We start from the raw sequence: 56,077 nt of genomic DNA on the forward strand, positions 1-56,077 counted from the left end.
CGATCATCACCCTGGTCGAACGCGCCACCCGCTACGTCATGCTCGGCGCCCTACCCGAGTCGAGGGTCAGCGAGCAGGTCATCGACGTTCTCACCAGCCTGATGCGTCGACTGCCCGCCGAGCTGCGCAAGACCCTGACCTGGGACCAGGGCATCGAGATGATCCAACACCCCGCCTTCACCCTGGCCACCGACTGCAAGGTCTACTTCTGCGACCCCCACTCACCCTGGCAACGCGGCAGCAACGAGAACACCAACGGCCTGCTGCGCCAGTACTTCCCCCGCTCCAGCACCGACTTCCGCACCTGGACTCAAGACCAGCTCGACGCCGTCGCCCGCGAACTCAACGGACGACCCCGCCAAACCCTCGACTGGCAGAATCCAGCCGAAGCACTCAACAAGCACCTCGTTGCAACAGCCGCTTGAAACCGCCCGCCTTGGAGACCGCAATGTCGGCGATACGGAGTCGATCATGCGGCGGCCAACGGGACGCCGGCCGCCACGGGACGCCGCCCGCACGGACGGGGTTCAGTAGCGCACCGAGATGCGGCGCTCGACTGCGTCGACCCGGACCTCTCCGCCGTACGGGATGATCAACTGCGGGTCGGTGTGACCGAGGTCGACGTCGAAGACCACGACCGGGTCGTCGGCATAGTCGGCGAGCGCCCGGGTGACGGCCGCGCGCTGGTCGTCCGCCCAGGCCCGCCGTTGGTCGAGGGTGTGCGGGCGGTCGAAGTCCCAGGCCTTGGCCCGGCCGACGAGCACCGCCGGGAAGGCGGCGAGCAGCCCCCGCTCCCCCATGTTCCGCAGGATCCGGAAGACCTCGGTGGCGGACGGGAGCTCCTCGGAGGTCTCGAAGATCAGCACCGAGCCGGCCAGTTCCGCCGCCGACGGCACCCGGTCGGCCGCCATCAGCCAGTGCAGGATCTCCAGGTTGCCGCCCCAGGTGCGGCCCTGCACCACGGTCGCCGGGCCCTGCCAGTGCCAGCCGGCGCCGGGGAACATCACCGGCTCGTCGGCGAGGGACGCCGGATCTTGCCAGTCGCGGGGTTCGTCGCCCCACTCGGTGGCCGGGGTGAGGTCGTACCAGTCGGCGGTGAAGAGCGCCGCGCGCAGCGAGTCGAAGGTCGACGGGTGCGGGGCGCCCGACCGGCCGAGGTGCACCAGGACGGACCCGCCGTGGTAGCCGACGATGCCGAGCCGGTACAGGTGGTTGAGCACGTTGGTGTTGTCCGAGTAGCCGAAGTACGGCTTCGGGTTCGCCCGCAGCACCGCGTCGTCGAGGTGCGGGGTGACGGTGATCAGGTCGTCTCCGCCGACGGTCGCCAGCACGGCCGTGATCGACGGGTCGGCGAACGCGGCGGTGAGGTCCCGGGCCCGGTCCCGGGGGTCGGCGCCGAGCACCCGGGTGGTCGGGTATTCGACCGGTTCCAGGCCGAACTCCTCGCGCAGCCGGCGCAGTCCCAGCTCGTGGACGTGCGGGAAGATGGCCGGCAGGCCGGCGGAGGGCGAGACCACCGCGACCCGGTCACCGGGGCGCGGCTTCGGGGGGTAGCGCAACGTCACCATGATCAGAAGCTAGCTGACCGGCCAACCGATTTCCGCCCGGCGAATTACCTCAAATGCTGCTGAACCAGCCCTAGGCTGGCGGCGTGGACCAGGCGCGTGAGGCGCGGGAGGTGCGGGCGCGCGACTCACTGGCGCGTACCGCCGGTCTGTTGCTCGGCACCCTCGCGCTGGCCACCGCGTTCATCGCGGCCTACGTCGGCGCGCTGCATCAGCCCACCCCACGGGACCTGCCGGTCGGCTTCGCCCTCGGCGACCAGCGCGCCGAGGAGGTCCTCGCCGCCGTGCGCGGCCAGACCGACATCGTCAAACCGATCGAGTACGACGACCCGGGCGCCGCCGAGGACGGCCTGAGGAAACGCCAGGTGTACGGGGTGCTCACCGCCGGCCCGGAGGGTCTGCTGCTCACCATCGCCAGCGCGTCCGGGCCGAGCGCCACCGGGGCGATCACCGAGGTGCTCCGCGCCGCCGCCCAGCACGCCGGCACCCCGCTGAAGATCACCGACGAGGTGCCGGTCGTGTCGGCCGACCCGCGCGGCGTGGTGCCCTTCTACCTGAACGTCGGGTACGTGCTCGGCGGCTATCTCGCCTCGACCGTGCTGGGGATCGCCGCCGGAACCACCCCCCGTTCGCCCCGCCGGGCGGGGCTGCGGATCGCCGCGCTCGCCGTCTACAGCGTGCTGCTCGGCGTCGCCGGCTCGCTCGTGGTGGGGCCGGGCCTGGGCATCTGGAACGACGAGGTACTGACGATCGCCGCCGTCGGCGCGCTGGCCGTCTTCGCCGCCGCGATGATCGCCAGCGCCGTACAGGGCTGGCTCGGCATCGCCGGCACCGCGCTGGTCATCCTGCTGCTGGTGGTGCTCGGCAACCCGGGCTCCGGCGGCATCTTCGCCCCGGAGTTCCTGCCCGGCTGGCTACGTACGATGCACCACTGGAACATCCCCGGGCTCGCCAACGACCTGACCAAGTCCGCGGTGTACTTCGACTGGTGGTCGGCCGGCTGGCCGGCCCTCCTGCTCGCGCTCTGGGCGCTGGTGGGCGGGTTCGGTCTGGTCGCCGCGAGCCTGGTCCGCGGCCGCCGCGCCGGCCCGCCCCGCTCGCCGGCGACCGACCAGGGTGGCTGAGATCACGTCGGAAAACGCCGCTGGGCCGAGAGTGGATCTTCCGGGGCCCCTCCTGTCTTCGGGGTCCGCGCGGATACCATCCAGGGAGTCGGACAGCGCTGTCCTTCGTATCCACGTAAGGAGCGCATCGTGACCGACCAGCACGACCACGACGGCCCCGACGCCGCACTGCGGGCCGACATCCGCCGCCTCGGCACCCTGCTCGGGCAGACCCTGGCCCGCCAGGAGGGCCGCCCCCTGCTCGACCTCGTCGAGGAGATCCGCGCGCTGGTCCGGTCCGACGCCCCGACCGCCGCCCAGCGGCTCGGCACGCTCGACGTGACCACCGGCACCAAGCTGGCCCGGGCCTTCTCCACCTACTTCCACCTGGCCAACATCACCGAGCAGGTGCACCGGGCGCGCGACCTGCGCCGCCGCCGGGCGGTGCACGGCGGCTGGCTCGACCAGGCGGCCAAGATGATCGCCGAACGCGGGGTGCCGGCCGAGGAGATTGCCGCGGTGGCCCGCCGGCTGGCGGTCCGACCGGTCTTCACCGCCCACCCGACCGAGGCGGCCCGCCGCTCGATCCTGTCGAAGCTGCGGGCGATCGCCGACGAGCTGGACGCCGAGACCGCGAACGCGATCCTCTACGGCGCCAGCGACGAGGGGCCGGCGAACCGGCGGCTGGCCGAGCTGCTCGACCTGATGTGGCAGACCGACGAGCTGCGGCTGGACCGGCCGGACCCGACCGACGAGGCGCGCAACGCCATCTACTACCTGCGCGACCTCTACGCCGAGGCCGCCCCGCAGGTCCTCGACGACCTCGCCGACACGCTGCGCACCCTCGGCGTGGAGACCTCGCCGACGGCCCGGCCGCTGAGCTTCGGCACCTGGATCGGCGGTGACCGGGACGGCAACCCGTTCGTCACCCCGACGGTGACCCGTGACGTGTTGAGCATCCAGCACGAGCACGGCATCGCGGCCACCGAGAAGGCGATGGACCACCTGATCAACGAGGTCTCCGTCTCCCGCCGGCTGCGCGGGGTGTCGTTGGACCTCTCGGCCAGCCTCGCGGCCGACCTCGACGCGCTGCCCGAGGTGGCGCCAAGGTTCCGCCGGGTGAACGCCGAGGAGCCCTACCGGCTCAAGGCGCGCTGCGTGAAGGCGAAGCTGACCAACACCCGGCAGCGGCTGCGCCAGGGCACCGCGCATGTGCCCGGTCGCGACTACCGGGGCTCGGCCGAGCTGATCGCCGACCTGGAGCTGCTGCGCGCCTCACTGGCCCGCAACTCCGGCCAGCTCACCGCGGTCGGCCGACTGGCCTCCACCATCCGGACGGTCTCCGCGTTCGGCCTGCACCTGGCCACCATGGACGTCCGGGAGCACGCCGAGAAGCACCACGAGGTGCTGGCCCAGCTCTACGCGGCCGTCGGCGAGGTCTCCGACTATCCGGCGCTGACCCGGCTGGAGCGGACCAAGCTCCTCGCCGACGAGCTGACCGGCCGCCGTCCGCTTTCCACCGTGGACACTCCGCTCACCGAGTCGGCCCGCAAGACGTTCGACGTGTTCGGCACCATCCGGGAGGCGCAGGACCGGTTCGGCGCCGAGGTGATCGAGTCGTACATCATCTCGATGACCCTCGGCGTGGACGACGTACTCGCCGCGGTGGTGCTCGCCCGGGAGGCCGGGCTGGTCGACGTGCACACCGGCCGGGCCCGGATCGGTTTCGTCCCGCTGCTGGAGACCCCGGCCGAGCTCAACGCGGGCGGCGAGCTACTGGACGAGCTGCTCTCCCTGCCGGCGTACCGGGCGCTGGTCGCGGCCCGGGGCGATGTGCAGGAGGTCATGCTCGGCTACTCCGACTCCAACAAGGAGGCGGGCATCACCACCAGCCAGTGGTCGATCCACCGGGCGCAGCGCGCGCTGCGTGACGTGGCCGCCCGGCACGGGGTGCACCTGCGGCTCTTCCACGGCCGGGGCGGCACGGTGGGACGCGGCGGCGGGCCGACGCACGAGGCGATCCTGGCCCAGCCGTACGGCACGCTGGACGGCGCGATCAAGGTGACCGAGCAGGGCGAGGTCATCTCCGACAAGTACACCCTGCCGTCGCTGGCCCGGGAGAACCTGGAGCTGACCCTGGCCGCGGTGCTCCAGGCCACTCTGCTGCACACCGCACCCCGACAGCCCGCCGAGCTGCTGGAGCGCTGGGACGCCGCGATGGAGGTGGTCTCCGACTCGGCGTACCGCTCGTACCGCTCGCTGGTCGAGGACCCGGACCTGCCCGCGTACTTCTGGGCGTCCACCCCGACCGAGCTGCTCGGCGCGCTCAACATCGGCTCGCGCCCGGCGAAGCGGCCCAACACCGGCGCCGGCCTGGGCGGGCTGCGGGCCATCCCGTGGGTGTTCGGCTGGACGCAGACCCGGCAGATCGTGCCCGGCTGGTTCGGCGTGGGCTCCGGGCTGGCCGCGGCCCGCGAGGCCGGGCTGGCGGACGTGCTGGCCGAGATGCACCGGAACTGGCACTTTTTCCGGACGTTCCTCTCCAACGTCGAGATGATGCTCACCAAGACCGACCTGAGCATCGCCCGCCGCTACGTCGAGACGCTGGTGCCGAAGGCGCTGCACCCGATCTTCCACCAGATCGAGCAGGAGTACGAGCTGACCAAGCGCGAGGTGCTGGCGGTGACCTCCTCTCCCGCGCTGCTGGAGAACTCCCCGGTCCTGCAGCGCACCCTCGCGGTGCGCGACACCTACCTCGAGCCGCTGCACCACCTTCAGGTGGCGCTGCTGCGGCAGTACCGGGAGTCGGGCGCGGCGGGTCGGGCGGTGGCCACCGCGCCGGGCGGCCGCCGGGCGCCGAGCGACGGTACGGCGCTGGAGCGCGCCCTGCTCACCACGGTCAACGGCATCGCCGCCGGGATGCGCAACACCGGCTGACCCGGCCCGCAGATGACTGAGCGGCAGCCGCCCGCCGGGTGGCTGCCGCTCAGTCGTCAGCAGGATCAGAAGTCGCCGCCGCCGCCGAAGTCGCCCCCGCCGAAGTCCCCACCACCGAAGTCACCGCCGCCGAAGTCGCCGGCCTGGTCACCACCGGCGTCGCCGCCCTGACCGTCGCCGCCCTGACCGTCGCCGTAGTCAGCGCCGTCGCCGAAGCCCTCCTGGTAGCCGGCCTCGTAGCCGTAGCCGGGGTCGGCGAAGGCCGGGGAGAAGAGCGCGTCGGCGATCAGCATGCCGCCCAGCACACCAGCGCCGGCGCCGAGGGCGGTCTTCCACCACGGCGTCGAGTACCAACCGGCCGGCACCGGACGCCCCTGGTAGCGCCCGCCCGGGTAGTAGTAGGGGGTGTCCTGGCCCGGCTGCGGGCCGGCCTTGAAGGTCTGCCCCTGCACCTCGACCTGGCGCTCCCGGGTCAGCTCCCCGGTGCCCGTCGCGGCGGCGAGCGGCGGCAGCTCTGGCCCGGGGTCGATGCCGAGCGCGATCCGGGCCGCCCGGGCGTAGGCGAGCCCCTCCAACGCGGTCTCCCGGGCCAGCCGGTACTGCTGCACCGTGCGGGCCTGCTCGAGCTGGCTGCCGGCCGCGTTGTACCGCTCACCGGCGTCGACCAGCGCCTGCCGGACCGCCGGGGCGTCGCCGTGCAGGTTCATCACCTGACCGCCCAGGCGCTCGTACCAGCGCTGGGCGTCCGCCCGCACGTCGGCCAGGCTCCGGGCCTCCCGCGCGGCGGCCTCCCGCCGCCACCAGACGAACGCCCCCAGCAGCAGCACCACCAGGATGACCACCAGCAGAAGTTCCATGGGCACGAAGGTACCCGGGCAGGCAACGTCGTACGCGTTTGGCAAGCTTCAGTGATGGACTTCCCGACGCTGGCCGTGGTGGTGCTCTGCCTGGGCGCCGGCGGCGCGGTGGGCTGGCTCGCGGCCCGGTCCCGCTCCGCGGCCGAGATCGCCCGGCTGGACGCGACGCTGCGCGCCACCCGGGAGGGTGAGGGGCGCCTTGAGCAGTCCATGCGGGCGCTGAGCTACGAGGCGACGGCCCAGTCGCAGGAGGCGGTGGCCCGGGCGGTCGCCCCGCTGCACGACACCCTGCGCCGCTACGAGCAGCGGGTGGCGGAGCTGGAGCACGACCGGGTCGACGCCTACGCCGAGCTGCGCGAGCAGGTCCGCTCGATGAGCGCGGTCTCCGGCGAGCTGCGCACCGAGACCAAACAGCTGGTGGCGGCGCTGCGCGCACCCCAGGTTCGCGGGCGCTGGGGCGAGCATCAGCTGCGTCGGATCATCGAGGCGGCCGGTCTGCTGGAGCACTGCGACTTCGCCGAGCAGGTCACCTCGACCACCACCGACCAGCAGGTGGTCCGCCCCGACCTGGTGGTCCGGCTGCACGGCGGCCGGTCGGTGGTGGTCGACGCCAAGGCGCCGTTCGACGCCTACCTGACCGCGATGGAGGCGCGCGACGAGCGGGGCCGGGACACCCACCTCGACGCGCACGCTCGGCACCTGCGCGCGCACGTCGACGCGCTGGCCGCCAAGTCCTACTGGTCGGCCTTCGACAGCACGCCGGAGTTCGTGGTGCTCTTCGTGCCGGCCGACCCGTTCCTCGACGTGGCCCTCCAGCGCGACCCGACGCTGCTGGAGCACGCCTTCGCCCGCAACGTGGTGCTGGCCACGCCGGCCACCCTGGTCGCGCTGCTGCGCACCGTCGCCTACTCCTGGCGGCAGGAGGCGCTGGCCCGCAACGCGGTGGCGGTGCACTCGCTGGCCCGGGAGCTGCACGGCCGGCTCGCCACCCTCGGCGACCACGTCGGCAAGCTCGGCTCCGCGCTGGGTAGCGCGGTGACCGCCTACAACCGGGCGGTCGGTTCGCTGGAGGCCCGAGTGCTGGTCAGCGCCCGCAAGCTCGCCGAGCTGGGCGTCTCCGACCAGGAGCTGACGGCGCCGCCGCAGGTGGAGCTGGCGCCCCGGCAGCCGCAGGCGCCGGAGCTGCTCGACTCGACCGACGGCGAGCTGCCGGCCCGCTGATCCGGCGGGCCGGCTCGGTCAGGCCTGGTCAGGCCCGCTGCGCGCTCTCCACCACGAACGGGGTGCCCTGCTGGCAGGTGGTCATCATGTTCGGCTCGACCCGGCCGCTGACGGTGACCTTCGCTCCCGCGGTCAGCACGTTGCGCGGGCCGCCGACCAGCAGATAGCCGTCGAGCAGCAGACAGCCCGGCTCGACCCCGGGAGCGATCGTGCCGGTCAGCGTGGTGGCACCCACCGGCGGCGGCAGGGTGGGACCACCGGGGCTCTTCGGCGGGCGGGTCGGGCTGGTCGAGGGTGCGGGCGGGGTCGCCGGGGTGGGGGTCGTCGCCGGGGTCGCGGGCTGTTCGGTCACCGGGGGTGCTCCCGTCGACGTGGAGGTGGGGGTGCCGGCGTCGTCCGCCGCGCCGCACGCGGTCAGGGCCACGCCGGCGAGCAGGGCTACGACGGTGAGTCGAAGGGTCTTCATACCCGTATCAGACGTGCCGGGGTGGCCGGTCGTTCCCGGGCGCGGTCAGCCTCGGGCCGCTGCGGCGGCCCGCATGTCCCGCTTGAGTTCCTGCGGCAGCGAGAAGGTCAGCCGCTCGTTGGCGGTGGTGATCTCCTCCACGTCGGCGAAACCCCGCGCGGCGAGGTGCGCCAGCACCTGCGAAACCAGCTCCTCCGGCACGCTGGCACCCGAGGTCAGGCCGACCGTGCGGGCCCCCTCCAGCCAGGCGTCGTCGATCTCGTGGGCGAAGTCGACCAGGTGGCCGGCGCGGGCGCCGGCATCCAGCGCCACCTCGACCAGTCGGACCGAGTTGGAGGAGTTGCGCGAGCCCACCACGATCACCACGTCGCACTCCGCGGCGATCTCCTTGACCACGTGCTGGCGGTTGGAGGTGGCGTAGCAGATGTCGTCGCTGGGCGGCGACTGGAGCATCGGCAGGCGCTTCTTCAGCCGCGCCACCGTCTCCAGCGTCTCGTCCACCGACAGGGTCGTCTGGGAGAGCCAGACCACCTTGTTCGGGTCGCGGACCGTGACCTTGTCGGCATCCTCCGGCCCGTCGACGAGCTGGATGTGCGCGGGGGCCTCACCGGCGGTGCCGATGACCTCCTCGTGCCCTTCGTGACCGATCAGCAGGATGTCGTAGTCGTCGGCGGCGAACCGCTTCGCCTCGTGGTGCACCTTGGTGACCAGCGGGCAGGTCGCGTCGATCGCCTTCAGCGAGCGCGCCCGGGCCTGCTCGTAGACCTCCGGGGCGACCCCGTGTGCGGAGAAGATGACGGTGGCGCCCTCCGGCACCTCGTCGTTCTCCTCCACGAAGATCGCGCCCTGCGCCTCGAGGGTCTGCACCACGTGCTTGTTGTGCACGATCTCCTTGCGGACGTAGATCGGGGCGCCGTAGAGCTTGAGCGCCTCCTCCACGGTCTGCACCGCACGGTCGACGCCCGCGCAGTAGCCGCGGGGCTTGGCCAGGAGCACGCGCTTGCCGGTCTGGGGAGTCGCCTGAACCTCGGTCACCCGCCCATCGTACGTGCCGGGCGAGAAGGGGACATCCGCTGCGCGCGTGACCCTGAGCCCGGTGATCAAGAGATTCGGGTCAGAAAACGCGCCTGGGGTGACGCAAACTTCTTGATCACCGGGGAGGTCCGTAGGGTGGGCGGGTGAGCACGGACGAGGTGGGGCGGAGCACGTCCGAGGAGCCGTGGCCGGTCCGGGTGGTCAGCCAGAAGGTCGGCGCCTGGATCGCGCGGCTCGGCTGGGTGTGGGTCGACGGGCAGGTGGCGCAGATCAGCCGCCGGCCCGGGGCCAGCACGGTCTTCCTCACCCTGCGCGACCCGTCGGCCGATCTGAGCCTGACCGTCACCACCAACCGGGACGTCCTCGACTCCGGCGCTCCGGAGTTGAGCGAGGGCGCCCGGGTGGTGCTGCACGCCAAGCCCGAGTTCTACGCCGCGCGCGGCACGCTGAGCCTGCGCGCCGACGAGATCCGCCAGGTGGGCCTCGGTGAGCTGTTGGCCCGGCTGGAGAAGCTCAAGAAGCTGCTCGCGGCCGAGGGGCTCTTCGACCGGGCCCGCAAGCGCCGCCCGCCGTTCCTGCCCCGCCGGATCGGGCTGATCACCGGTCGGGCCTCGGCGGCCGAGCGGGACGTGCTCACCAACGCCCGGCGGCGCTGGCCGGCGGTGGAGTTCCGGACGGTCAACGTGGCGGTGCAGGGCCCGAGCGCGGTGCCGCAGATCGTGGACGCGCTCAAGGTGCTCGACGCCGACCCGACCATCGACGTGATCATCATCGCCCGTGGTGGCGGCGGCATCGAGGACCTGCTCCCCTTCTCCGACGAGGCGCTCTGCCGGGCGGTCTTCGGCTGCCGTACGCCTGTGGTCAGCGCCATCGGCCACGAGACGGACACCCCGTTGCTGGACTACGTCGCCGACGTGCGGGCGTCCACCCCCACCGACGCGGCCAAGCGGGTCGTCCCCGATCTCGCCGAGGAGGTACGCCTCATCGGCCAGGCCCGCAATCGGCTGGAGCGCGCGGTGCGCAACATGGTCGACCGCGAGGCGCACCGCCTCGACGCGGTGCGCTCCCGGCCGGTGCTGGCCCGCCCGCAGGTGATGGTCGACCAGCGGGCCACCGAGCTGACCGCGCTGCGCCAGCGGGCCGGCCGCTGCCTGGACCACCGGCTGGCCGCCGCGGGTGACGAACTGCGCCACACCCTGGCCCGGCTGCGCGCGCTCTCCCCGGCCGCCACCCTCGACCGGGGGTACGCGATCGTGCAGCGCGCCGACGGGCACGTGGTCCGCGCCGCCTCCGAGGTGGGCAAGGGCGACCCGCTGCGGGTACGCCTCGCCGACGGCGAACTGGCCGCGACGGTGGACGGATGAGCCGGCGCGCCGGCGTGTGCTGGGATGGAGCCGATGACTGACGAGACGAAGGCCGGGCCGGACGAGCGGCTCAGCTACGAGCAGGCCCGCGCCGAACTGGCGTCGGTGGTGGAGCGGCTGGAGGCCGGCGGCACCTCGCTGGAGGAGTCGCTGTCGCTCTGGGAGCGCGGCGAGGCGCTGGCGGTGATCTGCCAGCGCTGGCTGGACGGTGCCCGGGCCCGGATCGACGCGGCCCGGCAGGAATCCGCCTCCTGACCCGCCCGGCCGGAGCGACGCGCGGGCACGGGGGGGCTCCCCATGCCCGCGCGACGAGGGTCAGTTGAAGAGGTTGTACAGCTCCGGCGGGGCCTCGACGACCTGGGCCGCCGGCGGCTTCTGCGCGGCGGTGGCGTTGCCGTAGTCGGAGTAGGTGATCCGGACGTCCTGCGCCTTGGCCTGGCCGGCCGCCGGAATCTGGATTACCAGCTCGCTGAGCCGGCCCTGCGGGTCCACCTTCGCGGTGAACGGCACCGACTGGGCCTGCGGCCCGAGCGCGGTGATCATCGTGGCGTCCAGCGAGCCGGCCTCGGCGGCCTTCGACACGTCGATGGTGCCGGCGTACGTGCCCTCGCCGGTCTGCCGGACCTCGGTGACCCCCTGGGTCAGCACCTCACTGCCGGCCGGGTCGAGCTTGTCGAAGTCGAAGCCGAGGTTGCGGTTGCCCTTGATCCGGGTCTGGTCGAGGTGCTGGTACTTGCCGAGGTTCAGCTTCTGCAGGCCGGGCACGCTGCTGGCCGCCTTGCCGCCCAGGTCCACCTTCACCCAGCTGTCCGGCCGGGAGTGGATGACGTCGAGCGTCATCGACAGGTCCGAGGATGCGTCGCCGATCGACACCCGCATCTGGGCGCTCTGGGACGGCTCGTGCACCAGTCCCTCGGCGGTGCTGCCCCCGCCGGTCATGCTGAACCGGAAGTTCCCGTCCCGGATCGCCGTGGTCGAGGCGAGCAGGGCCTGCTTGGCGTCGCCCGCCGCCGGCGACGCGGTGCCACCGGCGGTGGCCGTGGCCGTTCCCGAGGCGCTCGGCGAGGCGGAGCCGCCCGGTGTGCCGGCGGCGTTGCAGGCGGCCAGGCCGGGAGTGAACAACGCGGCGGCCACCAGGCCGGCGCTCAGTCGTCGAACAGTCATCTGTGTCTCCCAAGAGGGGGTCACCCGACGCGTTGACGGCGCCGGAAACCGGGCGACGCAGCACGACCGTCGACTGCGCCGCGCGAACCCGAGCCGGCCGGGTCCGCTCCTCTCCTGTTCCCTGTCGAGGCGTCGCACAATCACCGTTCTGTCCGGTTACCCCGTTCGGGTACGCGAAAGGGGCGGCGGAGGAGCCGGTGAAGCCGGACCGCGAGGAGGCGTGCCGGCCGGTCAGCGAAGTGCGGCGGCCAGCTGACGCAGCTCGGTCTCCCGGGCGTCACCCACCACGATCACCGTCCGGCCCGGCTCCAGCAGCACCAGCGCCTGCTCGTTGCCGCGCGCGGTGTACCGCTGCCAGTTCCGCCCGGCCAGGTCGGCCTGCCCCTGCGGCTGCGCCTGGTCGGTCAGCTCGGCGGGCAGCAGCCGCTCGGCCGGCACGTTGCTCTGCACCAGCTGGGCGCCCCGGCCCTCGGGGGTCAGGTAGCCGATCCGCAGGTTCGCGCCGCCCTCGACGGTCTGGTAGTTGGCGCTGACCGTACGCCAGTCGGAGCCGAGGTCGGCCGGCTGGCTGACCGGGAAGGCGTTGGCCGACCGGGCCTGGTCGATCGCGGCCGTCGGGTCGACCGTGCTCGCCTGGTCGCCACCGAGGAAGCCCCGGTAGAACGCCAGCAGCAGGGCGATCGGGATCAGCAGCACCAGCAGCGAGATCGCCATGTCCTTGGGCGACCGCTCGGACCGACGGGCGTCGACGGCGGCCGGCGGTGCCGGCGGATCCAGCGACGCGGCGACCATCGGCTGCCGCCCGGCGACGGACGGCGGCACCTGCGGCCCGGGACCGGTCGGCTCGACCAGGGCCGGCTCGCCTGCGGTGGCGTCGGCGGCCCGGGCGCCGACGGGCGGGACGCCCGGGCCGGTCGGGGTCGGGTCGCCGGTCGGCGTCGGCTCGGCGGGTACGCGGTCGGCAGGCTGTGCGGGTTCCACCCCACCATTCTCGCAGCCGCCCGACCGGCGGTATCCGGGCCATCACCGCCCCGGCCCGGCACCCGATCCGCCATCGTGTGAGGATCAGCGACAAAGCCGGCGGCAGCGGACCCCCGTACCGCCGGTCCACCCCGCACCGTCGCGAGGAGGAGCCGTCATGACGAACACCAGGACCCGGATCCCGCAGAATCTGGACCGCAACCTTGCCCTCGACCTGGTCCGCGTCACAGAGGCAGCGGCGATGGCCGCCGGCCGGTGGGTCGGCCGTGGCGACAAGGAGGGCGGCGACGGGGCCGCCGTCGACGCCATGCGCAAACTGATCAACTCGATCCCGATGCGGGGCGTCGTGGTGATCGGCGAGGGCGAGAAGGACAACGCACCGATGCTCTTCAACGGTGAGGAGGTCGGTGACGGGACCGGTCCGGAGGTGGACGTCGCGGTCGACCCGATCGACGGCACCACCCTGATGAGCAAGGGCATGCCGAACGCCCTCGCGGTGCTGGCGGTCGCCGAGCGGGGCGCGATGTTCGACCCCAGCGCGGTCTTCTACATGGAGAAGCTCGCCGTCGGCCCGGTCTACGCCGACGTGGTGGACATCAACGCCGGCGTGGCCGACAACCTACGCCGGATCGCCAAGGTCAAGGGCACCGACATCTCCGAGGTGACGGTCTGCGTCCTCGACCGGCCCCGGCACAAGGACCTGGTCAGCCAGATCCGGCGGGCCGGCGCCGGCATCCGGTTCATCTCCGACGGCGACATCGCGGGCGCCATCGCGGCGGCCCGGGGCGAGTCGGACGTCGACGTGCTGATGGGCATCGGCGGCACCCCGGAGGGGATCACCTCGGCCTGCGCCCTCAAGTGCATGGGCGGGGTGATGCAGGCGAAGCTCTGGCCCAAGGACGACGAGGAGCGGGAGAAGGCGCTGGCCGCCGGGCACGACCTGGACCGGGTGCTCACCACCGACGACCTGGTCACCGGGGACAACTGCTTCTTCGTGGCGACCGGCGTGACCTCGGGCGACCTGCTGCGCGGGGTGCGCTACCGGGCCGGTGGCGCGTACACCCAGTCGATCGTGATGCGCTCCAAGAGCGGCACGATCCGGGTGATCGACTCGTACCACCGGCTGGAGAAGCTGGCGCTCTACTCGGCCGTCGACTTCGACGGCCGGCCCCTGGCCGAACAGGAGTGAGCGCGGGCACAACCGAACGGTCCACCCTGCCGGCGACCCAGCGGATCGTCGGGGTGGGCCTGGCGACCGTCTCCGGCCTCGCCGTGGCCGGGCAGTCCCGGATCAACGGCGAACTCGGCGTACGCCTGGCCGACGGCTTCGCCGCCGCGGTGGTCTCCTTCGGCGTGGGTCTGCTGGTGCTGCTGGTGCTGGTCCCCGCCACCCCGACGGGCCGGCGCGGCCTGGTCGCCGTCCGCCGGGCACTCGCCGCCGGCGCCCTGCGACCCTGGCAGTGCCTGGGCGGCGTGTGCGGCGCGTTCCTGGTGGCCACCCAGGGGCTCACCATCGGCACGCTCGGCGTGGCGGTGTTCACCGTCGCGGTGGTCGCCGGCCAGTCCGGCAGCAGCCTGGCGGTGGACCGGGCCGGCATCGGCCCGACCGGCCGGCAGGCGGTCACCGCCCAGCGCCTCACCGGCGCCGCACTCACCGTGGTCGCGGTGCTGTTGGCGGTCAGCGACCGGCTCGGCGACCCGGGTGCCCTGGTGCTGGCGGTGCTGCCGCTGCTGGCCGGGATCGGCATCGCCTGGCAGCAGGCGGTCAACGGACGGGTCCGGGCCGCCGCGGACAGCGCGTTGACCGCCACCCTGATCAACTTCGCCGTCGGTACGGTCGCGCTGCTGGTCGCGTTCGCCATCGACATCGCGGTACGCGGCTGGCCGGCCGGGAGCCTGCCGACCGAGCCCTGGCTCTACCTGGGCGGCCCGATCGGCATCGTGTTCATCGCGCTCGCCGCCGCCATCGTGCGCTTCACCGGCGTCCTGCTGCTCGGGTTGGCCACCATCGCCGGTCAGATCGTCGGCGCCGTCCTGCTGGACCTGGCCCTCCCGACGGAGGCCTCACACCCCAGCATCACCACCCTGCTCGGCGCCGCCCTGACCCTGGTCGCCGTGCTCGTCGCCGCGTTGGCGCCCGCCCGGCCGAGCTGAGCGAGCGCCCGAGGCCGGAGCGGTCAGACCGCGCTGATGGCCGACCTGATCGGCCTACCCTGACCCGCGGCCGGTCAGCCGGTCGACATGATCGACAGCGGCGGAGATGGCGGATCGGTGGTCGCGGCGGTAGCGGTGGGCCGTCCGACCAGCCGGGCCGCGCGCCACCCCAGGAGCAACCCCGGCACGCTGGCCAGCAGGGCCAGCAGCACCGCCGCCCAGGTGTACGCGGGCCGGCCGTAGAGCCAGCCGCCCAGCGGCAGGACGGCCAGTGCGGCGGCGAGCGCGGCGGCCAGGAAGACCTCCACCGTCCACTGGGCGGGGGCGCCGCGAGCCCAGGCCGGAATCAGGGCCAGCAGCGGCACGCCGACCAGCAACGGCAGGAACGCGACCAACTCCACCGTGGCCAGAATGGAGTTGTCGAGCCAGACCGCGACCAGTAGCGCCACGGCCGGGATTCCGAGCCCGACCAGGGTGCCCGGCAGCCACGAGCCGATGCCGGCGCGACGCCCGGCCCGGGCGCCGGAGACCGTGAGCACCGTCGCGATCAGCGCGAGCCCGAGGAGCACCGCCCGGAGCGGATCCGTGCCCCGGTCAGCCGGGGTGCTCCCGCCGAGCGTCGGTGGCCGTCCCTCGAACGGATGGTTGCGCACCACGGCTCCGGCGAAGCCGACCCGCTCCCAGACACCATCCGCTCGGCGCAGGGCGAAGCCGTCCCGGCCGTTGGCGACCAGCACCACGTGCCGGCCGTCGTCGGTGTCCTGCACGGTCAACTCCTGCCCGGCGACCCGTTCGCCACCCCGGCCGGGCTGTTGGTACTGCTGGATCAGCACGGCCCGCTGCGCCTTGGTCACCTCCCAGGCCAGGCGCCAGGTCCGGCCCGCGTCGTCACTCTGCTCCACCCGGATCCGTCCCGACGCCAGGCGGTAGCACCGCGCCGGCACCGCGGCCGAGCAGCCCTGCCGGACCGGCTCGGCCGCCGGCAGGATCCGGCTTCTCAGCGCCTCCTCCTCGGTCCCGGTCGGGTCCCGCCAGGTCGTTCCGCCGTCCGCGCTCAGCCGCCAGGTGTTGGCGAAGGAGGCGTAGCTGTCGTAACCGGTCCCGAAGCCGGCGACCAACCGCCCGTCGGCGACCGTCGCCTGGACCGCGTCGGGGTAGTGCACCGGGCTCGTCGCGGCGACTGCGAACATCGCCGCGGGGAGCAGCACCAGCAGCCGGACGAGCCGCGCCGAGCGACGGCCTACCGGCTCACGCCGGGCTCGGGACCAACTCCAGGCAGCCACGAGCAGCGCGGGCAGGGTGAGCAGATCGGTGCGGTCCGCCCGGACCAGCGAGGGCCCGCTGACCACGCTCCAGATCGCCGAGGCGCCGGCGGCGGCGTACCCGCTCGATTTCACCACCGCGAAGCCGACGCCGACCAGACCGAGCCCGACCCCGACGGCGGCGCGGACCGGCAGCCGGGGCGCCACGAGGGTCAGCAGGACGGCGACCAGTGGCGGCGCGATCACCAGGCCGGCGACGTCGCTGAGCTTGCCGGTCACCAGCCCCGGGAAGGCCGCCTTGAGCAGCTGGTCGTTGACCACGAGCAGGACCAGGGCGGCCACGGAGAACGGGTGCCCCAGCCAGGCCAGGGCCACCGGCGCGCTATCGCGGGGCGGGGACAGGTCGGTCATCGGCTCACGGTCGCAGCGCCGGATCTCGATCCGGCCACGCCAGGAACAGCTTCCGGTACCGGTCCCGTCAGCTGCCGTCGGAGGAGTGGCCCGGGAAGAGGTGCGCGCTCGGGTCGATCACCACGGCCGCGTTGTTCACCGCCGTCGCCGCCTCGCCGAAGCCGGTGGCGATCAGCCGGACCTTGCCCGGGTACTCGGTGATGTCACCTGCCGCGAAGATCCGCGGCAGGTTGGTGGCCATGGCGCTGTCCACCACGATGTGCCGGCGGTCCAGTCGCAGCCCCCACTCGGCGAGTGGCCCGAGGTCGGCGGTGAAGCCGAGAGCCGCGACGACCGTGTCGACCGGCAGGGTCTCGGCCGCGCCGCCCCGGACGGTGATCTCGGCACCGGTGACGGCGCCGTCGCCGTGCAGCCGGGTCAGCTCGGCGTTGACCACCACCCGGATCGGCAGGGCCAGCACCCTCGCGACGGTCGCGGCGTGCGCCCGGAACTTCTCCCGCCGGTGCACCAGCGTCACCGAGCGGGCCAGCGGGTGCAGGGTGAGTGCCCAGTCGAAGGCCGAGTCGCCGCCGCCGACGATCAGCACGTCCCGGCCGGCCAGCTCGGCCGGCTGCGGTACGAAGTAGACGATTCCCGCGCCGACGAAGTGTTCGGCGACCGGCAGCGGGCGCGGGGTGAAGCTGCCCAGCCCACCGGTGACGATCACCGCGCCGCAGCTGAGCTGCTCGCCGCCGGCGAGGCCGAGCACCGGCCGCCCGTCGGCGTAGGAGAGCTTCTCGGCCCGGGTGCCGAGCAGGTAATTCGGGTCGAACGGCGCCGCCTGGGCGACCAGGTTGGCCACCAGGTCACGGCCCTTGATCGACGGAAACCCGGCGACGTCGAGGATCAGCTTCTCCGGGTACATCGCGGTGACCTGGCCGCCCGGCTCGGGCAGGGCGTCGATCACCGCCACCGAGAGCCCCCGGAACCCGGCGTAGTACGCGGCGAAGAGACCGGCCGGACCGGCCCCGATCACGGCGACATCGACCTCGCGCATGGCGTACCGTCGCTTCCCGCTCGCGGATCAACGCGTGCTGATGCCGACGGTAGGGCGGCGACGCCGCCCGGGCAAGCACGTCCCGTTCCGGCGCGGCCGGGTCGTCGATCCGAACGGGGTGGCGGACCGGCCCGGCTCAGGGCAGGGTGAGCGAGGACTCGGAGTGGTAGGGGCCACCCCGGTCGGTGCGACGCCGGCGGAACAGGATCGCGGCGACGACCCCGCCGAGGAGCCCGAACAGGTGCCCCTGCCAGGAGATCCGCTCGTCGGTGGGGAGGATGCCGACCAACTGCCAGCCGTAGAGCAGGCCGACCAGCAGGAAGACCGCGAAGTTCCACCAGCTGCGCTCGACGATGCCGCGGGTGAGCAGGATCCCCAGGTAGCCGAAGATGACCCCGCTCGCCCCGACCACCACCGAGTTGGGCGAGCCGGTGAACCAGACGCCGAGCCCGCTGACCAGGATGATCACCAGGGTGGACCAGAGGAACCGGCGGGCGCCCGCGGCGAGCACGAAGGTGCCGAGCAGGATCAGCGGGATGCTGTTGCTGTAGAGGTGGTCGAAGCCGTGGTGCAGGAACGGCGAGAAGAAGACCCCGTCGAGGCCGTCGATGCGCTGCGGGATGATCCCGGCCGTGGTGTCGAGACTGAAGGCGAGACCCTGGTCGAGGGCTTCGATGAGGAAGAGGAACGGCACCACCGCGCACATCGCGACGAAGGCCCGACCGAGGGCGGCGTAGAACGCCTCGGTGCCGAACCGGTGGGGGTCGCCACTTCCGGGGAGCAGGGTCACCCTCCAACTGCTATCAGCAAACGGGGCCGACCGCCACTCGCGTCCCGGCCGCCCGGACGAGGACGGCGGGGCGGACGATGATCCATCCGCCCCGCCGATCTCACATCCGGATCAGTACCAGCCCACGTCCTGCGAGTGCGCCCAGGCCTTGCAGGGCGTGCCGTAGCGGCCCTCGATGTAGCCCAGGCCCCACTTGATCTGAGTCGCCGGGTTGGTCTGCCAGTCGTCGGCGACCGAGCCCATCTTGCTGCCCGGCAGCGCCTGCGGAATGCCGTACGCCCCGGAGGAGGAGTTGCGGGCCTTGTGGTTCCAGCCGCTCTCCTTGGTCCAGAGCCGGTCCAGGCAGGGGAACTCCGCGATGCCGAAGCCCGCCTTGATCATCTCCGCGCAGCCGATCTTCCGGTTGCCGCTGAACTCCGCGCAGGAGGCCGGGATCGGTCCGGTGTACGGCTTGGCGGCCGCCTTCTGGGCCGCCTCCCGGTCGCGCTTGCGGGACGCGGCGGCCTGCTCGGCCTTGCGGGCCCGCTCGGCGGCCTCCTTGGCGGCCTCGGCGGCGCGCAGCTTGGCCTGGTACTCGGCGGCGCGCTGCTTGGCGGACTGCATCTGGTGGGCGGCCTGCCGCTCACGCTGATAGTCGTACTCCGCCTGGTCGACCTCCGCGCCGACCTGCGCGGTGAGGCCCTGTTGCTGGGTCTCCCGGTCTTCGCCCAGATAGAAGCCGCCGGCAACGCCCACGGAGAGCAGTGCGACGGCGGCCGTACGGGCACCCAACCGGCTCCACAGCCGACTCACGAAGTTTCCCTTCGTCGGGGGCAAGGACACGGCGCGGTCCCGGACCGTCGAGGCCGATCCCGCGCCGTGAGCGCCCCGACCGTCGCCGGTCAACGCCGACGTACCGGCGTCCGCCGATCTCGTTCCAGTGGGGCGAACGATTCTCGACGATCTTTCCGGGGCGCGGGCGCTCGTGGGACACCATCGCGCACAGTGAGGCTGATGGGAAACCAAGAGACGCCTTTGTGACTTGCACCACAAAAAATATGCGGACGAATAGCTACATAACGGTCATCAACCGGGGGTGTCCTCCAGTAGATCCGTCACCATCGCGGCGATCGGAGACCGCTCCGAACGGCTGAGGGTGACGTGAGCGAACAGCGGATGGCCCTTCAACGCCTCGATCACCGCGGTCACCCCGTCGTGCCGACCGACCCGGAGATTGTCCCGCTGGGCGACGTCGTGGGTGAGCACGACCCGGGAGCCCTGCCCGATCCGGGACAGCACGGTGAGCAGCACTCCCCGCTCCAGCGACTGCGCCTCGTCCACGATCACGAACGCGTCGTGCAGGCTCCGCCCCCGAATGTGGGTCAGCGGCAGCACCTCGAGCAGGCCGCGGGAGGTGACCTCTTCCAACACGTTCTCGTGCACCACGGAGCCGAGGGTGTCGAAGACGGCCTGCGCCCAGGGCGACATCTTCTCCGACTCGGAACCGGGCAGGTAGCCCAACTCCTGGCCGCCGACGGCGTAGAGCGGGCGGAAGACGACCACCTTCTTGTGCCGGCGCCGCTCCATCACCGCCTCCAGGCCGGCGCAGAGCGCCAGGGCAGACTTTCCGGTGCCGGCCCGCCCACCGAGCGACACGATGCCGATCGACTCGTCCAGCAGCAGGTCCAGTGCGATCCGCTGCTCGGCGGAGCGCCCGTGCACGCCGAACGCCTCCCGGTCGCCGCGGACCAACCGCACGGTCTTGTCCGGGAGCACCCGACCGAGCGCCGACCCCCGCCCCGAGTGCAGCACCAGGCCGGTGTGGCAGGTCAGCCCGGCCGCCTCGTCCAGGTCGAGCACCTCACCGGCGTAGAGCCGGCCGATCTGCTCCTCGCTGAGCTCCAGCTCGGACATCCCGGTCCAGGTCGGGTCGCCGGCCTGGCCGTGCCGGTACTCGTCGGCCCGCAGGCCGACCGAGGCGGCCTTGACCCGCAGCGGCATGTCCTTGCTGACCAGGGTCACCGCCCTGCCCTCGGTGGCCAGGTTGAGCGCCACCGAGAGGATCCGGGCGTCGTTCGACTCGGTACGGAAGCCGGGCGGCAGCACGCCGTCGTCGCTGTGGTTCAGCTCGACCCGCAGCGTGCCACCGGCGTCGTTGGCCGGCACCGGCCGGTCCAGCCGGCCGTGGCGTACCCGCAACTCGTCCAGCATGCGCAGCGACTGACGGGCGAACCAGCCGAGCTCGGGATGGTGCCGCTTGCCCTCCAACTCGGAGATCACCACCAGCGGCAGCACCACCTCGTGCTCGGCGAAGCGGTGGAACGCGGCAGGATCGGAGAGCAGTACCGAGGTGTCCAGGACGAAGACCTGGCCTGCTGGTCGCGGCTCCTTCGGGTCGGCCGGCGCGGCGGCCGCGGTACGGCGGCTCCGGCTTGCGCGGCGGGTCGTGGCAGTCGCGGCCGGGGTCTGGTCGGCACCGGCGGTGTTACGGCGAGTCGTCACAGGCCTGCTCCGACGGATGGGCACCCGCCACCCGTGTTCCGCCTCCTCCGGTGCCCGGGGACACGGGGTCGGATGCGGGGCCCCGTGCGCGAGGTCGCAGGTCCGGGCGGCCGGTTGGCCCGGGAGAACCCCGTGCCATGCCTAGACGCTAGCCGCGTCGGGGCATCCCGGCTAGAGGGCGATCGTGGATCTTCGGAGACCGCCCGGTGAACGGCCGGACGGCCAGCGGCAGCCGGCGCGATCGGGCACGCCGGCTGCCGAGCCACGGGCGGCGGAGCCGGCCGGGATGCATGCCCCCTGCGCGCATCCCGGCCGGTGGGGCCACCGTCACCGGTCTGACGTGGCCCCGACGGTGCGTGTCCGCCGCGGACGACGCACCGCGTCTGGTCGGCGGCGGTGGGGCGCCCCGCCCGGGGTTGCCCCACCGGCCGCCTCAACCGGTCCGTCGGACCAGGGTGCCGGTCGGGTGCCGCCCGGTGACCGGGGCGGCCGGCGCCGTGAACGACGAGCCGGTGTAGGTGGTGCCGGGGCGGACAACCGTCCCGCCCACCCGGATCGTGCTCGGCGGCGTCGCGGACAGCGCCGACGCGATGGCGGCCTGCGCGTCCCGGCGACGCCGGTTCCAGGCGCCGCGGTCGCCGTCGAAGTAGCCCTGCCGGTAGCCGAACCGGTAGCCGATGCGGTAGCTGAGCTGCCCGTGCAGCCGGCCGGCGGCGTAGCTGGTCGCACCGAGCACCAGCACCAGGAAGATCGCGAGGAACGGGCTCATCGGGCGGCTCCGGTGTGCCGCGGATACCTGGTCATCGCTCCTCCGGCTCGACCGAGGTGGGATCGGCGACCAGCAGCCGGTCCAGGTCGTCGGTGCTGACCTCCTCGACCAACTCGACGCTGATCCGGCAGCCGTCCAGGACCACCTCGGCCACCGACGACCGGCGGATCTCCCCGCCGGCGTCGTAAACCCGGACGCTCAGTTCCGGGCAGTTGAGGTGGGTGCGCCAGGCGTTCCACTCGGCCCGGTCACCCACGCTCAGCGAGAGGTACCGGCAGCCCCGGGCGAGGTAGAGGCGCCAGGGGGCGCTCAGGCCGGCCTCGACCCCCTGGGCGATCAGGCTGAAGGCCTGGGCGCGGGTCGCGAGTTCGGTCACCACACCCCCCTCGCACCGGGGGCGTGACGCATGTGAGCACCAATCGTCTCAGGCACGTGACACACCGTAGGTTGTCCCATGGGCGTGACAGTATCAGCTTTTCGTCCGTTTACCCTGACACCTACGGTGATCTATTCTACCCAGGTGGCACCCCTCAGAAGCGGCCGTGGATCGTTTACCGGAAATCCGAAACTGGCGTCACGTTCGCGTGACAGCAGCGTGCCGGGGACCCCGTCCCGGGCCGACTGGCCGTACCGTCACGAGGTGACCGAGACGGCCAACGCACGAAAGATCGCCTTCGCCACGTTCGTCCGACGCGCGCTCGACGAGGCGCGGGCCACCCGGGCGTGGAGCGGCACCGAGGTCTCTCGACGCACCGGCGTTTCCCGGCAGACCATCAACCGGTGGGTTCGCGGCGACTGGGCCAGCGACCCGGAGGCCGAACGGGTGGTGGCCTTCTGCGAGGGCCTCGGCCTCAACCCGGCCGCCGCGTTCGCCGCTCTCGGCTGGGACCGCACCGCCGCCGCCCCACGGGGCGGTCAGCCGGCGCCGCCGATGGACCCGGACGTGGAGGCGCTGCTGCGCCGGCTGGTCGACCCGAACGTCTCGGACGCGGAGAAGTTCCACATCCGCGAAACCATTCGCTACCTCGCTTATCGCCCAACTCTCCCGGTCGATGTCCGAAAGCGAGGGAAACAAGCCGGGTAGTTCCTCAGATGGCGAAAGAACGGCAGGTCAGACTCATTCGTTTCGCTCCGGGGCAGGAACGGGCACGCTAGCGTCCCTATTCGTACTGCTTGGGCTCGTCGTCGGCGGGGGGACGGGACAAGGCCGAACCCAGCCCTGCGGGACAGAAGGAGGGGTCTGTCCATGACCCTGAAATGGTTGGCAGTTGTGGTGGCCACGGTGTCGCTGACGCTGTGCGTCACCGGAAACGCGGTGACCCTCGCGGTCGACGGCGGGCAGCTTCCGCTGCTCGTGAACCTCTTCGCGCTCACCATCGCCGGCACCGCGGTCATCCTGGCCGTGCTGGCCGAGCTGCACGAACGGCTGAACGACCGGGTCAGCGCGCTCACCGAGTTCCTGGTGGCACGGCTGAACGAGATCGAGTCGCACACCGGCGACCGCAACACCGGCTTCGTGGAGGGCTACCTGCTCAGCCACGGCCAGGAGGCGGCGGTGGTGCCCTTCGGACGCCGTGGACGGGGAGCCGCCGAACGCTGATTTCCGCGCCCTCGCCAAGGGGTCGTCTCGGCCACGAATGCGCCGCCGGAAGCGGGGTACGCTGACGCGCGTGCCGCCGTTGAATCTGGGCAACCAGCAGCCGAGGACCCCGTTGAACGCCGATGAGGCCTGGCAGACGACCGCCGATCGGGCGGCCGGAACCGTGCTCTTCTTCGACTTCGACGGCACCCTCGCGCCGGTCGACGACGACCCGACCGCCGTGCAGCCCGCCCCCAAGGTGGTGGCTGCGATCGAAGCGCTCGCGCCGTTGGTGCGGCGGGTCGCGATCGTCTCGGCCCGTCCGGTGGAGTTCCTCCGCGAGCACCTCGGCGGTCTCGCCGGGGTCGATCTCTACGGCCTCTACGGCCTGGAGCACAGCCACTCGGGCGGCGAGACCGTGACCGAGCCGGCCGCGCTGCCCTGGGTGCCGACCATGGGCGAGCTCGCCGACCTGGCCCGCCGCGAACTTCCCGCGGGCACCCTCGTCGAGTTCAAGCGGCTCTCCGTGGCGCTGCACTGGCGCACCGCGCCGCAGCTCGGTGACGCGGTGCAGGAGTGGGGCCGGGCTCAGGCCGACCGCCTGGGGCTGCGGGTGCAGGCGGGTCGCATGGTGCTCGAGCTCAAGCCCCCGGTCGACCGGGACAAGGGCATGGTGATCGGCGAGGTGATCCGGGACGCCGGCGCCGCCTGGTACTTCGGCGACGACGTCTCCGACATCAAGGCGTTCGCCGCGCTCCGCGCGCGGGCCGCCGCCGACCCGGACTTCTTCGCCGTCTGCGTGGCGGTGGCCAACCCGGAGACCGGTCAGGAGGTGGCCACCGCGGCCGACCTCACCATCGACTCCCCCGTCGCCCTCGGCGACTTCCTCACCGAGGCCACCCACCACCTCACCTGAGAGCCGGCCCCCTGCCTCGGGCCCGCCTCAGGTGCCGTAGCGGCGTTGACGGTTGGCGTACGAGCGCAGCGCCCGGAGGAAGTCGATGTGCCGGAAGTCGGGCCAGTTGAGTTCGCAGAAGTAGAACTCGGAGTGCGCCGACTGCCAGAGCATGAAGCCGGAGAGACGCTGCTCGCCGCTGGTCCGGATGACCAGGTCGGGGTCGGGCTGGCCACGGGTGTAGAGGTGCTCGGCGATGTGCTCGACGTCCAGCACCTCGGCCAGCTCCTCGATGGTGCCGCCGGCGGCCGCGTGCTCCAGCAGCAGGGAGCGGACCGCGTCGGTGATCTCCCGCCGGCCACCGTAGCCGACCGCGATGTTCACCTCGGCCCCGCCGCTGCGGTCGCGGGTGCGCTCCTCGGCCGCTTTCAGCGCGGCCGCGGTCTGCGCGGGCAGCAGGTCGAGCGCGCCGACCATCCGCAGCCGCCAGGGGTTGCCCTCCTCGGCCAGCTCCACCACCAGGTCCTCGATGATCTGGAGCAGCGGGTCGAGCTCGCTGGCCGGCCGGCGCAGGTTGTCGGTGGCCAGCAGGTAGAGAGTGACGTGCGCGATACCGGCCTGGTCGCACCAGCCCAGCACATGCTTGATCTTGGCGGCGCCGACCCGGTGCCCGTCGTTCGGGTCGACGTAGCCCATCTCCTTGGCCCACCGCCGGTTGCCGTCGCACATCACGCCGACGTGTCGGGGCACCGGCTTGCCCACGAGCTTCGCCGTCAGGCGGCGCTCGTACACGGAGTAGATAAGGTTCCGCAGAGACATCACCTAGCAGCGTAGCGACCTGCTGGTGGGATCACCGCCTCGGAGGCTGATCCCGCCGCGCGAGACCGATGCCGATCATGCCGAGAGTGCGCGCGTCCAGCCGTCCGTCGCCGAGTCCCAGCTCCACGACGCTGCGGTAGACCCGGTCGTCCCGCCGGGCCGCCCGGATCGCGGCGTCGACCACCCGGCGGTGCCGGGCCAGCCAGGCCGCCATCGAGCTGTGCCGCAGGTGCGCTCCGAGCCGGCGGCGCAGGCTGCCGGTGTACCGCGCGGCGGCGCGCCCCGGCGACCCGGCCGCCGCGGCGCCGGCCAGCGCTCCGGAGAGCAGGGCGTAGAAGATCCCTTCGCCGGTGAACGGATTGATCAGTGACAGCGCGTCACCGGCCAGCAGCACCCGCCCTCGGCCGGGCGCCGGCCGGTGCGTCGACAGCGGCAGGTGGTGGGCGCGCAACCCGTCGACGGTGGCCGGGTCCGTCCCGGGCAGCAGCGCGGCGAGCCGGTCGAGCAGGTGCTCCCGAGTCAGCGGCTCGCCCCGCAGCACCTCCCCGTACCCGATGTTCGCCCGCCCGTCGCCGATCGGGAAGGACCAGGCGTACGCGGGCCAGCGGGCGTCCGCGGTGACGATGAGCTGCTCCGGCGGCCCGGGCCGGGCGGGCGCGTATCCCCGCATGGCCAGCGCCAGGTGGCGGTCCGGGTTCACGGGATGCCCGAGCGCCCGCCGGACCACCGACCCGGCGCCGTCCGCGCCGACCACCACCCGCGCGGTCAGCTCCCCGTCGAGCACCACCCGGTCGTCGCACTGCTCGACCCGGCGGACGGCGTGCCGGCGCAGCTCCGCGCCGGCGGCCACCGCCGCGGCCACCAGCCGGGCGTCGAAGACCTCCCGGGGCACCGTGTACGCCGGCCGGGGCAGCGTCCGGGCGACGGTGTCGCCGCCCGGGCCGACCAGCCGCAGCGCCGGCAGCGGGGGGTACCCGGCCACCGCGTCCCGCACCCCCAGCTCGTCGAGGACGTCCAGCGCGTGCGCGGCGATGCCGTCCCCGCACGCCTTGTCCCGGGGGAAGTCGGCCCGGTCCAACAACAGCACCCGGGCACCGCCCCGCCGGGCCGCCAACGCGGCGGCCGACCCCGCCGGACCGGCCCCGACCACCACCACGTCGAATTCGTCGCTCATCGCGTCGCCCTCCTTCGGCGGTCACCCGGCGCACCGGGTCGGCTGGCCCCGTCGCCTCATCCTGCCCGCTCTCCGCTCACGATCGCCGATACCGCACCGGCCAGCCCCCCGTTCACGCCGTGATCATGAGGATTGCGGCGGTTCCGATCTCCCGGAGCGCCGCGAACTTAATGATCAACCGGGTGAGGGAGGCGGGGCGGTCAGCCGGGAACGGGGGTGGCCTGGTCGGCGCGGGTGGCGCGATAGAGGCCGTACAGGGTGACGGCGGCGGCGGCCACCAGTGGGCCGCCGTCGCGGACCAGGCCGTCCACGCCGAGAAGCCACCGACAGAGCGGCAGGTCGACGGCGAGCACCACCGCCGTGACGACGACCAGCAGACCCCGGGCCCAGCGCCGGCCACGCATGAGGAAGGCGGCGCACAGCAGCACCGCGTAGCTGGTGACCACCCCGGCGCCGAACCAGATCACCACGGCGGGCACCGCGACCAACCGCCCGTCCAGCACCGCGCCGCCGGCGATCAGCGCGGGTACCAGCATGAGCGGGCTGTAGGTGAACGCCGCCACCCGGCTGGTGAGCAGCCAGCCGCTGGCCTCCGGGTGACTCGGTGGCACCTCCCGCCACGAGAAGCCGGACCGGTCGATGACCAGCCGTGGGCGGTGCCGGACCAGGTGCCCGGCGAGGGCCGGCGAGCGGTACAGCAGCCAGACCACCGCCCCGCACAGCCCGGCGAGCAGCGCGAAGCCGAGCACCCCGGGCAGCGGCGGCACCCCCTGTCGGGGCACGATCAGCCGGCCGACGGCGAAGACCGTGGTCACGGCGAGGATCAGCCCGAACGGCCGGGCCACCGTCCTACCGCGACGGACATGCCCGATCAGCACCAGGAATCCGAGCGAGCGCAGCATCGCCCAGCCGGTCCGGACCGCGAGGCCGAAGCCCTGCTCCGGGGCGTACCACCAGTTGAGCAGCTCGACCACGACGGTCGCCGCCGCCGTGACCGCGAGCAGCGAGCTCAGCGCCCGGACGGCGGACGGCCGCCGGACCTCGGTCTCGGCGGCCGTCCTCATGGGATCCGATGATGCCCCGCGCGGGCAAGCGGTACACCTACCGCTGCGGCTGCTCCGCGTCGAGCCGCGCGCGCAGCGCGTCCAACTCCGCCCAGAGGACTCCGGGCAGCTTGTCGCCGAACTTCTCGAACCACTCGGTGACCAGCGGCAGCTCGTTGCGCCACTCGTCCGGGTCGACCTTCAGCGCGATCCGGACGTCCTCCGGGGTCATGTCCAGACCGTCGACGTCCAGCGCGTCGGGCGCCGGCACCATGCCGACCGGGGTCTCCACCGCGTCGGCCCGGCCCTCGATCCGCTCGACGACCCACTTGAGCACGCGGGAGTTCTCGCCGAAGCCGGGCCAGAGGAAGTTGCCCTCCGGGTCCTTACGGAACCAGTTGACGTAGTAGATCTTCGGCAGCTTGGCCTCGTCGCCGTCGGCGCCCTTGCCCATCTCGATCCAGTGCCGGAAGTAGTCGCCGGCGTTGTAGCCGATGAACGGCAGCATCGCCATCGGGTCCCGGCGCACCACGCCGACCGCGCCGGACGCGGCGGCGGTGGTCTCCGAGGAGAGCGTCGCACCCATGTAGACACCGTGCACCCAGTCGCGGGCCTCGGTCACCAGCGGGATGGTGTCCCGGCGACGGCCGCCGAAGAGGATCGCGTCGATCGGCACGCCGTTCGGGTCGTAGTAGTCCTCGGCCAGGATCGGGCACTGGGTGATCGGGGTGCAGAACCGGCTGTTCGCGTGCGAGGAGAGGCTGTCGCTCTCCGGCGTCCAGTCGTTGCCCTTCCAGTCGATCAGGTGCGCGGGCGGCTCGCCCATGCCCTCCCACCAGACGTCACCGTCGTCGGTGAGACCCACGTTGGTGAAGATGGAGTTGCCCCGGTCGAGGGTGCGCATCGCGTTGGCGTTGGTCTTCCAGTCGGTGCCCGGTGCCACGCCAAAGAGGCCGTACTCCGGGTTGACCGCGTAGAGGCGTCCGTCCTCACCGAACCGCATCCAGGCGATGTCGTCGCCGATGGTCTCGACCTTCCAGCCCGGGATGGTCGGCTCCACCATCGCCAGGTTGGTCTTGCCGCAGGCGGACGGGAACGCGCCCGCGATGTGGTAGACCTTGCCCTCCGGCGAGGTGATCTTGAGGATCAGCATGTGCTCGGCGAGCCAGCCCTCGTCGCGCCCCATCACGCTGGCGATCCGCAGCGAGTAGCACTTCTTGCCGAGCAGCGAGTTGCCGCCGTAACCGGACCCGTACGACCAGATCTCCCGGGTCTCCGGGAAGTGCGAGATGTACTTGGTCTCGTTGCACGGCCAGGCCACGTCCTGCTGGCCGGGGGCGAGCGGCGCGCCGATCGAGTGCAGCGCGTGCACGAAGTCCGCGTCGGTCCCCATCGCCTCGAGGATCGACGCGCCCATCCGGGTCATGATCCGCATCGAGGCGACCACGTAGGGGCTGTCCGTGATCTCCACGCCGAACATGGGGCTCTCGGCCTCGACCGGGCCCATCACGAACGGGATGACGTACATCGTCCGGCCCCGCATCGAGCCGCGGTAGAGGTCCGTCATCGTGCGCTTCATCTCGGCCGGCGCCATCCAGTTGTTGGTGGGGCCGGCGTCCGCCTCGTCGACGGAGCAGATGTAGGTGCGTTCCTCGACCCGGGCGACGTCCGACGGGTCGGTGCGCGCGTAGAACGAGTTCGGCTTCTTCTCCGGGTTGAGGCGGATCAGGGTGCCGGCCTCCACCAGCTCATCGGTGAGGCGGCGCCACTCCTCGTCGGACCCGTCCACCCAGACCACCCGCTCGGGGGTGGTCAGTTCCGCGACCTCACGGACCCAGGCAAGAAGTTTGGGATGGGACGTCGGGGCCTGATCGATACCCCGAACAACAGCCGGAGCAACCATGACACATCTCCTTGTGGTCGACGCTGACCGATCTATGGGATGCACGAGTCTTGGCGGGCGGGAACCGCGTCGCCATCGTGGAAACCTGGGATTGCGCTCAGCGTAAACCGGGCAGCCTCCCGAGTCAGTGGGACTGGTTGTGAAGAACTGCACAAGGTACGGCCACGCTGCGACATCGCGAGCTGATACCCGTTTTTCCGCGCAGTTTCACGCAAATCTTGCGGTGGACCTTCCGCCGCGCCTGGATCGCGCGGCACACATCGAGTACCCGCACGGCTGGCGTCGATGCCTCCCGGATCGCCGAATCCGGTCCGGATCCGCAGTCCCTGCGGTTACGCTCTGTTCATGTCCACCGCGGACGCCGCGCGGCCCGCCCCTGCCGGCCGCCCCTGCTCGCCGTTGCTACCCGTGCGACGTGTCAGCAGCCGGTAGGCTCGGCGGGTGGCCGCGACGATGACCGGAGAGCAACCGGGCTCTCCGCAGACCCGCACGGGTCTGATCGGCGCCCTGCTGAACCGGTTCGGTCACCTCATCCACGAGCTGAGCAAGTTCGCCACCGTGGGCGGGGTCGCCTTCCTGCTCGACTTCGCGCTCTTCAACTACCTGACCACCATGCAGGGCATGGAGCAGGTGACCGCGAAGACGATCTCCACCGTGATCGCCGCGACGATCGCCTTCCTGGGCAACCGGTTCTGGACCTGGCGGCACCGCCAGCGCAACAACCCGGCGCGCGAGTACGCGCTGTTCTTCTTCTTCAACGCCGTCGGGCTCGGCATCGCGGTGGCCTGCCTCGCCATCAGCCGCTACGGGCTGGGCAGCGTCTGGCCGGAGGTCTTCCAGACCCCGCTGGCCGACAACATCGCCAGCTTCATCGTCGGCACCGGGCTCGGGACGCTGTTCCGATTCTGGTCCTACCGACGGTTCGTCTTCGTGGAAGCGGGAACCCCAGCCGTTCCGGAAGTGAAGCACGACCGAGACCACGGGGCGTGACCTGCCGCCCATCCCGTCCGGCCGGAGCCTGCCGGCTAAACCGACTGCCCTAAGGTGTTCCGCATGCGTCTTGTCCGTCTGCTGCCTGAGCGCTGGCAGAAGTTCATCCACGAGGCGCTCAAATTCGGCATCGTCGGCGGCATCAACACCGTCATCAATTACGCGGTGTTCAATGCCCTGGCACTGACAGTTTTCGTCGACGGTCAGCTGAAGGCGACCGTGATCGCCACCGTGGTGGCGACGATCACGTCGTATCTGATGAACCGTCACTGGACGTACCGGGACCGGCCCAAATCGGCGCTACGGCGCGAGTACGTCCTGTTCTTCCTCTTCAACGCGACCGGCCTCTTCATCGAGCTGGGCGTACTCGCCGCGGCCAAGTACGGCCTCGGCGTGAACAGCCTGCTGGCGCTGAACGTGGCGAAGACCGGCGGTGTCCTGCTGGCCACCCTGTTCCGGTTCTGGTCCTACCGGACGTTCGTCTTCCAACCGGCTCCCGAGCCGGAGGAGGAGAGCTGGCACCGCATCCCACGCGACGAGTGGGACACCATGGCCGAGATGGATCCGGTCGCCGAGCTGGCCGAGTCGGTCTCCGAGCTCGAGGAGTCCGAGCCGCCGGCCGGCCAACCGGGAGCGGCGACGGGAGTCGGCCAAGCCGGCGCGCCCACCCAGGGGCGCCCGGGCGTCATGGACGCCCGCCTGGCCAGCGCGGATCTGGACGCGGAGCTGGCCGCCGAACTCCAGGCCGCCGCCACCCGCCGCTCGCCCCGTCGCTGACCAACCCGACCCATCCGAAAGCCCCCGGCCGGTTCGGCCGGGGGCTGCTGTGTCGGACATGACGTTGTCGCCACCGGGCACGGCGTGTCCGAACGGACACTTCATGATCAGCGCGGCGGAGGCGCGGGGATCAGGCGGTGGGGTCGCGCAGCGGCTTGCCCTCGCGCATGTCGGCGAGGATCTCCCGCATCTCGCCGTCGCCCAGGGAGTGCTTGTCGTGGTGGGCCTCGACCAGCTCGTAGAGCTTGGTCTGCACCTGACCCACCCGGGGCACGTCGGTGAGCACGGACTGCCCGCGCTCGCCGGCCGACTCGATGGTCAGCGTCCCGCAGCCGAGCAGCCGCTCGACGAAACGCTGGTTCATCGCGTGGTCGTTGATCCGGGTGAGCGGGATGTCCCGCCGATCCCGGGAGAACACGCCCTGCTGGAGCAGCACCCGCTCATTCGTGAACAGATAGTGCGTGGTGCGCCAGACCAGGAACGGCCAGAGCGCGAGCCAGAGCACCGCCACCAGGGCGATGACGCCGATCACGGCGAGCGCGATCGAGCCACCGCCGCCCGCGGGTAGCAGGAGCACGCCGACCACCACCGCGGCGACGGCGAGCACCAGCACCGCGACCGGCCGGATCAGCGCCTTCCAGTGCGGATGCAGGTGCAGCACGACGTGCTCGTCCTCGGTGAGCACGTCTTCGGGGAACGCCACGGAAACCTCCTCGCAGGAACGGACGCGCTGACCGTAACCGGTCACGGCGCGACGGGCCATCAGCCGCGCGGCCGGCACCGGCCCGGCTACGTGATCTTGCGCGCTCCGCTCACCGGCGCACGGCCGCACCCCGTGCCCCGAGCCCGTGCTCAGCGCAGGTGCAACACGTCCCCGGCAGCGAGATGACGCTCGCCGTCGGCGGTGTCGACCACCAGCTGGCCGTCCGGGTCCACCCCGGTGGCCGTGCCGGTCAGCTCCTGCCCCCCGGGCAGCAGCACACGTACCGGGCGGCCGACCGTGGCGCAGGCGGCGAGGTAGGCCTCCCGCAGGCCGCTTGCCGTCGCGTCCCCACCGGCGGTGCGCCAGCGGTCGTACCAGTCGGCGACCGAGCGCAGCAGCGCCCGCAGCAGCGGGTCGCGGTCGGTGGCCGTGGCCCCGGCCAGTCGCAGCGAGGTGGCCGGCAGCCCGGTCGGGTTCTCCGGCAGCTCGTCGGCGCGGAGGGTCACATTGAGCCCGATGCCGAGCACGATGGCCGGCGGCGCGGCCGGCGACCCACCGGGCACCGCCTCGAGGAGCACACCGGCGCACTTCGCGCCGTCGATGAGCAGGTCGTTCGGCCACTTCAGCACCGCGTCCAGCTCGGCCAGCCGGGTCACCGCCTCGACCAGCGCGACCCCGGCGAGCAGCGGCAACCAGCCGTACCCGGTGGGTGGCGCCGGCGACCAGCCACGCTCGGCGACGGCCTCGCCGGGGCGGAGCAGCACGCTGGTCGCGATGCCCGCGCGCGGCGGCGACTGCCAGACCCGGCCGCGCCGGCCACGGCCGGCGGTCTGCCGCTCGGCGACCACCACCAGCCCCTCCGGCTCGCCGGCCCGGGCCGCCTCGGCCACGTCGGCGTTGGTGGAGCCGGTCTCGGCCCTCAGCTCCAGTCGGGCCCAGGGGCCGTAGGGGGCGACCAGCGCCCGCCGCAGCCGCGCCGCCGAGAGCGGCGGGCGGTCCAGATCGGTGTACGGCGAGCCCGGCATTCCGCCAGCCTACGGCGCACCCCGCGCCCACCTGCGGCCCCTCGGCGCAGAGCTGAGGCGAACTGCACAACGGCGCCGACCTGAACCATCGTTATATTCCCTGGGTGACTACCGAGACCGGGATCAACATCCACAGCACCGCGGGCAAGCTGGCGGACCTGGAGCGCCGGGTCGACGAGGCGGTGCACGCCGGGTCGGCGCGCGCGGTCGAGAAGCAGCACGCCCGGGGCAAGAAGACCGCGCGGGAGCGGATCGAGCTGCTGCTCGACGAGGGCTCCTTCGTCGAGCTCGACGAGCTGGCCCGGCACCGGTCCACCACCTTCGGCCTCGAGAAGACCCGCCCGTACGGTGACGGCGTGGTGACCGGCTACGGCACCGTCGACGGCCGGCAGGTCTGCGTCTTCGCCCAGGACTTCACGGTCTTCGGCGGCTCCCTCGGCGAGGTCTTCGGCGAGAAGATCGTCAAGGTGATGGACCTGGCCATGAAGATCGGCTGCCCGGTGGTCGGCATCAACGACTCCGGCGGCGCCCGGATCCAGGAGGGCGTGGCCAGCCTCGGCCTCTACGGCGAGATCTTCTTCCGCAACGTCCGCGCCTCCGGGGTCATCCCGCAGATCTCGCTGGTGATGGGGCCGTGCGCCGGCGGGGCGGTCTACTCCCCCGCGGTCACCGACTTCACCGTGATGGTCGACCAGACCTCGCACATGTTTATCACCGGCCCGGACGTCATCAAGACGGTCACCGGCGAGGACGTGGCGATGGAGGAGCTGGGTGGCGCCCGCACCCACAACTCGCGCAGCGGCAACGCGCACTACCTCGCCAGCGACGAGGACGACGCGATCGAATACGTCAAGGCGCTGCTGTCGTACCTGCCGTCGAACAACCTCGACGAGCCGGTGGTCTACCCCGCCGATGCCGACCTGGAGATCACCGACGAGGACCGGGAGCTGGACACGCTGATCCCGGACTCGGCCAACCAGCCGTACGACATCCACCGGGTGATCGAGCACGTGCTGGACGACGGGGAGTTCCTGGAGGTCCAGCCGCTCTACGCGCAGAACATCGTGGTCGGCTACGGCCGGGTCGAGGGGCGGCCGGTCGGCGTGGTGGCGAACCAGCCGATGCACTTCGCCGGCACGCTCGACATCGCCGCCTCCGAGAAGGCCGCCCGGTTCGTCCGTACCTGCGACGCGTTCAACATCCCGGTGCTGACGTTCGTGGACGTCCCCGGCTTCCTGCCCGGCACCGGGCAGGAGTGGGACGGCATCATCCGCCGGGGCGCCAAGCTCATCTACGCGTACGCCGAGGCCACCGTTCCGAAGGTCACCGTGATCACCCGCAAGGCGTACGGCGGGGCGTACGACGTGATGGGCTCCAAGCACCTTGGCGCGGACCTGAACTTCGCCTGGCCGACCGCGCAGATCGCGGTGATGGGCGCGCAGGGGGCGGTCAACATCCTCTACCGCTCGGAGCTGGCGGGCGCGGACGACCCGGCCGCGCTGCGGGCCGAGAAGATCGCCGAGTACGAGGACACCCTGGCCAACCCGTACGTGGCCGCCGAGCGCGGGTATGTCGACTCGGTCATCCCGCCGCACGAGACCCGCACCCAGATCGTCCGGGCGCTACGCGTGCTGCGCACGAAGCGGGAGACTCTGCCCCCCAAGAAGCACGGCAACATTCCCCTGTGAGCTGACGCCGCCGTCGACGGTCAACCTCGCCGCTGACGGCAAGACCCGCGCAACTTCAGGGAAATTGCGGCCTCCCGCGGCCCGGAGGCGACACTTTCCCTGAAGTTGCGCGGATCAACGGCGGGCTCAGCAGCCCGGGTTCGCGGCCTGACACATCCTTCCCGCCGCCACGGTGGCGAGCTGGAGCAGCTCGGACTCGGTGCCGGATCGCCCGAGGCCGAGCACCGCGACGAGGTCACCGACCCGGATGATCGCCTTGTAGGTCGGCTGGGGCACGTCGCCGAACGTCTGGCCGGTCTTCACGTCGCGGGCCCCGGACACGACGTGCTCCACCATGGCGGCATCGTCCCCCGCGAAGTCTCGTTGGACGATCCGCCACTGGTGTACCGCCTCCGCCGTGCCGGCCCGCCCCTTCGACTCGTACGGTCCGACGCTGCGCCACTGCACGCAGGGGGCGATGATCTGGTCGAGGTCGGCGAGAAACGCCGTGGCGTCCTCCGGTGTGAGCCGGTAGACGTCCTGCATCGCCAGCACGTCCCCGGGCGCGAGGTCGACGCCGTCCGGCCGCTCGGTCAGGAGGGTCTGCGATCGCGACCAACGGGACGGCCAGGTCTGCGCCAGCCCCTGGCTCGTCCGGCAGGCGCCGAGCATGTCGTCGATCCGGATCGGCTCCGCCAGCCCCGACCCGGTGAGCTGGGTGTCCGCCGACGCCAGCCCGAGATCGGCCGGCCGGAGCAGAGCCTCCGTCGTGATCTCCGCACGGACGGGCACGCTCGGATCGACCGACGCGGTCGGGGGTGTCGAGGATCGACCCGGTGCGACGACCGCGATGGCGGAGGCTGCGGCGAGCGCCAGCACCGCGGTCGCCGCGGCCATCGCCTTGTGACGGCTGCGGCGGCCGGCCTGGGCCCGGATCTCCTCCGGGCCGGGCCAGCGCACGTCACGCAGGTCCCGCTGCACCTTCTCGACGAACGTCAGGTCGTCACGCATCAGCGGCCTCCTCAAGGTCAGAGACGGCGAGCAGCCCGGCGAGCGCGGTACGCCCCCGGGAGAGGCGGGCCTTGACGGTGCCCACCGGGGCGTCGGTCTCCCGGGCAACCTCGGCGACCGGCATGCCGAGCAGGTAGTAGAGCGCGATCGCGGTGCGTTGCTCCTCGGGGAGCCGGCGTAACGCGGCGACCACCTCGACCGTCTCGGTGCCCGGGCCCGGGGTGGTCTCGACGCTGCCGTGCCGCAGGTAGGCCCGGGCCCGGCTGCGCAGGCTGCGCCAACGGCTCACCGCGATCCGGGCGGCGACCACTCGGGTCCACGCCTCCGGGTCGTCGTAGCCGCTCACCGTGGACCAGCGCTGCCAGGCCCGGATGTACGCCTCCTGGACCGCGTCCTGCGCCTCGGCGAGATCTCCGGTGAGCACGTAGACGAAGCCGAGCAGCCGTTGTCGGCTACCTCGGTAGAACTCGTCGAATCCCTCGACGTCCGGCACCTGGCTACCTCCCCGTGGCGGTCGCAGTGGACACGCGTCGGCCGGTACCGGCGGTTGCCTGCTCAGCCGAGCAATTTCGCCAGCTCCACCCGGGGGAACTCGCCGGCCGGGATCCGCTCCCGCGCCGCGCGGCGTACCGCCTGCTGCACCGCGGCGTTGGCCGGCGTCGGTACGCCGTGCAGCCGGCCGAGGAGCACGACCTCGCCGTTGAGGTGGTCGGTCTCGACCGAGCCGACGCCCCGGGCCAGACTCTGCCAGGTGGAGCCACCGGCCCGTTGCTCGCCGCCGACCGGCCGGTGCTGCACGAGGTCGCCCCGCTGGGCGGTCTCCTCGTCCTGGCTGGTGTGCGCGATCCCGGCCGCGGCGAGCACCGCCTCGCCCTCGGCCCGCACCCGGCCGGCCAGCTCCTCGGGGATGTCCCGACCGAGGAGCGCCTGGAGTCCGTTGCCCAGGTTGCCGAGCAGCTTGCCGTACTTCCAACGCATCACGTCCGGCCGGACCGGCGCGACGAAGCCGGCGGCGGTCAGCTCGGCGGCGACCGCGCGGTCGGTGTCGTCCGATCCGGACGGGTAGCGGCCGAGGTGCAGCATCCCCGGGTGCGGATGGCCGTTGGCCACCACCACCCCCGGCTCCAGGTGGGTGGCGGGCAGCCAGACGCACACCCCGTGCACCTGGGCGAAGAGCCGCAGCGCGGTGGACTCGTTCACCACCCCGTTCTGCGCGGTGAGCAACGGCAGGCGTTCGCCGGCCGTGCCGCCGCCGACCACCGGGGCGTCCACCCAGGTGGCCAGCGCCGTCGCGGTGTCCTGCGACTTGACGGTGAGCACCAGCACGGTGTCGGCGGGCAACGGCCGCCCGTCCGGGGCGTCGACCGCGGGCAGCCGCGCGGTCAGCTCCTGCTCCGGTTGGCGCAGGGTCAGCCCCCGCTCCCGGATCGCCGCCAGATGCGCGCCCCGGGCCACCAGCGTGACCTCGTGTCCCGCCTCCGCCAGCCGCACCCCAATAGTCCCGCCAACCGCTCCAGCGCCGATGATCACATACCGCATCCGCCCATTCTGCCTCGTGCCCACACCGTCGATCATGGACTTGTGGTGCCCGGCTTATCCCGTTGCGCGGCTTACGTGAGGCACCACAACTGCATGATCGACGCGATCCGTTACAGGGTGAGGCCGGCGTCGGTGAGGATGGGGCCGGTCAGGAGCAGGGCCCCGGCCACCAGCACGACCAGGTTGACCAGGGCGAAGAGGGTGACCCAGAAGAACGGCGGGAACGGGGTGAGCCCGGCGAGCTGGTCGGCGTCGGAGGCGGGCATCCGGCCCCGGGCGCGCAACCGCTGCAGCTCCACCACCGGCCGCACGCCGCCGAGCAGCAGGAACCACACCCCGGTGTACGCGAACGCCGCCTGCACCTGCGGCGAGGCGTACCAGGACACGGCGAGCACCACGCCGCCGGTGACCAGCAGCGAGACCACGCCGAAGGCGTTGCGGATCATGACCAGCATGGCGAGCAGCAGCACCACGGCCACCCAGAGCAGCAGCGTGATCCGGTTGCCGCCGAGCAGCCACGCGCCGGCCAACCCGACCAGCGGCGGGGCGATGTACCCGGCGAGCAGGGTGAGGATCATGCCCGGCCCACTCGGACGGCCGGCGGAGAGGGTCAGCCCCGAGGTGTCCGAATGCAGCCGGATGCCGCGCAGTTTCCGGCCGGTGAGCAGGGCGATGAGGGCGTGACCGCCCTCGTGGGCGATGGTGATCGCGTTACGGGCGACCCGCCAGGGCAGGCGGGTCGAGACCACCAGCAGCGCGATGAGCGCGGTGAGCAGCACCAGCAGCGGCGGCGGGTCGGGCTGCGCGCTGATCAGCCGGTCCCAGAGGTTGGTCAGCCCGTCGAACGACACCATGGGGCGCGAGCCTACCGGCCCACACGTTCGTCGCCAGGCCCCCACCCGACGGGGCGCTCACGCCGGTCACGGGCTGTGCGGCGACCGGCACAAGGCGTCGATGGCGGAGCCCGCCATGCCGCCGTCCATGAAAGTTTCTTTAACCCCTCTTGTGTTCATGGGCGATTATCTCCAAAGATGGGCATCAATCGATGGCTACTTGGAGGGACCCATGACCCCCACCAGATCTCCGCTGCGTCGGCTGCTCGCGGCCGGCCTCACCGTCCTCGCCACCGCGGCCGCGGGGCTCGTCGCCACCGCCGGCCCGGCCGCCGCCGCCACCACGCCCGGCATCGACGTCTCGCGCTACCAGGGCAGCATCAACTGGACGAGCGTGCGCAACGCCGGCATCCAGTTCGCCTTCATCAAGGCCACCGAGGGTACGAGCTACAAGGACCCGAACTTCAACGCCAACTACGTCAACGCGTACAACGCGGGGGTGATCCGCGGGGCGTACCACTTCGCCCGGCCCAACATCTCCTCCGGCGCGGTCCAGGCGAGCTACCTGGCCTCCAACGGCGGCGCCTGGTCCGCGGACAGCCGTACCCTGCCCGCGGCGCTGGACCTCGAGGCCAACCCGTACAGCGGCGGCTACTGCTACGGCCTCAGCACCACCGGCATGCGCAACTGGGTGCAGGACTTCCTCAACACCTACCGCTCACGCACCGGCCGCTACGCGGTCATCTACACCACGACCAGCTTCTGGAACCAGTGCACCGGCAGCTGGACCGGGCCGTGGGCCAACCACCCGCTCTGGGTCGCCCGCTGGGCCAGCGCGCCCGGCACCCTGCCGGCCGGCGCGCCGGTCTGGAGCTTCTGGCAGTACACCAGCACCGGGACCGTCTCCGGGATCAGCGGCAACGTCGACCGCAACTACTGGAACGGTGACCGCACCCGGCTGATCGCGCTCGCGAACAACACCGCCTGATCCGCCTGGCACGGCAGTTGGCGGCAGCGGGATCGGCTGTCACCGTACGGTTGACAACTGGTCCGGCTGCCGCCACGCCACCTCTGCGGCTCAGCCTCGACGCCGGTCGGTCAGGCCCGGCGCCGGCTTCCCATCGACACCGCGACCCGGGCGGGGACTGCCTCCTCACGGACCAGGGCCCCGCGCCGCATCAGCAGCCGGGCACCCACCCCGGCGACGGTGACGGCCACGACGCTGAACAGCGCGATGAGCACCGGGATCCCGATGCTGGCCAGGACCAGGATCGCGTCGCCGAGAGCGACGAGCATCCACAGTGCCAACCGGGGCCGGGTGTCCCTCCGTCGGTAACCCATGTCGTACCTCCTTCCGTCGTCGAGGATCAGGTACCCCGAACGACGGAAGGCCATGCGAATCAGTTTCGTGCGGATGCGAATCCCGCGGATCAGTCCCGCCGGTCGGGCACGAAGCCGTTCGCGATCCGGTCGAAGTTCGGGAGGTTGGCCTCCCAGTCCTTCGCGGCCACCTCCCACCGGAGCGCATAGCCGCGGTTGCTGGCGGTCACGAAACCGCGGTTACGAACGTGGATCCGGGTGCCGTCGCGGGTCTCCAGCCACTCCCAGTCCGCGCAGGTCTTCCAGAAGTCGCAGTGCTTGATGTTCAGGTACTGGTAGTTGTTGACGAGGTTCTTCCGGCCTGGCTCGAGTTGCTGCCAGTCCTTGAACGCGTCCGCCTTGGGGGTGCTGGTCCACTGCACGAGCAGCTCGCCAACCCCGTTCGACTGGTCGAAGATGATGGTGTTCTGGCCGCCGCTGCGGCGAACCCAACCATCGGGCAGCGGCAGCGTGAAGCCCGCCGGGTCCTTGTGCAGACGCCAGCCGGCCGGCAGCCCGCCAGCGGATGGGCTCGCCGACGGGGTCGCACTCGGTGCCGCGCTGGTCGGCCCTGGAGTGGGCGGCGCGGAGGTCTGCGGTGCCGCCGACGGCGAGTTCGCGCTGCTGCTGTTGGCCTGTGGCGTGTCACCGCCCTCGGGGTCGTCACCGTTGGACAGCAGCGGCACGACAATCGCGAGGCCGAGCAGCAGCACGGCGACCAGCACGCCGATCAGCAGATTGCGTCGCTTCTTGTCGGCCGGCGCCCCGGTGGGCAGCGGGATCGGCGCCCGCCCAGCCGGCGGGGCCGACGGGCTGACCGGCAGCACCGAGGTCGGGTTGGCCGCCGCGGCCGGATCCACCGGGTCGGCCGGGATCTGCTCGGCCACCGCCGTCGGCTCGTCGCCGGGCTCGTCGGTCGCGGTCGCGTCGGATCGCGTGTCGGTCGGGGCTGGGGAGGTGGGCGCCGAGGCCGGTGACGTGGATGCCTCGAGCTTGCTGGTCGGGTCGGCGTCGGCAGTCGGCCGGTCCACCTTCGCGGTCGGCGCGGCGTCGGCGCTGGCCGGGACCTTCGTCGTGACGTCGTCCGCACCGGCCGCAGCGGCCGTGGCAGCCGCCGCCGGGGGTGTGCGAGGCGCCGGCGGAGCGGCCGGCGGGTCGACCCGCTCGGCCGGGCGCGGGGCCGGCACCACGGCCGGGCGAGGCAGGCGCGGACCGTTGGGCCCCGGTCGGCGTACGCCGTCGAGCAGCGAGATGCCCCGCGAACGCTTGCCGTCAGCCCGACGCAGCAACCGTTCCGCCACCTCGGCGGTGATCCGCTCGGTCGGGTCCTTGCGCAGCAGACCCTGCAGCACCGGCTTCAGCGGTCCGGCGTTCTTCGGCGGCGGCATCGGCTCGGTGGCGAGCGCCGCGAGAGTGCCGATCGCCGACGGCCGCGCGTACGGCGACTTGCCCTCGACCGCGGCGTAGAGCGTGGCGCCCAGCGACCAGAGGTCGGCCTCCGGCCCGGCGGTGCCGTCGCGGGCCCGCTCCGGCGCGATGTAGGCGGGTGAGCCGAGCACCATGCCGGTGCGGGTCACGTTCGGGTCGCCCGGGATGGTGGCGAGACCGAAGTCGGTCAGCACCACCCGGCCGTCGTCGCCGAGCAGCACGTTGCCCGGCTTGACGTCCCGGTGCATGACCCCGGCCTTGTGCGCGGCCTTCAGCGCGCCGAGCACCCCGAGGCCGATGTCGATCGCGCGGGCCGGCGTGACCGGGCCGGACTCGGCGAGAGTGTCCTGCAACGACTTCGACGCGACGTACTCCATGACGATCCACGGATCGCCGTCGGTACGCAGCACGTCGAAGATGCGGACGACGTTGACGTTGTTGAGCCGGGCGATTGCCCGAGCCTCACGCAGCGAGCGTTCCCGCATCTCACGGCGCTCGTCGTCGGTGAGGCCGGGCGGCGGGACCAATTCCTTGATCGCCACGTCCCGGTGCAGCACCTCGTCGCGCGCCTTCCACACCCGACCCATGCCGCCCTGACCGAGCGGCGAAATAAGCCGGTAACGGTCAGCGACGAGTTGGGGAAGCGCGTTCGACATCGCTGAGACGGTACCCGGCGGGCGTGACACTCACACCGCCGGCACGCCACTGTGCGGCGAAGGTCAAGTTCTGGACGCGTACCCTGGCCGCATGTCTGCCGAAGAGCCGCTGTTCCGGGTCGTTCGCGGCGTGCCCACCGCCGAGGAACTGGCCGCACTGGTGGGAGCGATCGTGGCGCGTACCCGGCCGGCCGCCGCGGCGGCGCCGGTGGCCGCGTCCGCCTGGGCGCGCAGCGGACGACCGACAGGCGCGGCGCCCGCTGCCGGCGCTGGCGCCTGGCGCGCCTCCGGCCTGCCCCGCTGATCTCATTGGCGGTCCGGGGCTGCCAGGGTCGCCCCTAGCGGTTAACCTCACTCAGGGAAACGGTGCCGTGACGGTGGGGGAGGATCGATGATCCCTGAGGAGGGCCGCCCAGCGGCCTGGCTGAGCGGCTACGGCGGCATCGAGGCCGACATTCGCCAGCTGCGCGAGTTCGCCGACCGGCTCACGGCCGAGGTGGAGCGCAACTACGCGCCGCACCTGTCCTACATCGCCGACGACATGAAGGCCCCGCTGCCCAATCCGTGCGACGCCTTCATCGAGCTGGTCAACTTCCTGCGCGCCCATCACGAGACCCAGCAGGCGGCCGTCGACATGGTCTGGGGCGTCCAGGGCGCCACCGGCCACCTGGCCGCCGCTGCGGGCACCGTCGCCGACCACTACGCCGGCACCGACGCCTTCTCCGCGGCCCGCGTGGTCGACGTCGAACACGCCCTCACCACCCCCGGCGTGGTGGTGCCCGCCACCCCGTCGGTGGTCCTGCGCGACCCGACCGCGCCCGACGACGGCTCGGTGGTGCTGCCGTGATCGAACGGGGCAGCGGCCGCACCTCCGGTCTCACCGACTGGCACCTGATGGACGTGAACAGCATGTGGGCCTGCCTGCAGGACCACGACACCACCAACCACTGGAAGCAGGTGGCCGGCTGGCGCAAGGTCTGTGACCTGGCGCAGACCCACCTGAGCCGGCTCCAGGAATACCGCCGCGGCCTCGCCGAGGCCTGGCCTCCCGCAACGAACGCGGCCTCCCGCGCCTACCTCGCCGAGCTGGACGAGCTGATCGACAAGGTCCAGCGCACCCACGACGCCGCCGCCACCAACTACACCGCGCTGGCCGCCGCGACCCAGGCCATCAGCGGCACCCGCACCGCTCTTCAGAAGATCCACGAGGTGTACGCGGCCAAGCTCCAGCAGAAGCAGGCGTACGAGGCGACCGCCGCCGACCCGAAGGCCGCCATGGGCAGCCGAGTGCCCGACCAACCCGTGACCGACGCCGACCTGGAAACCCTCAACGTCCAGGCGCGCGGCATCATGTACGGCCTCAGCAGCGAACTCCAACACGCCCAAGTAGCACTCCGCCAACCACCTCCTTCACCGAAGCTTCCGAGGCAACCCGACGATCCCGACGTCTACGGAACGGGCGGCGGAGCGCCAGCAATTCCACCGATCGTGCCGGTGCCATTGACCTCGATGGGGACCACCTCCGCGAAACGCCCGTCTCAGGCGGCTCGCCCCGTGGCCCAACCGAACGCCCCCGTCGTCGGACCGATACTTGGTGGAGCTGGGACCGGAGTCCTGCCAGCACCAACAAGCCCTGGTTCGACACCGGCCGTGCCGCCAGGCATCTCGCCCGGACCAGGGGTGCCCGGGACGCTGCTTCCCGGGACGCCCACCGGCACCGGAACCCCCGCACCTTCCCGGGGACGACCTGGTCCAGTCGGCCGTTCGCCCTCCGGGATGCCAAGTTCGCCCCACTCCACTCCGCCTACGCAACCACGGCCGATGCCTCCCGGAGGCCTGATTGGGGGCCCCTCGAGGATTGGGCTCGGCCAGCCGGGTGCTAACGCCAACCCGCCGCGTCGGGTCAATCCGATTGGCGGCGTGATTGGCGGTGGCGCTGGCACGGCACCATCCGGCGGAGCTGGCTCGCGCCCGGGCGGCGGCCGCAGCTTCGGTTCGACACACGGCGTAATGCCGATTGGTGGCGCCCCTAGCGCTGGCGGCCTAGGCGCCACGCCTGGGCGGCCAGGTCCACGTGAGCGAGACGCTGCCAGCCGCCCTTGGGATCCCGATCATCCTTGGGAGACTGACCAAGGAGTGGCGCCGGTCGTCCGAGCACCGGAGGAGGATGGCCCGATCGACCCGGGCCCAGCCATCGGCTTCAACAGGTGAGGCAATGTCTCGCCCGGATCGCCGCCACCTCGATTCTCACCAGTTCAATTCTTCTTCCCTTAAGTCCCCTAAGTAGCGAGTCGGCGTCTGGCGCGCCGGGCCCTGATGGTGCAGGGCGAATTCGCAAAGATCAGTGGCACCTGAGCTATCTTAGAGTCACTGACGCGCATAGATTCAGCCAAGGCGAAGGCGTAACAGTCGCGGTTCCAGATACCGGAGTAGATCCCCACCCTGACCTACGCAACAACTTGCTTCCTGGGATAGACATCATTGCGGGCGGCAGCGGCGACGGCCGAGAAGACCGTGACAGCCACGGCACATCCATGGCTGGGTTGATTGCTGCACATGGCCGTGTTGGCGGGCTCGGCGCTCTTGGTATAGCGCCAAAAGCTAAGATTTTGCCAATCTTCGACAGTCCGCCCGACGGGGAGGGCAGCCCCGACTCTTTGGCTTCTAGTATCGAATTTGCACTTGCTAATGGAGCAGATGTAATCAGCATCTCTGCCGTTGCGGGTGCTAGCGTGCGCCTCCAACAAGCACTTGATGCTGCTCGTGCGGCCGACGTCGTTGTTGTTGCTGCGGCAGGCAACCGACCCGAAGACACCGACGTCAGATACCCTGCCGCCGAAAATGGCGTTATCGCGGTCGGTGGGGTCGATCGGTCTGGGCAACACGCCTCCGTATCGGTGGCCGGCCCGCGGATCGATCTGGTCGCGCCAGCAGTAGATATCTACAGCACCAGTTACGACGGGAAGTATTCGAAGGGCACCGGCACCTCAGGGGCTACGGCGATTGTGGCGGGGGCGGCGGCGTTGATCCGGTCGAAGTATCCCTACCTGCCGGCCCGTGAAGTCGCGCACCGACTTACTGCCACGGCGGTCGACAAGGGGCCGCCCGGGCGGGACGACGAGTACGGATACGGTGTCATCGACATCGTGGCGGCGCTGACCGCCGACGTACCGCCGCTCGGTTTTGAGTCTGCGACGGCGAGTGCTCCCGCCGGTGGCGACCCGAGTACGACGGGGGCGGCGGCGCCCTCCGACGAGGACAGTTCGGTTGCCACGGTCCGGGGGTTGGTCACGCTCGGGGTGATCGTGGCCGCGGGTACGACCTGGGCCGTCCTGGCCCGACGGCGTCGGCGCGGCGACGATCCACCCCCGCGGATCAGTCACTGACCCGCGCTGGGATGACATCACCCGCAACGACGCTGAGCCGACGACGTGTCGAGAGGCGGCGTCGCGCACGGCGGTGGATCAGCCGGTAACGTCGGTCAGGTGCCTGATCAGCTGCCGCTCCGCCTCGTGCTCGCCTCGGCGAGTCCCGCCCGCCGCAAGATTCTCCAAGCCGCCGGCATCGAGCCGGATGTGCTGGTCAGCGGCGTCGATGAGTCTCTGGTGGTCACCGACCGGGCCGAGGAGCTCTGCCTTGAGTTGGCCCGGCTGAAGGCGCAGGCGGTGCTCACCCGGCTGCGGCCGGCCACCGACCAGCGGACGCTGGTGATCGGCTGCGACTCGGTGCTCGCCTTCGACGGCGAGATCCTCGGCAAGCCGGCCGACGCGGCGGACGCGACCCAGCGTTGGCTGCGGATGCGGGGACGCAGCGGGGTCCTGCACAGCGGACACTGCCTGATCGACGTCACGGCGGGGCGGCGGGCCGAGGCCGTCGCCTCGACCACCGTCCACTTCGCCGACATCAGCGACCACGAGATCGCGACCTACGTTGCCACCGGTGAGCCGCTGGCGGTGGCCGGCGCGTTCACCATCGACGGGTTGGGCGGCCCGTTCGTCGAGCGGATCGAGGGCGACCAGAGCACCGTCGTCGGGCTGTCGCTTCCGCTGCTGCGCCGACTCCTCGCCGAGTTGGACCTTCGGATCACGGATCTCTGGACGAAGGTCGCGCCGGGCGGGCAATCGGTCGAGCCGCTCGGCTAGCGTCCAGCCATGACCACGAAGTCGATCCCGCTCACCGACGACCTGCACGCGTACCTGGTCGGGCACGGATCTCCGCCGGACGAGATCATGCGCGACCTTGCCGAGGAGACCCGCGCCGCGCTGCCGGACGAGGCGACGATGCAGGTCGCGCCGGAGCAGGCCGCGTTCCTGACCTTCCTCACCCGGCTGTTGGGGGCCCGGCAGGCGGTCGAGGTGGGCACGTTCACCGGGCTCTCCGCGCTGGCGATCGCCCGGGGGCTGCCCGACGGCGGCCAGCTGACCTGCTTCGACATCTCCGAGGAGTACACCGGCATCGCCCGCCGTTACTGGGCTCGGGCCGGGGTGACCGACCGGATCGAGCTGCGCATCGGCCCGGCCGGGGACACCCTGCGTGAACTGCCGCACGAGCGCCACCTCGACTTCGCGTTCATCGACGCGGACAAGACGGGTTACCCGATCTACTGGGCGGAGTTGGTGCCCCGGATGCGGCCCGGTGGTGTCATCGCCGTGGACAACGTGCTGCGCGGCGGACGGGTGCTCGCTCCGCAGAACGTCAGCGACCGGGCGATCGCCGCATTCAACGACGAGGTGCTGGCCGACGTGCGGGTCGACGCGGTCATGTTGCCGATCGCCGACGGCCTCACCCTCGCCCGGGTGCACTGACCGGCTCCGACGCCCGGACCGGCACCGCCGCGACGGCCGCCAGGCCGCCGACGAGCGACCAGCGCCGCCCGCACGTCTTGATCCACTCGATTTCGGCGATATTGCGGTGTCCAGGCGGATCGGACACCGCAGTATCGCCGACCTTGTGTTGATCAGGCGTCGTCCGCCCGGTCAGCCCGTGAACACCGTCGCCGGCTCGCGCTCCGCGGTCGGGTGGGCGGCCCGCAGCGAGCGGCCGAGGCGGACGGCGAGCAGCGCGGCGGCCGCGATGAACGCCGGGAGCAGCAGGAACGCCAGGTGCGGGCCGATCCCGTCGGCCACCCGGCCGAGCAGCACCGGGGCGATTCCAAAACCGATCCCCATCGAGTACGCCGACCAGCCCGCCGCCCGGTCGGCGGCCGGCCCGGCCACGGCGAGCGCGATCGAGATGGCCAGCGGATAGTGCAGCGCGTTGCCCAGGCCGAGCACGACCAGCCCGGCCACCGCCAGCCAGCCGATCGACGCGGACCAGAAGACGGCGAAGCCGGCCAGCGACATCCCCAGCGCCCCGAGCAGCAGCGGTACCGGCGGCAGCCGCAGCGCGATCCGGCCGCCGGCCAACCGGCCGAGGAACATTCCGCAGACGATCGCGGCGATGGCGGCGCTCGCGCTGCCGGCGCTCATGCCGGCGTGCGAGCGGAGCACGTCCGCGGTCCAGAGCGACAGGCAGACCTCGATCGAGCCGGTCACCGACATCAGCGTCCAGGCGATCCAGTACGGCCGAGGCAGTCGCCGCCCCACATCGGCCGGCTCGGCCCGCTCCGCCACCGCCGCTTCCGGCCCGGCCACAGCAGGACCGGCGCCGACGAGGGCAGAGGAGGGCTTCGGCTGGCGTACCCGTGACGCCAGCGCGACGAGCCCGACCAGCGCGATCAGCCCGACCTCGACGGCCATCGCCGGCCGCCAGCCGAGCCCGGCGTCGACGCAGGCGCCGATCACCAGCGGGGCGAGGATGCCCATGCCGGCGCAGGCGGCGTTCGCCTCAGCGAGAGCGGCGGGCGCGGCACGGCCGTGCCGGGCGACGAGCACCACGTTGACGCCGCTGATCACCGCCATGCCGAAGGTGGCGATCACGGCGACGGCGGCGAGGGTGGCGGGCAGCGCGCGGAGGGTGCCGAACGCGGCCACGCCGACGGCCACGCCGGCCAGGCCGGTCCAGATCGCGGGGCCCCGACCGATCCGCGCGGCCAGCGGGGCGAAGAGCGCGCCGCCGATCAGCGAGCCGACCGCGATGGCGGTGCTGTGCAGCCCGGCGACGGCGGCGCTGGTGCCCTGTTCGTCGCGGAGCAGCGGGACGACCGGGCCGAAGCCGTAGAGGAAGAAGCCCCACAGGCCCAGTTGGGCGTAGGCCAGCCAGGTGATCTGGTCACGGGTGAGGCGGGGCACGGACCTTACGCTACAAGCGCCGGCCCGATGCCCCGCCCCGACTGAGAGGCAGCTCTCCCGATCAGCGGACGCTGCGGGCGAACTGGCGGGCCGCCCAGTAGACGCCGGCGACAGCGAGGACCGCGGTGATGGTCAGCCCTTGCCAGACCTTGTCGTTGGCCAGGTCTCCTGCGAAGAGCGCGCGGGTGCCGTCGACCGCCCAGGAGAACGGGTTCCAGTCGGCGATGCCCTGCAGCCAGCCCGGCGCGAAGGTGAGCGGCAGCAGGATGCCGGAGAGCAGCAGCACCGGCTGGGCGACGGTGTTCATCAGCGGTGCCAGGGCGTCCTCGCTCTTGACCTTCAGCGCGACGCCGTAGGAGACGGCCGAGGTCATCAGCGCGATCAGCGCGAGCATCAGGTAGGCCAGCAGCAGGTCGCCGAGCACCACCCGCAGGTCGAAGAGGAGCGCGAGCAGCGTGATGATGACCGCCTGCACCAGCAGCGAGACGACGTCCCGCAGCGAGCGGCCGAGCAGCAGGGCGAGCCGGCTGACCGGGGTGACCCGGGACCGCTCGATGACCCCGGCGCGCAGCTCGGCGATCAGGCCGAAGCCCTGGAACAGGCCGCCGAAGATGGCCAGCAGCACCAGCAGGCCGGGTACGAAGATCTTGTAGGCCTCGGCCTGGGTCGGCGCGTTCAGCGCCGGCTTGAGCAGGGGGGCGAAGAGCAGCAGGTACATCACCGGCTGGAAGACGCCGACGAAGACCCAGACCGGGTTGCGCAGCAGCAGTTGGAACTGGCGCTCGAAGATGAGCCAGGTGTCGCGGGCGAGTTTCATCAAGGTCTCCGATTCTCAGGACTCGCGCAGCGAGCGGCCGGTCTTGGTGAGGAAGACGTCGTCCAGGCTGGGCCGGTGCAGCTCGATCGAGGCGAGCGCAAGGCCGGCCTGGTCCAGCCGGCGGAGGATCTGCGGGATCGCCGTGGCGCCCTCGTCGACGTAGAGCCGCAGGCCGCCCTCGTCGGCGGTCTCCAGCTTGTTGACGTACGCCTCGCCGTCGAGCGCCTGCGCGGCCTGGGGGGTCGCGGCGGCCTCCAGCCCGACCAGCACCACGTCGCCGGAGATCTCGCGCTTGAGCTCGACCGGGGTGCCCTCGGCGACGACCTCGCCGTTATCCATGATCGCGATCCGGTCGCAGAGCGCGTCAGCCTCGTCGAGGTAGTGGGTGGTGATGAAGACCGTCATCCCGTCGGTGCGCAGCCGGCGGATCTCGTCCCACATGTGGGCGCGGCTCTGCGGGTCGAGGCCGGTGGTCGGCTCGTCCAGGAAGACGATCTTCGGCTCGTGGATGATGCCGAGCGCGATCTCCACCCGCCGGCGCTGCCCACCGGAGTAGGTCTTGCACTTGCGGTCGGCGTACTCGGTGAGCTGGAAGGCCTCCAGGGCGCGGACGGCGCGGCGGCTCGCCTCGGCCTTGCTGAGGCCGTAGAGCCGGGCCTGGAGGACGAGCTCCTCGCGGGCGGTGGACTCGTCCCAGGTGCTGCCGCCCTGGGCGACATAGCCGATCCGGCGGCGCACCTCACCGGGGGCCTTGCGCAGGTCGGCGCCGGCGATGGTCGCCTCGCCGCCGTCGGGTTCGATGAGGGTGGCGAGCATCCGCAGCGTGGTGGTCTTGCCGGCGCCGTTGGGGCCGAGGAAGCCGAAGATCTCCCCCTCGGCGACCTCCAGGTTCACCCCCCGTACGGCGTCGACGGTCTTCGTCTCCCGACCCGCCCGGGAGCGGAACGATTTCCGCAACCCTCTGGTCTCGATCATGTCTGCTCCTGGTCGTCCGGGCCGGGCCGTGCCGGCCGCCGCCTGCCCTGGGGACGCCGCACGGCGCACTCCCCCCGTTGTGCCGGGAGCAGGCTAACGCGATATAGCTTCTGTGGTCAACGTTGATTATTCCGCGTCGGTCCTCGGTCCGGCAGCCGCTCCTCCCAGCCCGACCAACCCTGCGCCCGGTCCAGCCCAGCAGGCAGGTACGACACTCCGGATTCGATCCGCTCGGCGATCCGCTCGCACCACGCGATCTCCGCCTCCGCCCGGGCCGACCAGAGCTCGAACATCCACGCCACGTGCACCGGCTTGGTGTCGCGGATCCAGTCCGACTCCAGCGAGGCCCGCATCCACTCGACCCCCGCGCCGAGCTGGGTGGCCCGGTTGCGCAGGGCGGCGGCCGCCTCCTCGCGCGGCATCGCCGGCAGGAAGGAGAAGGCCGCCGTGAACGGGTCCGGGACCTCGTGCACCTTCCACCACAGACCGCGCAGCAGCGTCTCGAACTCGTCGTCGCCCTTGGGCGTGACCTCGTACGTGGTACGGGCCGGCCGGCCGCCGATCTGTTCGGTGGCGACCGCCCGCAGCAGTCCCTCCTCGGTCAGCTTGCGCAGGGCGTGGTAGATCGAGCCGGGCTGCACGTTCGCCCATTTGTCGGCGTTCCAGCTGAGCAGTTCGCGCCGCACGTCGTAGCCGTGCACCGGCTGCATCCACTTGACCAGACCGAGAATCATCATCCGAGTGGCAGACACCGGGCAAGCGTAATAACCAAGTTTGACTAAGGCCCGGTGGTGACAGTGCGGCATCCCACACTGAGCGATCGTTAGGGCCCGCAGGGTGGCCGATACACTCCCGGTCAACGACCTCCTGGGAGGAGCCTCCACGGTGCGCAAGGTACTCATCGCCAACCGCGGCGAGATCGCCGTCCGCGTCATCCGCGCCTGCCGCGACGCCGGTCTCGGCAGTGTCGCGGTCTACGCGGACTCGGACCGTGAGGCCCTGCACGCCACGCTCGCCGACGAGGCCTACGCCCTGGGCGGGGACACCGCGGCCGACACGTACCTGCGCATCGACAAGCTGCTCGACGTGGCCGCGAAGGCCGACGCCGACGCGGTGCACCCCGGCTACGGCTTCCTCTCCGAGAACGCCGACTTCGCCCAGGCCGTCATCGACGCCGGGCTGACCTGGATCGGCCCCACCCCGCAGGCGATCCGCGACCTCGGCGACAAGGTCACCGCCCGGCACATCGCCCAGCGCGCCGGCGCCCCGCTGGTGCCCGGCACCCCCGACCCGGTGGGCAGCCCGGACGAGGTGATGGCGTTCGCCGTCGACCACGGCCTGCCGGTCGCCATCAAGGCGGCCTTCGGTGGCGGCGGGCGCGGGCTCAAGGTGGCCCGCACCATGGAGGAGATCCCCCAGCTCTTCGAGTCGGCCACCCGGGAGGCGGTCGCCGCGTTCGGTCGCGGCGAGTGCTTCGTCGAGCGCTACCTCGACCAGCCCCGCCACGTCGAGGCCCAGGTCCTCGCCGACCAGCACGGCAACGTCATCGTGGTCGGCACCCGGGACTGCTCGCTCCAGCGGCGGCACCAGAAGCTAGTCGAGGAGGCGCCGGCGCCGTTCCTCACCGACGCCCAGCGGGCCCAGATCCACCACAGCGCCAAGGCGATCTGCCGCGAGGCCGGCTACCACGGCGCGGGCACGGTGGAGTACCTGGTCGGCGCGGACGGCACCATCTCCTTCCTCGAGGTGAACACCCGGCTCCAGGTCGAGCACCCGGTGACCGAGGAGACCGCCGGCATCGACCTGGTCCGGGAGCAGTTCCGCATCGCCGACGGCGAGAAGCTGCGGATCACCGAGGACCCGATCCCCCGCGGGCACTCCATCGAGTTCCGGATCAACGGCGAGGACCCGGGCCGCAACTTCCTGCCCGCGCCCGGCACGGTCACCGCGCTGCGGCTGCCGACCGGCCCGGGAGTCCGGGTCGACACCGGCATCTCGGCCGGCGACGTGATCGGCGGAAACTTCGACTCGCTGCTGGCCAAGGTGATCATCACCGGGGAGACCCGGACGGAGGCACTGGAGCGGGCCCGCCGGGCACTGGACGAGATGGTCGTCGACGGGATGGCCACCGCGCTGCCGTTCCACCGCCTGGTGGTCCGGGATCCGGCGTTCACCGCCGAGCCGTTCACCGTGCACACCCGGTGGATCGAGACCGAGTTCGACAACACCGTCCCGCCGTTCACCGCCGCCGCCGGCACCGCCGCCGAGCCGACCGAGCGGGAGACCGTCGTGGTCGAGGTGGGTGGCAAGCGGCTGGAGGTCACCCTCCCCGCCGGCCTCGGCGCGGGTACGGCCAGCGCCGCGTCGGCCGCCCGGAAGCCGGCCCGCCGGGGCGGTGGCGCCAAGGCCGGCGCCACGGTCAGCGGTGACGCGCTCGCCTCGCCGATGCAGGGCACCATCGTCAAGATCGCGGTGGCGGACGGGGACACCGTCGCCGAGGGCGACCTGGTCGTGGTGCTGGAGGCGATGAAGATGGAGCAGCCGCTGCACGCCCACAAGGGCGGCACGATCAGCGGGCTGACCGCGGAGGTCGGCGCGGTGATCAGCGCGGGCGCGGCGATCTGCACCATCTCCTGACCGGCACGGTCAGTCGTCGGGCGAGGCGGCCCGGTCAGCGCAGGGTCTCGGCGGCCACCTCGCGGACAGCGGCGGTGACGGCGGTCAGCACCTCCGACTCCAGCCGCCAGTGCTGCCAGTAGAGCGGGACGTCCACCTGCCGGCCGGGGGCGATGTCGACGCAGTGCCCGGCCGCCAGGTCGTCGTCGGCGATCTGCTCGGGGACCAGGCCCCAACCCAACCCGAGCCGGATCGCGGCGCTGAACGCCGGCACCGACGGGACGTAGTGCACCGGCGGGTCGAGCGCCCGGCCGGTGACCGCCCGCACGAAGCGGTGCTGCGCCCGGTCCTTGCGGTCGAAGACGACCACCGGCGCGGCGGCCAGGGCGGCCGCGGTGAGCCCGTCGGGAAAGTGCGCGGCGGCCAGCGGCGGCGCGGCCAGCGCGCGGTAACGCATCGCGCCGAGCCGGAGCACCCGGCAGCCCTGGACCGCCTCGCGCTGGGCGGTCACCGCCGCCGTCACCGCGCCGTCGCGGAGCAACTCGGCGGTGTGGTCCTGGTCGTCCTGGCGAATGTCGAAACAGAGCCCGAGCCGCTCCGGCACCCGGGCCAGGGCGGCCGGGAACCAGGTGCCGAGCGAGTCGGCGTTCACCACCACCGCCAGCCGGGTCCGGGCGCCCCCGCCGGTCAGCGGGCCGCGGGCGTCCGCCAGCGCCTCCCGTTCGAGCAGCACGAGCTGCCCGGCGAGGCGTAGCAGCGGCGCACCGGCTGCGGTGGCCACGCAGGGACGGGCCCGCCGGACGAGCACCTGCCCGACCGTCTCCTCCAGCGCCTTGACGCGCTGGCTCACCGCCGAGGGTGTGATGTGCAGCAGCCGGGCCGCCGCCTCGAAGCTGCCCTCCGCGACCACTGCGGCGAGCGTCCGCAGCTGGGTGGAGTCGAGGCCGTCCATCAGCTCAGCTTAACCAGGTTCAGAATCTTTAGTTCGACTCATGCCATCGGTGCACCTACCGTCGGGGCGTGCTCAGCTCCGCCGTCGCCGGCTTCTCCGTCTCCCTCGCCCTGATCGTCGCCATCGGGGCACAGAACGCCTTCGTCCTGCGCCAGGGGCTGCGCCGCGAGCACGTACTCCCGGTCGTGCTCACCTGCGCCGTCTCCGACGCGGCGCTGATCACCGCCGGCATCGCCGGGGTCGGCACCCTGGTCGCCGACCGGCCGGCGCTGGTGACCACGATCCGCTGGGCCGGCGCCGCCTTCCTGCTGGGCTACGCGGCGCTCGCCGCCCGCCGGGCCCTGCGCCCCGGGGCGCTGGTGCCGACCGACCGGCCGCCGGCGACGCTGCGGGCGACGATCCTCGCCTGCCTCGCCTTCACCTACCTGAACCCGCACGTCTACCTGGACACGGTGCTGCTGCTCGGCGGCCTCGCGCAGCAGCACCCGGACCGGTGGGCCTTCGGCGTCGGGGCGGCCCTGGCCAGCGTCGGCTGGTTCACCGCGCTCGGCGCCGGCGCGCACCGCCTCGGGCCGCTGCTGGCGCGCACCGCCGCCTGGCGGTGGCTGGACGGTGCGATAGCGGTGCTGATGGCCGGGTTGGCCGTGACGCTGCTGGTCGGTTGATCAACCGGCGGCGAAGGTGTTTTCCATGACCAGCGGCGGCAGGACGGCTCGCGGCCAGGAATGATGGCCGGGTGCGGTTCCTACATGGCGCGGTTCCCGCGCACGACCTGACCTACAACGACGTCTTCATGGCACCGGCCCGGTCCGACCTGGGCTCACGCCTCGACGTCGACCTCTCCACCGGCGACGGCACCGGCACCACCATCCCGCTGGTGGTGTCGAACATGACGGCGGTCGCCGGACGCCGGATGGCCGAGACGGTGGCCCGGCGCGGAGCGATCGCGGTCATCCCGCAGGACATCCCGATCGAGGTGGTGGCGACCGTCGTCGCCTGGGTCAAGCAGCGCCATCTGGTCTACGACACGCCGATCACCCTCGGCCCGACGGACACCGTCGGCGACGCGATCCACCTGCTGCCGAAGCGCGCGCACGGCGCGGTGATCGTGGTGGACGCCGCCGGTCGGCCGCTCGGCGTGGTCACCGAGGCGGACACCGTGAGCGTCGACCGGTTCGCCCAACTGCGCCACGTGATGTCCACCGAGCTGCACACCGTGCCGGCGGACGCGGATCCGCGTACCGGCTTCGACCTGCTCTCGGCGGGCCGCCGTCGGCTCGCCCCGGTGGTCGACGCGGACGGTCGGCTGGTCGGCGTGCTGACCCGGCAGGGCGCGCTGCGGGCCACCCTCTACCGGCCGGCGGTGGACGACCGCGGGCGGCTGCGGATCGCCGCCGCGGTCGGCATCAACGGCGACGTCACCGGCAAGGCCGCGGCGCTGCTGGAGGCCGGGGTGGACACGTTGGTGGTGGACACCGCGCACGGCCACCAGGAGCGGATGATCTCCGCGCTGCGGGCGGTCCGCAAGCTCGACCCGGCCGTACCGGTGGCGGCCGGAAACGTGGTCACCTCCGACGGGGTACGCGACCTCGTCGAGGCGGGCGCCGACATCGTCAAGGTCGGAGTCGGGCCGGGCGCGATGTGCACCACCCGGATGATGACCGGCGTGGGACGGCCCCAGTTCTCCGCCGTGCTCGACTGCGCGGCGGCGGCGCGGGAACTCGGCCGGCACGTGTGGGCCGACGGGGGCGTCCGGCACCCGCGCGACGTGGCGCTCGCGCTCGCCGCCGGCGCCTCGAACGTGATGATCGGCTCCTGGTTCGCCGGCACCTACGAGTCCCCCGGCGACATCTACACCGAAGCCGACGGCCGGCGTTACAAGGAGAGCTTCGGCATGGCCTCGGCCCGGGCGGTCAGCGCCCGCACCGCCGACGACAGCCCGTACGACCGGGCCCGCAAGGCGGTCTTCGAGGAGGGCATCTCCTCCGCCCGGATGTACCTCGACCCGAACCGCCCCGGGGTCGAGGACCTGATCGACGAGATCATCGCCGGGGTACGCAGCGCCTTCACCTACGCCGGCGCGCGGGACCTGTCGGAGTTCCACGAGCGGGCCCTGGTGGGCGTGCAGAGCGCTGCCGGCTACACCGAGGGGATGCCACTGCCGACCAGTTGGTGACCGGTAGGCCCGCCGGTCAGACGGCCCAGCCGACGACGGCCGCGCCGGCCCCGACGACGGCCAGCGCGGCGGCGACCAGCAGGGCGCGCCACACGACCACCATCACCCGGTCGTCCTCGATCCGCCGGGTCACCTGACGGCGCCGCTCGACTCGGCGCCATGCTGCGTCTCCGGTCCCTGCATCGGCCATAACCTCCCCGTTTCGCCCGTCACTGGGGGGATGGCCGCCGCCGGACGTTCGGTTGCACGCGGGGTGCGAGAAATCGGCGGGCTATTCGAAGAGGCGGCGGATCACGGCTCGGGCGGCCCGCTGAGGGTCGTCGCCGACCCGGGCCGGTAGCGCGCCGGCGAGCCAGAGCGTGGCGAAGCCGTGCACGATCGACCAGGCGGCGAGGGCGTCCCGCCCGGGGTCGGCCGGACCGCCGACGCGGGCGGCGCGGCCGGCCACCCCGGCCCGCAGCACGTCGCCGGCCCCCTCCCGGGCTGCCCGCACCTCCGGTGCGTCGGCGCGGTAGAGCTCGGGCCGGAACATCACCTCGAAGTGCGCGCGGTGTCGCACCGCGAAGTCGACGTACGCCACGCCGGCGTCGAGCAGGTCGTCGCCGGCGTCGCGCAGCGCGTCGGCCAGCATCTCGAAGCCCCGCACGGCGAGCGCGGTGAGCAGGCCGGCCTTGTCGCCGAAGTGGTGCGCCGGTGCGGCGTGCGAGACCCCCGCCCGGCGCGCCAGGTCCCGGAGGCTGACGGCGGCCGGCCCGGACTCATCGATCACCTCCACCGCCGCGTCGAGCAGGGCACGGCGCAGGTCGCCGTGATGGTAGCCACGCGTTCCGCTCATGCCGCGATCCTAACTTGCCATTGACAAGATGTCGCTCGGCGAGGCATCTTGTCACCGACAAGTTCGAACGAGGAGGAGATCATGGCTCCACTGATCGCACTGATCGTCGGGACCGGGCTCGCCCGGCTGGCCGGGCTGGTCGGGATCGACGCGCTCGACGGCTGGCAGCCCGCGCTGCGGATCGGGCTGGCCCTGATGTTCGCGCTCACCGCCTCCGCGCACTTCGCCGGCGGGCGCCGCGACGACCTGATAGCGATGGTGCCGCCCCGGCTGCCGCGGCCGGACCTCCTGGTGACCCTCACCGGGCTGCTGGAGTTGGCGGGGGCGGTGGCGCTGCTCGTGCCAGCGACCGCCCGCTGGGCCGCGGCGGCGCTGGGGCTGCTCATGCTCGCGATGTTCCCGGCCAACGTCTCGGCCGCCCGGCGCCGCCTCACCCTGGCCGGACGACCGGTCACCCCACTGGCGGGGCGGACCGCGCT

The 56,077-nt window shown here is 72.2% G+C and carries 54 protein-coding genes and 1 pseudogene (1 of these 55 cut by a window edge); 24 read left to right on the forward strand and 31 right to left on the reverse strand.

The annotated features are described in order from the left end of the window. A partial coding sequence (locus ACIBBA_RS19170) for an IS30 family transposase (protein ID WP_396698892.1) occupies positions 1–425 on the forward strand: 425 nt, incomplete at its 5' end. A 102-nt stretch (positions 426–527) separates the two neighbouring features. Here the strand turns inward: ACIBBA_RS19170 and ACIBBA_RS19175 are convergent. Beyond that, positions 528–1,568 carry a S66 peptidase family protein gene (locus tag ACIBBA_RS19175; RefSeq protein WP_396698894.1) on the reverse strand — a complete coding sequence of 347 codons (1,041 nt, stop codon included), beginning with the start codon at positions 1,566–1,568 and terminating at the stop codon, positions 528–530. Positions 1,569–1,651: 83 nt separating this feature from the next. Here ACIBBA_RS19175 and ACIBBA_RS19180 point away from each other — a divergent pair, with 83 nt between their 5' ends. Beyond that, entirely contained in the window at positions 1,652–2,689 is a 1,038-nt protein-coding gene (locus ACIBBA_RS19180) for a hypothetical protein (protein ID WP_396698896.1), read from the forward strand. A 129-nt stretch (positions 2,690–2,818) separates the two neighbouring features. Further along, on the forward strand, positions 2,819–5,605 hold the full coding sequence (ppc, locus tag ACIBBA_RS19185) for a phosphoenolpyruvate carboxylase (protein WP_396698898.1): 2,787 nt from the start codon (positions 2,819–2,821) through the stop codon (positions 5,603–5,605). A gap of 65 nt (positions 5,606–5,670) precedes the next feature. On the opposite strand, the gene ACIBBA_RS19190 is transcribed toward ppc, so the two are convergent. Beyond that, entirely contained in the window at positions 5,671–6,462 is a 792-nt protein-coding gene (locus ACIBBA_RS19190; protein ID WP_396698900.1) for a hypothetical protein, read from the reverse strand. A 54-nt stretch (positions 6,463–6,516) separates the two neighbouring features. On the opposite strand from ACIBBA_RS19190, the gene ACIBBA_RS19195 reads away from it, so the two are divergent. Beyond that, complete coding sequence (locus ACIBBA_RS19195; RefSeq protein WP_350867291.1) at positions 6,517–7,683, forward strand: DNA recombination protein RmuC; 1,167 nt, start codon at positions 6,517–6,519, stop codon at positions 7,681–7,683. A gap of 28 nt (positions 7,684–7,711) precedes the next feature. On the opposite strand, the gene ACIBBA_RS19200 is transcribed toward ACIBBA_RS19195, so the two are convergent. Together ACIBBA_RS19200 and ACIBBA_RS19205 are read right to left on the reverse strand one after the other, a co-directional pair. After that, entirely contained in the window at positions 7,712–8,149 is a 438-nt protein-coding gene (locus tag ACIBBA_RS19200) for a hypothetical protein (RefSeq protein WP_396698902.1), read from the reverse strand. A gap of 45 nt (positions 8,150–8,194) precedes the next feature. After that, positions 8,195–9,184 (reverse strand): 4-hydroxy-3-methylbut-2-enyl diphosphate reductase, encoded by a 990-nt coding sequence (locus tag ACIBBA_RS19205; RefSeq protein ID WP_350867295.1) that lies wholly within the window; start codon positions 9,182–9,184, stop codon positions 8,195–8,197. A gap of 143 nt (positions 9,185–9,327) precedes the next feature. Between ACIBBA_RS19205 and xseA the strand changes: the two genes are divergently transcribed. After that, positions 9,328–10,548: an exodeoxyribonuclease VII large subunit gene (gene xseA, locus ACIBBA_RS19210; RefSeq protein WP_350867296.1), complete on the forward strand. Its 1,221-nt coding sequence runs from the start codon at positions 9,328–9,330 to the stop codon at positions 10,546–10,548. A gap of 33 nt (positions 10,549–10,581) precedes the next feature. Next, on the forward strand, positions 10,582–10,803 hold the full coding sequence (locus ACIBBA_RS19215; RefSeq protein WP_396698906.1) for an exodeoxyribonuclease VII small subunit: 222 nt from the start codon (positions 10,582–10,584) through the stop codon (positions 10,801–10,803). 60 nt (positions 10,804–10,863) lie between these two features. On the opposite strand, the gene ACIBBA_RS19220 is transcribed toward ACIBBA_RS19215, so the two are convergent. After that, a complete protein-coding gene (locus ACIBBA_RS19220; protein ID WP_396698908.1) occupies positions 10,864–11,712 on the reverse strand; it encodes a hypothetical protein in 849 nt (282 codons plus the stop codon). Between the two features lie 231 nt (positions 11,713–11,943). Beyond that, positions 11,944–12,693 carry a DUF4245 domain-containing protein gene (locus ACIBBA_RS19225; RefSeq protein ID WP_396698910.1) on the reverse strand — a complete coding sequence of 250 codons (750 nt, stop codon included), beginning with the start codon at positions 12,691–12,693 and terminating at the stop codon, positions 11,944–11,946. 157 nt (positions 12,694–12,850) lie between these two features. Between ACIBBA_RS19225 and glpX the strand changes: the two genes are divergently transcribed. Continuing rightward, positions 12,851–13,882 (forward strand): class II fructose-bisphosphatase, encoded by a 1,032-nt coding sequence (gene glpX / locus ACIBBA_RS19230; RefSeq protein ID WP_350867303.1) that lies wholly within the window; start codon positions 12,851–12,853, stop codon positions 13,880–13,882. 26 nt (positions 13,883–13,908) lie between these two features. Then, the gene (locus tag ACIBBA_RS19235) at positions 13,909–14,847 is read left to right on the forward strand and encodes a DMT family transporter (protein ID WP_396699160.1); all 939 of its coding nucleotides are present in this window, start codon (positions 13,909–13,911) and stop codon (positions 14,845–14,847) included. A 74-nt stretch (positions 14,848–14,921) separates the two neighbouring features. On the opposite strand, the gene ACIBBA_RS19240 is transcribed toward ACIBBA_RS19235, so the two are convergent. From ACIBBA_RS19240 to ACIBBA_RS19270, 7 genes are all read right to left on the reverse strand, one after another. After that, positions 14,922–16,520 carry a hypothetical protein gene (locus ACIBBA_RS19240; protein WP_396698912.1) on the reverse strand — a complete coding sequence of 533 codons (1,599 nt, stop codon included), beginning with the start codon at positions 16,518–16,520 and terminating at the stop codon, positions 14,922–14,924. A gap of 67 nt (positions 16,521–16,587) precedes the next feature. Further along, positions 16,588–17,556 (reverse strand): NAD(P)/FAD-dependent oxidoreductase, encoded by a 969-nt coding sequence (locus tag ACIBBA_RS19245; protein WP_396698914.1) that lies wholly within the window; start codon positions 17,554–17,556, stop codon positions 16,588–16,590. A 136-nt stretch (positions 17,557–17,692) separates the two neighbouring features. Continuing rightward, a complete protein-coding gene (locus ACIBBA_RS19250; RefSeq protein WP_396698916.1) occupies positions 17,693–18,346 on the reverse strand; it encodes a rhomboid family intramembrane serine protease in 654 nt (217 codons plus the stop codon). Positions 18,347–18,457: 111 nt separating this feature from the next. Further along, on the reverse strand, positions 18,458–19,138 hold the full coding sequence (locus ACIBBA_RS19255) for a lytic transglycosylase domain-containing protein (protein WP_396698918.1): 681 nt from the start codon (positions 19,136–19,138) through the stop codon (positions 18,458–18,460). Positions 19,139–19,411: 273 nt separating this feature from the next. Further along, positions 19,412–20,827: a PhoH family protein gene (locus ACIBBA_RS19260; protein WP_396698920.1), complete on the reverse strand. Its 1,416-nt coding sequence runs from the start codon at positions 20,825–20,827 to the stop codon at positions 19,412–19,414. 433 nt (positions 20,828–21,260) lie between these two features. After that, positions 21,261–21,596 (reverse strand): hypothetical protein, encoded by a 336-nt coding sequence (locus tag ACIBBA_RS19265; RefSeq protein ID WP_350867314.1) that lies wholly within the window; start codon positions 21,594–21,596, stop codon positions 21,261–21,263. 31 nt (positions 21,597–21,627) lie between these two features. Further along, positions 21,628–21,972 (reverse strand): hypothetical protein, encoded by a 345-nt coding sequence (locus tag ACIBBA_RS19270; protein ID WP_350867316.1) that lies wholly within the window; start codon positions 21,970–21,972, stop codon positions 21,628–21,630. Between the two features lie 264 nt (positions 21,973–22,236). Between ACIBBA_RS19270 and ACIBBA_RS19275 the strand changes: the two genes are divergently transcribed. The 3 genes from ACIBBA_RS19275 (at position 22,237) to otsB (ending at position 24,091) form a co-directional block, all read left to right on the forward strand. Continuing rightward, positions 22,237–22,680: an XRE family transcriptional regulator gene (locus ACIBBA_RS19275; RefSeq protein WP_350867318.1), complete on the forward strand. Its 444-nt coding sequence runs from the start codon at positions 22,237–22,239 to the stop codon at positions 22,678–22,680. A gap of 162 nt (positions 22,681–22,842) precedes the next feature. Further along, the gene (locus ACIBBA_RS19280; protein WP_350867320.1) at positions 22,843–23,196 is read left to right on the forward strand and encodes a hypothetical protein; all 354 of its coding nucleotides are present in this window, start codon (positions 22,843–22,845) and stop codon (positions 23,194–23,196) included. Positions 23,197–23,266: 70 nt separating this feature from the next. Beyond that, positions 23,267–24,091, forward strand: coding sequence for a trehalose-phosphatase (gene otsB, locus ACIBBA_RS19285; RefSeq protein ID WP_396698923.1), 825 nt, complete (start codon positions 23,267–23,269; stop codon positions 24,089–24,091). A 27-nt stretch (positions 24,092–24,118) separates the two neighbouring features. Here the strand turns inward: otsB and ACIBBA_RS19290 are convergent, their stop codons facing one another. The 4 genes from ACIBBA_RS19290 to ACIBBA_RS19305 all read right to left on the reverse strand — a co-directional run bounded on the left by ACIBBA_RS19290 (position 24,119) and on the right by ACIBBA_RS19305 (position 29,009). Next, entirely contained in the window at positions 24,119–24,889 is a 771-nt protein-coding gene (locus ACIBBA_RS19290) for an isoprenyl transferase (RefSeq protein WP_350867324.1), read from the reverse strand. A gap of 31 nt (positions 24,890–24,920) precedes the next feature. After that, the gene (locus ACIBBA_RS19295; protein WP_396698925.1) at positions 24,921–26,063 is read right to left on the reverse strand and encodes a geranylgeranyl reductase family protein; all 1,143 of its coding nucleotides are present in this window, start codon (positions 26,061–26,063) and stop codon (positions 24,921–24,923) included. Positions 26,064–26,263: 200 nt separating this feature from the next. Continuing rightward, the gene (locus ACIBBA_RS19300; RefSeq protein WP_396698927.1) at positions 26,264–27,127 is read right to left on the reverse strand and encodes a hypothetical protein; all 864 of its coding nucleotides are present in this window, start codon (positions 27,125–27,127) and stop codon (positions 26,264–26,266) included. Positions 27,128–27,164: 37 nt separating this feature from the next. After that, positions 27,165–29,009: a phosphoenolpyruvate carboxykinase (GTP) gene (locus ACIBBA_RS19305; RefSeq protein ID WP_396698929.1), complete on the reverse strand. Its 1,845-nt coding sequence runs from the start codon at positions 29,007–29,009 to the stop codon at positions 27,165–27,167. Between the two features lie 139 nt (positions 29,010–29,148). Between ACIBBA_RS19305 and ACIBBA_RS19310 the strand changes: the two are divergent. Continuing rightward, positions 29,149–29,999: pseudogene (locus ACIBBA_RS19310) on the forward strand (GtrA family protein). Positions 30,000–30,062: 63 nt separating this feature from the next. Further along, entirely contained in the window at positions 30,063–30,776 is a 714-nt protein-coding gene (locus ACIBBA_RS19315; protein ID WP_396698931.1) for a GtrA family protein, read from the forward strand. 130 nt (positions 30,777–30,906) lie between these two features. Here the strand turns inward: ACIBBA_RS19315 and ACIBBA_RS19320 are convergent, their stop codons facing one another. Both ACIBBA_RS19320 and ACIBBA_RS19325 read right to left on the reverse strand, forming a co-directional pair. Further along, positions 30,907–31,479 (reverse strand): PH domain-containing protein, encoded by a 573-nt coding sequence (locus tag ACIBBA_RS19320; protein WP_350867334.1) that lies wholly within the window; start codon positions 31,477–31,479, stop codon positions 30,907–30,909. 149 nt (positions 31,480–31,628) lie between these two features. Then, positions 31,629–32,504, reverse strand: coding sequence for a biotin--[acetyl-CoA-carboxylase] ligase (locus ACIBBA_RS19325; RefSeq protein WP_350867336.1), 876 nt, complete (start codon positions 32,502–32,504; stop codon positions 31,629–31,631). Positions 32,505–32,608: 104 nt separating this feature from the next. Here ACIBBA_RS19325 and ACIBBA_RS19330 point away from each other — a divergent pair, with 104 nt between their 5' ends. Next, positions 32,609–34,192, forward strand: a complete 1,584-nt coding sequence (locus ACIBBA_RS19330) for an acyl-CoA carboxylase subunit beta (protein WP_350867338.1) — start codon at positions 32,609–32,611, stop codon at positions 34,190–34,192. A 126-nt stretch (positions 34,193–34,318) separates the two neighbouring features. Here ACIBBA_RS19330 and ACIBBA_RS19335 read toward each other — a convergent pair whose 3' ends face one another. The 4 genes from ACIBBA_RS19335 to ACIBBA_RS19350 all read right to left on the reverse strand — a co-directional run bounded on the left by ACIBBA_RS19335 (position 34,319) and on the right by ACIBBA_RS19350 (position 37,575). Then, positions 34,319–35,182: a hypothetical protein gene (locus ACIBBA_RS19335; protein WP_396698934.1), complete on the reverse strand. Its 864-nt coding sequence runs from the start codon at positions 35,180–35,182 to the stop codon at positions 34,319–34,321. Beyond that, positions 35,175–35,675, reverse strand: a complete 501-nt coding sequence (locus ACIBBA_RS19340) for a SigE family RNA polymerase sigma factor (RefSeq protein WP_357048516.1) — start codon at positions 35,673–35,675, stop codon at positions 35,175–35,177. Before ACIBBA_RS19340 ends, ACIBBA_RS19335 begins: the two co-directional genes overlap by 8 nt. Positions 35,676–35,737: 62 nt before the next feature. After that, the gene (locus ACIBBA_RS19345; protein ID WP_396698936.1) at positions 35,738–36,721 is read right to left on the reverse strand and encodes a ketopantoate reductase family protein; all 984 of its coding nucleotides are present in this window, start codon (positions 36,719–36,721) and stop codon (positions 35,738–35,740) included. 110 nt (positions 36,722–36,831) lie between these two features. After that, positions 36,832–37,575, reverse strand: coding sequence for a M50 family metallopeptidase (locus ACIBBA_RS19350; RefSeq protein WP_396698938.1), 744 nt, complete (start codon positions 37,573–37,575; stop codon positions 36,832–36,834). A 211-nt stretch (positions 37,576–37,786) separates the two neighbouring features. Here ACIBBA_RS19350 and ACIBBA_RS19355 point away from each other — a divergent pair, with 211 nt between their 5' ends. Continuing rightward, positions 37,787–38,542: a GH25 family lysozyme gene (locus ACIBBA_RS19355; protein WP_396698940.1), complete on the forward strand. Its 756-nt coding sequence runs from the start codon at positions 37,787–37,789 to the stop codon at positions 38,540–38,542. Between the two features lie 110 nt (positions 38,543–38,652). Here the strand turns inward: ACIBBA_RS19355 and ACIBBA_RS19360 are convergent, their stop codons facing one another. Together ACIBBA_RS19360 and ACIBBA_RS19365 are read right to left on the reverse strand one after the other, a co-directional pair. Then, positions 38,653–38,949 carry a hypothetical protein gene (locus ACIBBA_RS19360; protein WP_396698942.1) on the reverse strand — a complete coding sequence of 99 codons (297 nt, stop codon included), beginning with the start codon at positions 38,947–38,949 and terminating at the stop codon, positions 38,653–38,655. A 35-nt stretch (positions 38,950–38,984) separates the two neighbouring features. Then, complete coding sequence (locus ACIBBA_RS19365; RefSeq protein ID WP_396698944.1) at positions 38,985–40,997, reverse strand: protein kinase; 2,013 nt, start codon at positions 40,995–40,997, stop codon at positions 38,985–38,987. 91 nt (positions 40,998–41,088) lie between these two features. Between ACIBBA_RS19365 and ACIBBA_RS19370 the strand changes: the two genes are divergently transcribed. The 5 genes from ACIBBA_RS19370 to ACIBBA_RS19390 all read left to right on the forward strand — a co-directional run bounded on the left by ACIBBA_RS19370 (position 41,089) and on the right by ACIBBA_RS19390 (position 45,802). Beyond that, on the forward strand, positions 41,089–41,301 hold the full coding sequence (locus ACIBBA_RS19370) for an acyl-CoA carboxylase epsilon subunit (RefSeq protein ID WP_396698946.1): 213 nt from the start codon (positions 41,089–41,091) through the stop codon (positions 41,299–41,301). 87 nt (positions 41,302–41,388) lie between these two features. Continuing rightward, complete coding sequence (locus tag ACIBBA_RS19375; protein WP_396698948.1) at positions 41,389–41,844, forward strand: hypothetical protein; 456 nt, start codon at positions 41,389–41,391, stop codon at positions 41,842–41,844. 1,396 nt (positions 41,845–43,240) lie between these two features. Next, on the forward strand, positions 43,241–44,383 hold the full coding sequence (mycP, locus tag ACIBBA_RS19380; RefSeq protein WP_396699162.1) for a type VII secretion-associated serine protease mycosin: 1,143 nt from the start codon (positions 43,241–43,243) through the stop codon (positions 44,381–44,383). 99 nt (positions 44,384–44,482) lie between these two features. Further along, a complete protein-coding gene (locus ACIBBA_RS19385) occupies positions 44,483–45,139 on the forward strand; it encodes a Maf family protein (protein WP_396698950.1) in 657 nt (218 codons plus the stop codon). A 9-nt stretch (positions 45,140–45,148) separates the two neighbouring features. Beyond that, positions 45,149–45,802 carry an O-methyltransferase gene (locus ACIBBA_RS19390; protein ID WP_396698952.1) on the forward strand — a complete coding sequence of 218 codons (654 nt, stop codon included), beginning with the start codon at positions 45,149–45,151 and terminating at the stop codon, positions 45,800–45,802. A 171-nt stretch (positions 45,803–45,973) separates the two neighbouring features. Here ACIBBA_RS19390 and ACIBBA_RS19395 read toward each other — a convergent pair whose 3' ends face one another. The 4 genes from ACIBBA_RS19395 to ACIBBA_RS19410 all read right to left on the reverse strand — a co-directional run bounded on the left by ACIBBA_RS19395 (position 45,974) and on the right by ACIBBA_RS19410 (position 49,756). Then, positions 45,974–47,227 (reverse strand): MFS transporter, encoded by a 1,254-nt coding sequence (locus ACIBBA_RS19395; RefSeq protein WP_396698953.1) that lies wholly within the window; start codon positions 47,225–47,227, stop codon positions 45,974–45,976. A 61-nt stretch (positions 47,228–47,288) separates the two neighbouring features. Beyond that, positions 47,289–48,044 (reverse strand): ABC transporter permease, encoded by a 756-nt coding sequence (locus ACIBBA_RS19400; protein ID WP_350867357.1) that lies wholly within the window; start codon positions 48,042–48,044, stop codon positions 47,289–47,291. A 15-nt stretch (positions 48,045–48,059) separates the two neighbouring features. Beyond that, positions 48,060–49,019, reverse strand: coding sequence for an ATP-binding cassette domain-containing protein (locus tag ACIBBA_RS19405; protein WP_396698955.1), 960 nt, complete (start codon positions 49,017–49,019; stop codon positions 48,060–48,062). Positions 49,020–49,135: 116 nt separating this feature from the next. Then, positions 49,136–49,756 (reverse strand): PadR family transcriptional regulator, encoded by a 621-nt coding sequence (locus ACIBBA_RS19410; RefSeq protein ID WP_396699164.1) that lies wholly within the window; start codon positions 49,754–49,756, stop codon positions 49,136–49,138. A 148-nt stretch (positions 49,757–49,904) separates the two neighbouring features. Between ACIBBA_RS19410 and ACIBBA_RS19415 the strand changes: the two genes are divergently transcribed. Continuing rightward, positions 49,905–51,656: an acetyl/propionyl/methylcrotonyl-CoA carboxylase subunit alpha gene (locus tag ACIBBA_RS19415; protein WP_396698957.1), complete on the forward strand. Its 1,752-nt coding sequence runs from the start codon at positions 49,905–49,907 to the stop codon at positions 51,654–51,656. A 34-nt stretch (positions 51,657–51,690) separates the two neighbouring features. Here ACIBBA_RS19415 and ACIBBA_RS19420 read toward each other — a convergent pair whose 3' ends face one another. Beyond that, positions 51,691–52,587: a LysR family transcriptional regulator ArgP gene (locus ACIBBA_RS19420; protein ID WP_396698959.1), complete on the reverse strand. Its 897-nt coding sequence runs from the start codon at positions 52,585–52,587 to the stop codon at positions 51,691–51,693. Positions 52,588–52,655: 68 nt separating this feature from the next. Between ACIBBA_RS19420 and ACIBBA_RS19425 the strand changes: the two genes are divergently transcribed. Together ACIBBA_RS19425 and ACIBBA_RS19430 are read left to right on the forward strand one after the other, a co-directional pair. Further along, positions 52,656–53,252, forward strand: coding sequence for a LysE/ArgO family amino acid transporter (locus ACIBBA_RS19425; protein ID WP_396698961.1), 597 nt, complete (start codon positions 52,656–52,658; stop codon positions 53,250–53,252). Between the two features lie 71 nt (positions 53,253–53,323). After that, positions 53,324–54,763, forward strand: a complete 1,440-nt coding sequence (locus ACIBBA_RS19430; protein WP_350867367.1) for a GuaB1 family IMP dehydrogenase-related protein — start codon at positions 53,324–53,326, stop codon at positions 54,761–54,763. Between the two features lie 271 nt (positions 54,764–55,034). On the opposite strand, the gene ACIBBA_RS19435 is transcribed toward ACIBBA_RS19430, so the two are convergent. After that, complete coding sequence (locus ACIBBA_RS19435; RefSeq protein ID WP_396698963.1) at positions 55,035–55,598, reverse strand: TetR/AcrR family transcriptional regulator; 564 nt, start codon at positions 55,596–55,598, stop codon at positions 55,035–55,037. A gap of 81 nt (positions 55,599–55,679) precedes the next feature. Between ACIBBA_RS19435 and ACIBBA_RS19440 the strand changes: the two genes are divergently transcribed. Beyond that, on the forward strand, positions 55,680–56,077 hold the 5' portion of the coding sequence (locus ACIBBA_RS19440) for a DoxX family membrane protein (RefSeq protein WP_396698965.1). It continues 49 nt past the right edge of the window; the window shows 398 of its 447 coding nt (coding positions 1–398); the start codon lies at positions 55,680–55,682; the stop codon falls past the right edge of the window.

The sequence above is a fragment of the Micromonospora sp. NPDC051006 genome (assembly GCF_044456245.1).
Lineage (GTDB): Bacteria > Actinomycetota > Actinomycetes > Mycobacteriales > Micromonosporaceae > Micromonospora.

Excerpts from the sequence above, each read along its gene's own strand:
- ACIBBA_RS19265 (WP_350867314.1), bottom strand. The coding sequence starts at position 21,596 with ATGAGCCCGTTCCTCGCGATCTTCCTGGTGCTGGTGCTCGGTGCGACC.
- ACIBBA_RS19240 (WP_396698912.1), bottom strand. The coding sequence starts at position 16,520 with ATGACCGACCTGTCCCCGCCCCGCGATAGCGCGCCGGTGGCCCTGGCC.
- ACIBBA_RS19420 (WP_396698959.1), bottom strand. The coding sequence starts at position 52,587 with ATGGACGGCCTCGACTCCACCCAGCTGCGGACGCTCGCCGCAGTGGTC.
- ACIBBA_RS19375 (WP_396698948.1), top strand. The coding sequence starts at position 41,389 with ATGATCCCTGAGGAGGGCCGCCCAGCGGCCTGGCTGAGCGGCTACGGC.
- ACIBBA_RS19410 (WP_396699164.1), bottom strand. The coding sequence starts at position 49,756 with ATGATGATTCTCGGTCTGGTCAAGTGGATGCAGCCGGTGCACGGCTAC.
- ACIBBA_RS19215 (WP_396698906.1), top strand. The coding sequence starts at position 10,582 with ATGACTGACGAGACGAAGGCCGGGCCGGACGAGCGGCTCAGCTACGAG.
- ACIBBA_RS19315 (WP_396698931.1), top strand. The coding sequence starts at position 30,063 with ATGCGTCTTGTCCGTCTGCTGCCTGAGCGCTGGCAGAAGTTCATCCAC.
- ACIBBA_RS19290 (WP_350867324.1), bottom strand. The coding sequence starts at position 24,889 with ATGTCTCTGCGGAACCTTATCTACTCCGTGTACGAGCGCCGCCTGACG.
- ACIBBA_RS19390 (WP_396698952.1), top strand. The coding sequence starts at position 45,149 with ATGACCACGAAGTCGATCCCGCTCACCGACGACCTGCACGCGTACCTG.
- ACIBBA_RS19200 (WP_396698902.1), bottom strand. The coding sequence starts at position 8,149 with ATGAAGACCCTTCGACTCACCGTCGTAGCCCTGCTCGCCGGCGTGGCC.
- ACIBBA_RS19405 (WP_396698955.1), bottom strand. The coding sequence starts at position 49,019 with ATGATCGAGACCAGAGGGTTGCGGAAATCGTTCCGCTCCCGGGCGGGT.
- ACIBBA_RS19190 (WP_396698900.1), bottom strand. The coding sequence starts at position 6,462 with ATGGAACTTCTGCTGGTGGTCATCCTGGTGGTGCTGCTGCTGGGGGCG.
- ACIBBA_RS19400 (WP_350867357.1), bottom strand. The coding sequence starts at position 48,044 with ATGAAACTCGCCCGCGACACCTGGCTCATCTTCGAGCGCCAGTTCCAA.
- ACIBBA_RS19295 (WP_396698925.1), bottom strand. The coding sequence starts at position 26,063 with ATGAGCGACGAATTCGACGTGGTGGTGGTCGGGGCCGGTCCGGCGGGG.
- ACIBBA_RS19300 (WP_396698927.1), bottom strand. The coding sequence starts at position 27,127 with ATGAGGACGGCCGCCGAGACCGAGGTCCGGCGGCCGTCCGCCGTCCGG.
- ACIBBA_RS19435 (WP_396698963.1), bottom strand. The coding sequence starts at position 55,598 with ATGAGCGGAACGCGTGGCTACCATCACGGCGACCTGCGCCGTGCCCTG.
- ACIBBA_RS19335 (WP_396698934.1), bottom strand. The coding sequence starts at position 35,182 with ATGCGTGACGACCTGACGTTCGTCGAGAAGGTGCAGCGGGACCTGCGT.
- ACIBBA_RS19220 (WP_396698908.1), bottom strand. The coding sequence starts at position 11,712 with ATGACTGTTCGACGACTGAGCGCCGGCCTGGTGGCCGCCGCGTTGTTC.
- ACIBBA_RS19370 (WP_396698946.1), top strand. The coding sequence starts at position 41,089 with ATGTCTGCCGAAGAGCCGCTGTTCCGGGTCGTTCGCGGCGTGCCCACC.
- ACIBBA_RS19360 (WP_396698942.1), bottom strand. The coding sequence starts at position 38,949 with ATGGCCTTCCGTCGTTCGGGGTACCTGATCCTCGACGACGGAAGGAGG.
- ACIBBA_RS19195 (WP_350867291.1), top strand. The coding sequence starts at position 6,517 with ATGGACTTCCCGACGCTGGCCGTGGTGGTGCTCTGCCTGGGCGCCGGC.
- ACIBBA_RS19345 (WP_396698936.1), bottom strand. The coding sequence starts at position 36,721 with ATGCGGTATGTGATCATCGGCGCTGGAGCGGTTGGCGGGACTATTGGG.
- ACIBBA_RS19355 (WP_396698940.1), top strand. The coding sequence starts at position 37,787 with ATGACCCCCACCAGATCTCCGCTGCGTCGGCTGCTCGCGGCCGGCCTC.
- ACIBBA_RS19325 (WP_350867336.1), bottom strand. The coding sequence starts at position 32,504 with ATGCCGGGCTCGCCGTACACCGATCTGGACCGCCCGCCGCTCTCGGCG.
- ACIBBA_RS19350 (WP_396698938.1), bottom strand. The coding sequence starts at position 37,575 with ATGGTGTCGTTCGACGGGCTGACCAACCTCTGGGACCGGCTGATCAGC.
- ACIBBA_RS19175 (WP_396698894.1), bottom strand. The coding sequence starts at position 1,568 with ATGGTGACGTTGCGCTACCCCCCGAAGCCGCGCCCCGGTGACCGGGTC.
- ACIBBA_RS19365 (WP_396698944.1), bottom strand. The coding sequence starts at position 40,997 with ATGTCGAACGCGCTTCCCCAACTCGTCGCTGACCGTTACCGGCTTATT.
- ACIBBA_RS19305 (WP_396698929.1), bottom strand. The coding sequence starts at position 29,009 with ATGGTTGCTCCGGCTGTTGTTCGGGGTATCGATCAGGCCCCGACGTCC.
- glpX (WP_350867303.1), top strand. The coding sequence starts at position 12,851 with ATGACGAACACCAGGACCCGGATCCCGCAGAATCTGGACCGCAACCTT.
- ACIBBA_RS19245 (WP_396698914.1), bottom strand. The coding sequence starts at position 17,556 with ATGCGCGAGGTCGATGTCGCCGTGATCGGGGCCGGTCCGGCCGGTCTC.
- ACIBBA_RS19280 (WP_350867320.1), top strand. The coding sequence starts at position 22,843 with ATGACCCTGAAATGGTTGGCAGTTGTGGTGGCCACGGTGTCGCTGACG.